Genomic DNA, 55,519 nt, shown 5'->3' on the forward strand with positions numbered 1-55,519 from the left:
CACAGGTCTAATCGAATTGACCAAAACCAAAGTCTAATCTCCGGGCAAATTATCCCCTCGAGGTCGGACCATGACGAAGTCGCTAAACGCCATTGCCCAAAAACTGATGGAGCCCGGCAAGGGCATCCTGGCCGCCGATGAATCGGAAGGCACTATCGCCAAGCGCTTTGCCAAGATCAATCTGCCCAATTCCCTCGATCTGCGCCGCGATTACCGCGAAATGCTGTTCCGCTCGACCGGCGCGATGACCAATTATATCTCCGGTGTCATTCTCACCGAGGAAACGCTGGAACAGTCCGCCGCTGATGGCACGGCGTTCCGCTCCATCCTGGCCGATGCCGACGTTATCCCCGGTATCAAGGTCGATCGCGGCGCCTTCCCCATGCCGGGCGAGAATGGCGAGAAAATCACCGAGGGCCTCGATGGCCTGCGCCAGCGACTGGCGCGTTACGCCGATCTGGGTGCCCGCTTCGCCAAGTGGCGCGCCGTGATCACCATCAATGACGTCGCCCCCACCCGCAACAATATCCGCGCCAATGCCCATGCGCTGGCCCGCTATGCCATCCTGTGCCAGGAGGCCGGCATCGTTCCCGTGGTCGAGCCCGAAGTGGTTGGCGATGGCGATCCGGGCAATCACTCGCTGGAGCGCTGCGCGGCGGTGACCGGCGACGTGCTGGAAAATACCTTCAAGGAACTGCGTCTGGCCGGTGTCGATCTGGGCGGCATGCTGCTCAAGCCGAACATGGTGCTGCCCGGCATCAACTCGCGCGACCGGCCCAGCGTCGAGGAAGTGGCTCGCCGCACCGTGGCGGTGCTGCGCGCCCATGTGCCGGCCGCCGTGCCGGGCATTGCCTTCCTGTCGGGTGGGCAGACCGATGAAGAGGCGACGGCGCATCTGTCGGCGATGAACCAGATTGGCGGCAAGCCCTGGCCGTTGACCTTCTCCTATGGCCGCGCGCTGCAGAATGTGGCGCTGCGCACCTGGGCTGGCCGTCGCGAGAATTTCCCGCAGGCCCAGGTGGCCTTCACCCATCGCGCCCACATGAATTCGCTGGCAGCGCTCGGCACCTGGAGCGGCGAGCAGGATCAGGCCGCCTAAAAACCCAAACGCCCCGACGTCTCCCAACGTCATGCGGATGCGCGCTCTCCCCGGAGGGCGCGCATTTTCTTTGCGCCTGTCGGGACCATCGCCTATTGGAGAACGTCCTCTTTGTCGCCAAAATGGGCGGTCAAGAGGCCCTTCCGTATTGAGTACTGTCATGGCGCCCCAGCTTTATCTGATCACCCCTGCCAATCCCGACCTGCCCAGCCTGATGGCCGTGCTGAGTGCTGCCGAATTTTCGGCGCTGCTGGTGGCGCGCGGGACGCAAGATGCTGCGGCCTATGCGAAATCTGCCGAAGCCATCGTCAATATCGGCCAGGGCGCGGGCTGCGCCGTGCTGCTGGAGGACGATGCGGCGCTGGCGCGACGGCTCGGCGCCGACGGGGTTCACGTCACCGGCGGCCCGGCTGCAATCAAGGCGGCCATTGCCGCCATCAAGCCAGCAATGATCGTTGGTGCTGGAAATCTGGCGTCGCGCCATGACGCCATGACGGCGGGTGAAATGGACATTGATTACGTGTTTTTCGGCCCGGGTGACGATGCCGCCGAGCTGGCGCAGTGGTGGGCGGAAACCTTTGAAATCCCTGCGGTATTGAGCCTGCCTGCGGCGGCGCCCGAGGCCGCCGACGCGCATGGCGCCGAGTTTGTGGCGCTGTCGGATAGCCTGTGGGCCGCCCCGGCACCGGCCGAAATGGCGCAAGCACTCGCTGCCAGCATGCTGGGGGAAAGCTGATGCTTCGCTTGCTGTTTGCTGCCCTTTTCGCGCTGACTCCGCTCGCCGCCGCAGCGCAGGAAGAAAATCCGCCGAATCCGGCCAATCCGGCCGACGCCATCTCCGACGAAATTTTCGGGCCACGGGTGCCGGTCGACGAAGCTTTCGGCGCGTTCCAGCGCGGCTATTTTCTGACGGCGCTGGGCTATGCCCTGCCGCGCGCCGAACAGGGCGATGCAGCGGCCCAGACCTTGATCGCCGAACTCTATTCCAAGGGGCTGGGCGTTGGGCAGAATGATCAGCGCGCGGCCGGCTGGTATCAGCTCGCCGCCAATAATGGCGATCGGCTGGCGGTCTTTGCGCTGGCGCTGGCCTATCAGGACGGCATTGGCGTGCCCAAGAACCGCGCCCGGGCTGCCGACCTGTTCAGCCAGGCGGCGGAGGCGGGTTATGTGCCGGCCAAATACAATATGGCGCTGCTGCATGTCGAAGGCGTCTATGCCTCCCCGAGCCTCGTGACGGCCGCGACGCTGATGAAGGAAGCCGCCGACGCCGAGCTGCCCGAGGCACAATATGATTATGGCTCGATGCTGACCGAAGGGGCCGGCGTCGCCCCCAACCCGACCGAGGCGGCCCGCTATATCGGGCTGGCGGCGGAGCAGAATCTGCCGGCGGCACAGATCGATTACGCTACTCTGCTCTATCTGGGGCAGGGCATCGACAAGGACGTGGCCAAAGCGGCGATGTGGTATAGCCGCGCCGCGGAAGGCGGTAATGCCGTGGCGCAGAACCGCTATGCCAAATTGCTGGCGGTGGGCGAGGGCGTGGCGCTGAATCTGGAAGACGCCGCGATGTGGCGCGCCTTGGCGCGGCGGCAGGGGCTCAGCGATCCCTCGCTCGACCGGCTGCTGGTGTCGATCCCCGAGGGGGAGCTAGCCAGCGCCGAGGAACGCGCCCGCTTTTGGCCGTCGACGCCGCCCAGCATCGAAACCGTGCTGGAAATTCCGACCACCGGCGCGTCCGACGACGATGCTACGCTGCCGACCCCGGTCGATGCCGGCGAGGAGCCTTCCAGCGCTGCGCCGCAAGACCCTTGAAACCAAGGGGTTTCTGAGGCAGAAAGTCGCCACACGATTTTGCGCGGCTAGGGTCTTCAGTTTCGAACCTTATGGTGAGCTTGTCGAGCCACGCGGTTGGGCGGCATTGCGCCCTACCGCGTCCTTCGACGGCCGCAGCCGCGACCAACGCAAGCGAGCATCTATGGCCAAGATCAACGGCAACGAAATCCGCCCCGGCAATGTCGTCAACCACCAGGATCGCCTGTGGGTGGCGGTCAAGGTCGACCACGTCAAGCCGGGCAAGGGCGGCGCCTATGCCCAGGTCGAACTCAAGGCCATTCTGGGCGGCACCAAGCTCAATGAGCGCTTCCGTTCGGCTGAGACGGTGGAAACCGTCGAACTCGAATTCCGCGATTTCACCTATCTCTATGAGCAGGGCGATAATCTCGTGTTCATGGATCAGCAAAGCTATGAACAGGTCGAACTGGCCAAGGATTTCGTCGGCGAGCGCGCCGCGTTCCTGCAGGACGGCATGAAGATCACCCTCGAAATGCACGAGGATACGCCGCTGGGCATCCGCTTCCCGGCCAACGTCATTGTCGAAGTCATGGAGGTCGATCCGGTGCAGAAGGGTCAGAGCGTGTCGAGCCAGTTCAAGCCGGCGATCCTGGCCAATGGGCTGCGGGTCATGGTGCCGCCCTTCATTGCCGTGGGCGAACGCATCGTGGTCGACACCACCGAAGCCACCTATATGCGCCGGGCGGACTAAGACATGGCACGCTCAGCAATCCTCAACGTCATGGTCAATGCCGCCATCAAGGCCGGCCGTTCGCTGACCAAGGACTTCAACGAAGTCGAAAACCTGCAGGTCTCGCGCAAGGGGCCGGCCGATTTCGTCTCCAAGGCCGATTTGCGCGCCGAACAGATCGTCTATGACGAACTGCTCAAGGCGCGCCCGACCTATGCCTTCCTGATGGAAGAGGGCGGCGAAGTGGCCGGCACCGATGGCCAGCACCGCTGGATCATCGACCCGCTCGATGGCACCACCAATTTCCTGCACTCGATCCCGCTGTTTGCGGTCGCCATTGCGCTGGAACGCGCCAATGAGATCGTCGCCGCGGTGATCTACAACCCGGTGCTCGACGAACTCTACACCGCCGAAAAGGGCGGCGGCACCTGGCTCAATGACCGCAAGCGCCTGCGCATTGCCGGCCGCAAGTCGCTGGCCGATGCGGTGGTCTGCACCGGCATCAAGACCCAGGGCACCGCCAATGATGCCCTGCAGCTGCGCCAGCTGGCCCATATCAATCCGGCCGTCGCCGGCATCCGCCGCTCCGGTTCGATCTCGATGGATCTGGCCTGGCTGGCCGGCGGCCGCTACGACGCCGTCTGGGAAGCCGGGCTGTCGCCGTGGGACGTGGCGCCCGGCCTGCTGATGGTCAAGGAAGCCGGCGGCTTCGTCACCGACTTCGCCGGCAGCTCCGGTTCGGTGTGGAATGGCCAAGTCGTGGCCGGCAATGAAACGCTGCAGGCGGCGTTGCTGAAGCAGCTCAAGGGCATTCAGTAAGGCGCTGGTTCTCAACCACCGCAATTACCCCACCCACCGTGTCACCCCGGCCTTGAGCCGGGGCCCATCCTCCGATGGGTGGGCGCGGTGGCATCTCAGGATGGGTCCCGGCTCAAGGCCGGGATGACATCGAGTTTGGGGTGAAATCGAGGTTCGGGGAATGCTGGTGATCACTCACTGCTCCGGTGGCATCGTGCCAGTGATGTCCCACCATAGATCGCGCCAATCGGGGTTCTGCGCTTCGATCAGTTGATCTTTCCACGGTCGGAGCCATTTTTTCAGGCGCTTTTCGTGCAGGATGGCGGCTTCGATGTCGCCATGGGTGGCGAACCACACCAGGTGTTTGCAGCCATGCTCCTTGGTGAAGCCGTCGACCATGCCGTCGCGATGCTCATGCACGCGCCGGATCAGATCATTGGTGACGCCGACATAGATCGTGCCATGCCGTCGGTTCGCGACGATGTAGACGAAATAGTCCCTGCCCATGGGGTAGCGAAGCATTTGTTTTGCGTTGTGTCATCCTCCACCCACCGTGTCACCCCGGCCTTGAGCCGGGGCCCATCCTCCGATGGGTGGGTGCGGTGGGATCTCAGGATGGGTCCCGGCTCAAGGCCGGGATGACATCGAGTTTGGAGTGGCTGCCGTGGCGCACCCAGCCTCCATCCGTTAACCTTTGTCATTGTCACGCCCAACCGTGCTGACTACTCTGCCCACGCAGTGATTTGCGCGTGTGGGGCAAGGTACAGACTGATGACGCAAGGCTACGATCCCTACCACCTCGCCAGTCCGACGGTTTACCTGGTCAAGATCGTCATCTTCCTGGTGCTGGTCGCGCTGGTGGCGGCGATCCTGTTCACCACTATCGTCACGTTTTTCTGGGCCAATCCGTTCATCAACTCGATGATCTTCTTCGCCCTGTTTGTCGGTATTTTCCTCAGCTTCCGCCAGGTCATCCGGCTGTTTCCCGAGGTGAAATGGGTCAATTCCCTGCAGGACGGCACCTCCACCAATGTGCGGCCGCCGATCCTGCTGGCGCCAGTGGCAGGCATTCTGCGCGAGCGGATTGGCGAAGCCGTCATTACCCCTTCTTCGATGCGGTCGATTCTGGACAGCGTCGGTAATCGGCTCGATGAAGCCAAGGATACCTCGCGGTACCTCACCGGGCTGCTGGTGTTTCTGGGCCTGATGGGCACGTTTTACGGTCTGCTGGAAACCGTCACCAGCGTGGCCGGGGTGATCAATGCGCTCGATGTCAGCAATGGCGACAGCGCGTCGCAATTTGCCAGCCTGCGTGAAGGGCTGAGCGCGCCGCTGGCCGGCATGGGCACGGCGTTTTCGTCCTCGCTGTTCGGTCTGGCCGGATCGCTGGTGCTGGGCTTTCTCGATTTGCAGACCAGCCAGGCGCAGAACGCGTTTTATACCGATCTCGAGGACTGGATGACCTCGATGACCGAGCTGGATCATCCGGTCAGCGCCATGCAGGCCAATGCGGGCGGGCCGGAAATGCAGGCGATGTTCGACAAGCTCGGCGACAGCATGCAGAACCAGAATTCGAGCCAGAACGCCATTCGCGCCATGGCCGAGCTGGCGCGTGGCATTGACGGGCTGGTCAAGCATATCCGCGTCGAACAGGACGATCTGCGCGCCCATATCACCGAGCAGGGCGAGACCAACCGCAAGCTGCGCGAGCTGATCGACGCGGTGCTGTCGCAGGCCGATACCGAGCGGCGGAACTGATCCATGGCCGGAGCCCGTAGCCGCAGGCGGCAGGAGGCCAATTACTGGCCGGGGTTCGTCGACGCGCTGTCGAGCCTGCTGCTGGTCATCATTTTCATGCTGTCGCTGTTCATGCTGACCCAGTTTTTCCTGGGCCAGGAATTGCAGGGCCGCGACACGGCTTTGTCACGGCTCAACAGCCAGATTGCCGAGCTGACCGACCTGCTGCAGCTGGAACGAGCCAATTCGGACGATCTGACCACGCAGATTGCCACGCTGACCGCCACTTTGGGCAGCGCGCAGGCGGATAATGTGAGCCTCTCCAGCCAATTGGCCGGGATTGGCGCGGGCATTGGCGACAAGGATGCGGCGATTGCCGGGTTGCAGGATGATCTACTGAGCGCGCAGGAGCTTTCCGACGAGGCCAATGCGCAGGTGGCGCTGCTCAACCAGCAGCTGGCGGCTCTGCGCACCCAGATCGGGGCGCTGGAGGCGGCGCTGGAAGCCTCGGAAAGCCGCGATACCGAATCGCGGACCCAGATTGCCGATCTGGGCAAACGGCTCAATCTGGCGCTGGCGCAGCGAGTGCAGGATCTGTCCCGTTATCGCTCCGATTTCTTCGGACGGTTGCGGCAGATACTGGAAGGCCGCGCCGATGTGCGGGTGGTCGGGGACCGCTTCGTGTTCCAGTCCGAAGTGCTGTTTGCGGCCGGGCAGGCCGATATCTCGCTCGAGGGCACGCCCGATCTCGATGCACTGGCCGACGCGATCCTGCAGCTGGAGCAGGAAATTCCGCCCGATATCAACTGGGTGCTGCGCATTGACGGGCACACCGATATTCGGCCGATTTCCAATGCGCGCTTCCCGTCGAACTGGGAATTGTCGGCGGCGCGGGCGATTTCGGTGGCGCGCTATCTGGTGAGCAAGGGCGTGTCGCCCAACCGGTTGGTGGCGGCGGGGTTCGGCGAGTTCACCCCGCTCGATCCGGCGGAGAATGAGGATGCCTATCGGCGGAACCGGCGCATCGAGTTCAAGCTGACGGAGGGGTAGGGGCTGGCTTGGCATTGCCCCGCGCTCGGTGTCACCCCGGCCTTGAGCCGGGGCCCATCTTGAGGTGGTGGGCGTGCGAAAATCTCAGGATGGGTCCCGGCTCAAGGCCGGGATGACATCGTGTTTTGGACTACTTCTTCAGCGCATCGACCCCTGGCAGGGGCTTGCCTTCCATCCATTCCAGGAACGCGCCGCCGGCGGTGGAGACGTAGGTGAAGGCGTCCTTGACGCCGGCATGGGCGAGCGCCGCGACGGTGTCGCCGCCACCGGCGACCGAGACCAGCTTGCCGTCATGGGTGCGCTTGGCGACGTGCTTGGCGATGGCGACGGTGCCGGCATCGAAGGGGTTCATTTCAAAGGCGCCCATCGGGCCGTTCCACACCACGGTGTTGGCGTCGTCGATGGCGGCGATGATGCGCTCGATGGAAGACGGGCCGATGTCGAGTATCATGCCGTCATTGTCGATGGCGTCGACACCATAGAGGCGGGTCGGGGTGTCGGCCTTGAAATGCCAGGCGACCACTGCGTCGATCGGCAGGATGATGGCGCAGCCGCTATCGACGGCCTTGTCCATGATGCGCAAGGCGGTTTCCGCCAGATCCTTTTCAGCCAGCGACTTGCCGACGCCATGGCCCTGGGCATGGAGGAACGTATTGGCCATGCCGCCGCCGATCACCAGCGCATCGACCTTGGCGACAAGGTTTTCCAGCAGGTCGATTTTGGAGGAGACCTTGGCGCCGCCGACCACGGCGATCACCGGCTTTTTCGGCTGGCCGAGGCCGGCTTGCAGCGCTTCCAGCTCGGCCTGCATGGCGAGGCCCGCGGCGGCAGGCAGCAGATGCGCCAGCGCGGCGGTGGAGGCATGGGCGCGGTGGGCGGCGGAAAAGGCGTCGTTGACATAGACGTCGCCAAGGCTGGCCATGCGCTTGGCCAGTTCGAGATCGTTGGCTTCCTCGCCGGGGTGGAAGCGGGTGTTTTCCATGATCAGCACCGAGCCGGCGGGGGCCGAGTCGATGGCGGCCTGCGCGGCGGTCATGTCGGTCCAGTCGGTGGCGACAAAGCCGACCGGATGGCCGGTTGCATTGGCCACGGCGGCGCAGACCTGCTCCAGCGAAAATTCGGGATCGACCTTGCCCTTGGGGCGGCCGAAATGGCTCAGCAGGATGGCCTTGCCGTCGTGCTTGACGATTTCGCGGATGGTGGGCACCAGCCGCTCGATGCGGGTGGCGTCGGTGACCTTGCCGTCGGCGACCGGGACGTTGAGGTCGGCCCGCAGCAATACGCGCTTGTTGTTGAGGTCGAGTTCGTCGAGGGTCTTGAAGGTCGCGGACATGGCGGGCTCCCGGGGGCTAGATCGTCGCTGGTGGCGTAGCAGAGCCGAGAGAGGCGGGGAAGGGGGGCTCAGTCAGCGCGGGTGAACAATCCGGGGTAGTTGAGGACAAGCCCATCGGCGTCGATCTCCAGCAGGGCCTCGAAATCGGCGGACTGGAAGCGGAAATGGGTGGCATCGCGCTGGGTGTAAAGCTGCTCGCTGCGGCGCAGGCTCATATCGTCGGCATTGATCCACACCATGGCGAAGCGCTGCGGCACGTCGGTGGTCCATTGGCAGCGCCAGATGGGCAGCGAATTGGTCAGCGGCGTGGGCCAGATATCGAGGTCGATGCAGCCGCGCAGCGCCGCCAGCGGCTCGGCGCGGTCGTCGGACCAATTGCCGGCACCGTCGGAAAACAGCTCCAGCACCGTGCCATCCGTGCGCTCCAGCCGCGCAGTGCGGATATGCCCGGCCTCGTCGAGCTTGAGGCGATAGGCGAGGCCATAATCGGGGGTGATGAGGGTCGAGCGGATGCGGGTATCGCGGGCGGTGGCGATGATGTGGCAATGCTCAAGGCTGGCAGGCGCAAGGCCGCGCCAGCGGACGGAACGGTCAAGGCTCATCGGCGGCACCGTGGGGTTTTGGCGCCAGATTAGAAGCGGATGCGGCGCGCTGGCAACCGCTCAGGCGGGGCGGACCGGCTGGCGCAGGATGGTCTTGAGCTTGGCTGGGGCGGTCTTGCGCGGGTCGTTGAGATAGATTTCGTGGTGGTGGCCATTGGGCACGAGCTGGCGACCGGGGATTTCCACCTGGTGCAGATGTTCGAGGGCGGGGCCTTCCTCGTCATAGCTGCCCAGATGCAGGATTTGCAGGGCGCGGCCTTCGGCATAGGGTTCGAGGCGCAGGTTGGCGGGGGCGTCGCCCAGCTTTTCGGCGGCTTTTTCGAGCGCGGCGTCATACATGGCGCGGGTGAGGAAATCGGGGGCCATGATCATCATGGTCCAGTGCCAATTGGCCTTGTTGCGGGTGATGAAGTCATTGGGATCGTCTGCCCACCACAACCCCTCCAGCGGCGGGACGAAATAGTCCTGGCCGAGGTCCTTGGAGGCGAACTTCATGGCGTAGCTGACGCTGTAGAGCCATTCGACGGCACTGCGGTAGCTGGGCGCGGTGTTGGGGTCGCCCTGGCCGTCGACCATGACGAAATTCATGGTGGGGACATCGACGAAAACGAAGTCGCGGGGGCCGGGCTGATAGAGCTGTTTCAGCTCGGCGCGGAAGTCGATCTTGTCGTCCATGGGGGGCTCCGAACTCACCCACCCTCGATGTCATCCCGGCCTTGAGCCAGGATCCAGCTTGAGATCTCAGGATGGGCCCCGGCTCAAGGCCGAGGTGACACGGTGGGTGGGTGACATAGCGCCACCCACACCGAGTTGGCTAGCCTAGAGCGTCTTGCCCATGGCGACGGCGGTGTCGGACATGCGGTTGGAGAAGCCCCATTCGTTGTCGTACCAGGTCAGGATCGAGACGAAATTGCCGCCCATCACCTTGGTCTGGTCCAGCGCCATGGTCGAGGAATGCGGATCGCCATTGAAGTCGATCGAGACCAGCGGCTGGGTGGTGTAGCCGAGGATGTTCTTCAGCTCGCCATCGGCATATTTGCGGATCGCGGCGTTGATTTCGTCGGCAGTCACATCGCGCTTGGTGATGAACTTGAAATCGACGCAGGAAACGTTGGGGGTCGGCACGCGGATCGAAATGCCGTCGAGCTTGCCCTTGAGCTCGGGCAGCACCAGGCCGATGGCCTTGGCAGCGCCGGTCGAGGTCGGGATCTGGCTCAGGGCCGCAGCGCGACCGCGATAGAGATCCTTGTGCATGGTGTCGAGGGTCGGCTGGTCGCCGGTATAGGAATGGATGGTGGTCATCATTCCGTGCTCGATGCCGAATTCCTTGTGCATCACAAAGGCTACGGGTGCGAGGCAATTGGTGGTGCAGGAAGCGTTGGAGACCACGATGTGGTCCTGGTTCAGCAACTGGTGGTTGATGCCATAGACCACGGTCAGGTCGGCGCCTTCGCCCGGAGCCGAGATCAGCACCTTCTTGGCGCCGGCGCGCAGGTGAGCGCTGGCCTTTTCCTTGGAGGCAAAGATGCCGGTGCATTCGAGCGCGATATCGACGCCCATGGCCGCATGCGGCAGCTCGGCCGGATCGCGGACGGCGGTCACCTTGATCGGGCCACGACCCACGTCAATGGTGTCGCCATCGACCGTCACCGTGCCGGGGAAGCGTCCATGGACGCTATCGAAGCGGAACAGGTGAGCATTGGTTTCGACCGGGCCGAGATCGTTGATCGCCACCACTTCGATATCGGTGCGACCCGACTCGATGATGGCGCGCAGGATGTTGCGACCGATGCGGCCAAAGCCATTGATGGCGACACGAATTGCCATAGAGGATGCTCCTAGGGAGGAAGTTGCGTCAGCGAGGTTGTCGCTCTCTTACAACTGTGCGGTGACGGCTTCAACAATGGCTTTGGACGTAATGCCAAAGTATTCGTAGAGCGCGTCGATGGGGGCCGACTCGCCGAACGAGGTCATGCCGACAAAGCGACCACGGTCGCCGAGCAGCTTGTCCCAGCTCATCGAGATACCGGCTTCGACCGCAACGCGGGCCTTGGCCTTGCCGATGACTTCGGCGCGATAGGCGTCGGTCTGCTTGGCGAACAGCTCCATCGACGGCACCGAAACGACGCGGGCGGTGATGCCCTTTTCTTCCAGGGCCTTCTTGCCTTCGAGCGCAATGGCGACTTCCGAGCCGGTGGCGAAGATCACCGCCTGCGCGTCGAGATCGCCGGCGAGGGTATAGGCGCCCTTGGCCGACTTGTTTTCCATCGAATATTCGGTGCGCACCGCCGGCAGGTTCTGGCGCGACAGGGCCAGGATCGACGGGGCGGTGGTGCTTTCGAGCGCCAGCTGCCAGCATTCAGCGGTTTCCACCGCGTCGGCCGGGCGGAAGACCAAGAGGTTCGGAATGGCGCGCAGCGCCGACAGATGCTCCACCGGCTGGTGAGTCGGGCCGTCTTCGCCCAGGCCGATCGAATCGTGGGTCATCACATAGATGACGCGCTGGCCCATCAGCGCCGAAAGGCGGATGGCGGGGCGGGCATAGTCGGTGAACACCATGAAGGTGCCGCCATAGGGAATCAGCCCGGCATGCAGCGCAATGCCGTTCATCACCGCGGCCATGCCATGCTCGCGAATGCCGTACATCATGTAGCGGCCCGAGCGATCGGTGGCGGTGAAGGGCTGGGTTTCCTTGGTGTTGGTCAGGTTCGAGCCGGTCAGGTCAGCCGAGCCGCCCTGCGTCTCGGGGACGATGGCGTTGATGACGTCGAGGGCCATCTGGCTGGACTTGCGGGTCGCGACCTTGGGCTTGTCCTCGGTCAGCTGGCGCTTGTAGCTGTCCATGGCTTCGAGGAAGCCGGCGGGCAGGTCGCCATTGATGCGGCGCTCGAATTCGAGGCGGTTGGCCGAAGCGGCCAGACGGGACTGCCACTCGCCGCGCACATTCTGGCTGCGGGTGCCGGCAGCGCGCCAGGACGAGAGGATTTCGGCGGGGATTTCAAACGCCGGATAGGTGATGCCCAGCGCGGCCTTGGCGCCAGCCAGTTCCTCGGCACCGAGCGGGGAGCCATGCACCTTCTCGGTGCCAGCCTTCTTGGGGGCGCCGAAGCCGATGGTGGTCTTGGCGGCGATCAAAGTGGGCTTGTCGGACGCCTTCGAGGCAAGCAGCGCCTTTTCGATGGCGGCCTGATCGTGGCCGTCGATCTCGATGGTGTTCCAGCCCGACGCCTTGAAGCGGGCGATCTGGTCGGTCGAGTCGGAATTGGAGACGGCGCCATCGATGGTGATGGAGTTGTTGTCCCAGATCAGCGTCAGCTTGTTGAGCTTGAGGTGACCGGCCAGGGCGATGGCTTCCTGGGAAATGCCTTCCATCAGGCAGCCGTCGCCGGCGAGGCACCAGGTATGGTGGTCGACCAGGTCAGCGCCGAATTCGGCAGCCAGCTTGGCTTCCGCCACGGCCATGCCGACAGCATTGCCGACGCCCTGGCCGAGCGGGCCGGTGGTGGTCTCGATGCCCTGGGCATAACCATATTCAGGATGGCCGGCGGTCTTGGCGTGGAGCTGACGGAAATTCTTGATCTGTTCGACGGTCATGTCCTCGTAGCCGAGGAGGTAGAGCGAGGAATAGAGCAGCATCGAGCCGTGGCCGGCCGAGAGCACGAAGCGGTCGCGATCCGCCCACTTGCTGTCAGCGGGATCGAACTTCATCACCTTGGTGAACAATACGGTGGCAATGTCGGCACAGCCCATGGGCAGGCCCGGATGGCCGGAATTGGCTTTCTCGACTGCATCCATCGACAAGGAGCGGATCGCATTGGCCAAATCGTTCTGCTGGGCGGAGTTCGTCATCGGGCTGGCGCTTTCATCAGGGCTGAAAATCTGGGGAGAAGCGGCGCTGGAACCCTTCTCCCAAAGGCGGTTCGAGGCATAACAGGTTCGACTATCCTGTCAATGTCAGCCGATTGCATTGCGCCAAGGCGGGCGGCTCCGTTATGCTGGCGACGCTGCCGGGAATTGAGGACCGTAATCGCAATGAGTGAGCCGGAACTTGAAGACGGGTTGAATGCTGCCCAGGCACGGTTCGATCGCGCCATGGCGCGGCTCGACCAGAGCGTGAAAAATCTGGGCACCCGACTGCGCCAGCAGAACCGCATCGATGTCGATACGCAGCGGCTGGTGCATGAGCGGGCGCGGCTCGCCACCGAACTCGACAAGACGGCAGCGCGGGCCAAGCGGCTCGATGACAGCGCCCATGACGTGTCGCGCCGGCTGGTGGAAGCGATGGAAACCGTCCGCGAAGTGCTGGCGAAGGCGGAGTAAGGCGATGCCCGAGGTCAATGTCGAAATCAACGGCCGCAAATACCGCATGGCCTGCGAAGAGGGTCAGCAGCAGCGGTTGATCGGGCTGGCCGACCGGTTCAATACCCAGGTCGAGCAGCTCAAGGGCGCGGTTGGGGAAATTGGCGACAACCGGCTGACGGTGATGGCCGGTATCGCCGTGGTGGATGAACTGGCCGCCGCCGAACGCAAGATCAAGGCGCTGGAAAGCGAAGTGCTGGTGCTGACCCGAGCCGGCCAGGAAGTGGCGGCCGAAATCGAGTCGCTGGAAGAAAAATTCGCGGCCAAGCTGAGCGACGCCGCCAAGGCGATTGAGGGCGTGGCCGGGGCGCTCGATGGCGCGGCGCTGCTGCCGCAGGGGTAATTTGGCAAAGATTGGCAAGGTTTGCCAATTCTGCTAGTCTTCGGGCCGAAGGAGACTGCTATGGCCACGATGAATATCTCCCTGCCTGACGCGATGAAAGCCTGGGTGGAAGAACAGGTGCAGTCCGGCCGCTACGGCAATAGCAGTGACTATGTCCGCGATCTGGTGCGCCGCGATCAGCGGGCCTATGCGCAACAGAAGCTGCAGGACATGGTCGACGAAGCGCTGGCCAGCGGCATTGTCGAGATCGGGCGCGATGAATTGCTGGCGCGGCTGATGGATCGGGCGCAGGCGGCGGTCAACGCTCGCAAGTCAGCCTAGAGCATGGCGTGGCGAGCGTCCGAGCAAGCGACGTTCGACCTCCAAAGGATTGCCGAGCAGGGCATCACCAATTTCGGCTTCCGGCACACGCAGAACTACATCTCCAGCTTTCTGGATATGTTCGACACGCTGGCGGCGCAGCCCAGAATGGCCGGTGAGCGACAGGCCGCCACCAGCCGCGTCCGATTGATGCCGTTCGGCGCCCACAACATCCTGTACGTCATTGAGGACGAGGACGTTGTTATCGTCCGCGTGCTGCACGGCCTGCAAAACTGGTTCGAGCTTTTGTAACGTACCCTTTGCACAACGCGGCAAAGCGCCTATATCTCAATGGCTGCCCGGCGCGTGATGGATACCTATATCCCCGGGGCCTTATCGATCCTAAGGGAGCTGTCCCTGACTGAGCTCCTGGGCTCAGACATACGGTGCCCACCTACGTAAAGTAGGTCCCGGGATCGTGTATCACACGGCCAGGGCGGCACCTTATTTGGCTGGAGCATCGGCGAAGTGCTCCGGCCCCTCTTGTTCTAGTGGGTTTGCGCGCGTCATGGTTGATGAGATGATCGAGGAAGCCAAGGCGGCGCTGCGGATCAGGGCCCGGGCGGCCCGGGCATCGCTGGACCACACCGAGCGCGCCGAGGCGGCCCTGGCGGCGGCCGGCCATTTCTTCGACGGCATCAAAATGCAAAAAACCGACGTGGTCGCTGCCTATTGGCGCATTCGCGACGAGCTGGATTGCCAGCCGATCCTGGTGCGGTTGATGGATAGCGACCAGACAGTGGTGCTGCCGGTGGTGATGGGCGAGGAAGAGCCGCTGGATTTGCGGGTCTGGGAGCAGGGCGCGTCGCTCTATGAATCCGGTTTCGGTACGCTGGCCCCCTCCGAGCTGGCGCCCAAGGCCGAGCCCGATATCGTCATCATGCCGCTGCTCGGCTTTGACAGCACCGGCACCCGACTGGGCTATGGCGGCGGCTATTACGACCGGACCCTGGCCAAATTCAAGAAAAAGCCCCTGCTGGTCGGCCTCGCCTTTGCGGCGCAGGAGCTTGAGCAGATTCCGCGCGAGGCGCATGACGTGCCGCTCGACGCGATTGTCACCGAGGCGGGTGTGCGCCATTTCGGCGCGACTTCATGAGATTTCTGTTTCTGGGCGATGTGATGGGCCGGTCCGGCCGCGATGCCGTGACCGAGCGCCTGCCGGGGTTGATCGAGCGCTATGGCTTTGATTTCGTCGTGGTCAATGGCGAGAATGCCAGCCACGGCAAGGGGCTGACCGAGTCGCATTTCAATGCCATCCGTCAGGCCGGCGCCGATATCGTGACGCTGGGCGACCATGCGTTCGACCAGCGCGAGACGATTTCCTATATCGAGCGCGAGACTACGCTGATCCGCCCGATCAATATGCCGCCGGGCACGCCGGGGCGTGGGGCGATGTTTGTCGAGGGCCGCAATGGCCATCGCGTGCTGGTGATCAATGCGCTGGGCCGGGTGTTCATGGGGCCGGCGGATGACCCGTTCCGCGCCGTTGAGGCTGCGGTGGCGGCGTGTCCGCTGGGCGAGCAGGCCGATGCGGTGATTGTCGATTTCCACACCGAGGCCACTTCGGAAATCCAGGCCATGGGGCAATTTCTCGATGGCAAGGTGAGCCTGGTGGTTGGCACCCACACCCATATTCCCACCGCTGATCACCGCGTGCTGCGCGGCGGCACGGCGCTGATGGCCGATGCCGGCATGTGCGGGGATTTCGATTCCATCATCGGCACCGATACCGATGAGCCGCTCAACCGCTTTCTCACCGGCATTCCCAATGGGCGGTTCACCCCGGCCGAGGGCGAGGCGACCCTGTGCGGCGTGGCGGTGGAAACCGATCCGCGCAGCGGGCTGGCGCTCAAGGTGCTGCCGGTTCGCATCGGTGGCACGCTGGCGCAAGCGGAGCCGATTTTCGATTGAGCCCGGCCTCGAACAGCTTTGGCCCCAGCGGTTGTCGTTCCGGTCGGCCTCCCCCGGCGCGCTAGCGTGGACGTCACGGGTGGCAGGCGCTCAGCTTCACAAATGTGCTGCGCTTGCCTATAACCCGGCACCATAATCCTGCAGCTTCTTTTTCGAGGGGAGTGACCGATGGCCGGCCATTCACATGCCAAAAACATCATGCACCGCAAAGGCAAGTCCGATGCCGTGCGCTCCAAGGTATTCTCCAAGCTGGCGCGCGAAATTACCGTCGCCGCCAAGATGGGCATGCCCGACCCAGCCTTCAATTCGCGCCTGCGCCTGGCGGTGACCAATGCTCGCTCCCAGTCGATGCCGCGGGACAATATCGAACGCGCCATCAAGAAGGCGATCGGCTCGGACGGCGAGAATTATGACGAGATCCGCTATGAGGGCTATGGCCCGGGCGGCGTCGCCATCATCGTCGAGACGCTGACCGACAACCGCAACCGCACCGCCTCCAATGTCCGCTCCTACTTTTCCAAGAATGGCGGCGTGATGGGCGAAACCAACTCGGTCGGCTTCATGTTCGACAAGGTGGGCGAGATCACCTATCCGCTGGCTGCTGGCGATGAAGACAAGGTGATGGAAGCGGCCATCGAGGCTGGCGCCGACGACGTCGAGAGCGACGAAGAGGGCCACTACATCACCACCACGTTTGAAGCGATGGTGGATGTTGCCGCGGCGCTGGAGAAGGTGCTGGGCGAGGCCGAATCGGTCAAGGCCGTGTGGAAGCCGCAGACCAATACGATGATCGACGCCGACAAGGGCGCGACGCTGATGAAGCTGATCGCCACCATGGAAGAAGATGACGACGTGCAGAACGTCTATACCAATTTCGAGATGAGCGACGAAGACGCGGCCAAGCTGGAAGGCTGAGGCTTCAATCCAGTGAATTTCGGGGCGGTGCTGCGGCGCCGCCCTTTTTTATGCAATGCGCTTGAGGCCGATGGAGGGGTAGTCGTCGGCATGGGCCATGGCGACGCGGTTGCGGCCGCTCTGTTTGGCGTTGTAGAGCCGCTGGTCGGCAATGCGGAACAGTTCGGAAAAGCTCGCCGAACCGTCGAAGGCGACGCCGCCGATGGAGACCGACAGATTGCGCTGGCGGTCGGCGGGGGTGAACACCGCCAGATTGACCGAACGCCGGATGCGCTCGGCGACCGCTTCGGCGGCATGCTGGTCGGTATCGGGCAGATAGACGCTGAATTCCTCGCCGCCCATGCGGCCCACCAGATCGCCGCCGCGCAAAGTGGTGCGAATCGAGCGGGCGATGATGGTCAGCGCCTCGTCGCCGGCCTCGTGGCCGAACAGATCATTGATTGCCTTGAAGTTGTCGGCGTCGATCATCAGCAGTGCGCCGCCGGCGCGGCGCGACCGCTGGGTGAGCAGGGTGCTCACCGTGCTGGCGAAGGCGCCGCGATTGAGGCAGGCGGTGAGGCTGTCGGTGCGCGCCACGAGGCCAAGCCGCCGATTGGCGATGGCCAGCATGCGCAGCCGCAGGCTCATATAGAGAAATACCGGCACCCCCAGCATGACGGGCAGGATCGCAGCGGTGACAATCGCCAAATGCAGCGCCGCCTCGCCCATGTCGCGGAACATGAAGGCGCTGAATGCCACCGCCACCAGCATGCAGGCCAGCGTACCAAACAGGGTCCAGCGGCCGACACTGGACCAGGTCTGCATCGCGGTCAGGGTCTTGGAGATCAGCATCTGGCGCGGCCTTTCGGGCTGGAGTGGTGGGATGCCGCCATGCAGGCGGCTCGGCGATCAACTGGGCGGTGTGGTGGCTCCGTGGGCTCAGGCGGCTTGGGCGATGGCGACCCGGTCGCGGCCGGCATGCTTGGCGGCATAGAGGCGCTGGTCGGCAAGGCGGTAGAGGTCGTTGAACTGGGCACCGGCGACATAGATGGCCCCGCCAATGCTGACCGACAGGGGATATTTCGTGCCATTGGGCGCGAAGGTGATGGTGGCAATGGCGCTGCGGATGCGTTCGGCCACGTCGTCGGCGGTAGCGCTATCGACTCCGACCAGCAGCACGCCGAACTCTTCGCCGCCCAGCCGACCGACCAGATCATTGCCGCTTACGGCTTGGCGGATGGCGCTGGCCATCAACTGCAGCGCCCTGTCGCCATGGTCATGGCCGAAGCGGTCGTTGACGCTCTTGAAGTCGTCGGCATCGACGATCAGCAGGGCGCCCTGGGCATGGGCGGACGCCAGACGGTCGAGATGGCGGATGACGGCGCCGGTAAAGGCGCCCCGGTTGAGGCAGGTGGTGAGCCAATCGGTGGCTGCCAGATGTTCGAGCTGGCTATTGGCGTAGCGCAGCCGCTCATGCTTGAGCATAAGCAGAAAGATCAGCGGCCCGCCCAGCGTCAGCGGCATGGCGATGGAAACCACCAGCCCCTGCACGTTAATGCCGGCGGAGAAGGTCTCCATGATGACATTGGTCAAAATCAGCGACAGCATGATCGACAAGCCGATCAATGCGCCTGCGATGCGATAAACGCGCAACCACGCTCGCTTCGGAAGTTTCCGACGAATCTCGGCCATGAATGATTTGCCCCTGCATTCCCGGGGCGAAACTAGGGTCGTGGCTTGAAGATGGTGTTTCCGAGATAGCTACAATTTTACCGTATACAGCGTTTTCCACGGGCTTTGTTGCCTCTTTGTTCACATTGGCCTTGGTAGGCTGGCCTCGCTTCATTAAGGATTGTCGCATGAGTGCTGCTACCCGAATCATCGGTATCGACCCCGGCCTGCGTCGCTGTGGCTGGGGAGTGATCGAGACGCTGGGCAACCGGCTGAGCTTTGTCGCCGCCGGCACGGTGACGCCGCCGGTCGATGGCTCGCTGGCGGAACGGCTGGCGATCCTGTTTGCCGGGCTGGGCGAAGTGCTCGAGCGCTTCACCCCGGACGAGGCAGCGGTGGAAGAAACCTTCGTCAATGCGGGGGCGCGCTCGGCGCTGATCCTGGGGCAGGCGCGCGGCGTGGCGCTGCTGTCGCCGGCGGTGCGCGGCCTGCTGGTGGCGGAATATGCCGCCAATCTGGTCAAGAAATCCGTGGTCGGCACCGGCCACGCCGATAAGGGACAGGTTCAACTGATGGTCAAGACGCTGCTGCCGACGGCCGATTTCAAGGGGCCTGACGCGGCCGACGCGCTGGCCATTGCCATCTGCCATGCCCATCATCGCGTCGCCGCCCAGCGGCTGAAGGCGCTGGCATGATCGGCAAGCTCAAAGGGCTGGTCGACAGCTTTGGTGACGACCATGTGCTGATCGACTGCGGTGGCGTCTGTTACGTGGCCTTCTGCTCCAGCCGCACGCTGCAGTTGTTGCCGCGCGTCGGCGAGGCCGGGGTGCTGTTCATCGAAACCATCGTGCGCGAGGACATGATCCGGCTCTATGGCTTTGCCAATGAGAGCGAGAAGGGCTGGTTCAACCTGCTGATGACCGTGCAGGGGGTGGGCGCGCGGGTAGCGCTGGCGCTGTTGTCGGCGCTGACGCCGGCTGAACTGTCGAGTGCCGTGGCCTTGCAGGACAAGGCGATGATGGGCCGCGCCAGCGGCGTCGGGCCCAAGCTGGCAGTGCGGCTGATCACCGAACTCAAGGGCAAGGTGCCGGCCGGGCCGGGGATCGATGCCGGTACGCTGGGGCTGCAAGCGGCGTTGGGCGATGGGCTTGCGCCAACTGCCATTGCCGACGCCGTCTCGGCACTGACCAATCTGGGCTATTCCAACGCCCAGGCCTCGGCGGCCTTGGCCCGCATCGTGGCCCGCGACGGCGACGACATTCCCACCGAAAAGCTGATCCGGCTGGGCTTGCGGGAATTGAGCAGTTAGCCTTGCTTCCTTGCTCGCTCCTTACTATATTGAAATGTAAGAATTTCGTGTGAGGTAATGCGATGGCGGTGACGACGCTTACGAGCAAGGGCCAGATGACGTTGCCCAAGGACGTGCGGGACGACCTCAAGGTTGGACCGGGTGACAAGATCGATATCATCAAGCGGGACGGGGTTTACCTGTTGCGGCCGAGGCGCAGCGCAGTTGATCTTATCGGAAAATACAAGCGTCCCGGGCAACAGCCCCTGACTGTCGAGGACATGGACGAGGCGATCGGGAAAGCCGTCACCGAACGATATGAGCGCTCGCTTGATCGGGATTGATAGCAATGTGCTCGTTCGCATGCTGGTCGACGATGACGTAATCCAGGTCGCCAAGGCTCGGGCATTTTTGCAGCAAAACCACGATGCTCATTCGATCCTCATCAATGTAGCGGTTCTCATGGAAGCGATTTGGCTGCTGCGCAGCCGGTTCAGGTTTCCCGCCGATGAACTGCTCGCGGTGGTTCGGGATTTGCTGGACGCCCGGGAGTTTGAGGTCGACCGGCGTGAGATAGTCGAGCAGGCGTGGGAGGCAGCAACGGCAAGCGGGGGCAGCTTCCCCGATTGTCTCATTGCGTGCATGAACCTGGCCAACGGGTGCTCAGCTACCGTGACTTTTGACCATGATGCCGCCGACCTTATTCCCGGAATGGAACTGCTCGCGTGACCCTGACTTCTCCTGCCGCCGGACGCGATGATCCGCTTGATGTGTCCCTGCGCCCTTCCGGCTTCTCCGAATTTGTCGGGCAGGCGGCGGCGCGGGCGAATCTCGAAGTGTTCATCCAGGCGGCCAAGCAGCGCGGCGCGGCGCTTGACCATGTGCTGTTTGTCGGCCCGCCGGGGCTGGGCAAGACCACGCTGGCGCAGATCATTTCGCGCGAGTTGGGCGTCGGCTTCCGCGCCACCTCCGGTCCGGTGATTTCCAAGGCCGGGGATCTGGCGGCGCTGCTGACCAATCTCGAAGACCGCGATGTGCTGTTTATCGACGAAATCCACCGGCTCAGCCCGGCGATCGAGGAAATCCTTTATCCGGCGATGGAGGATTTCCAGCTCGATCTGATCATCGGCGAAGGTCCGGCGGCGCGCTCGGTGCGCATCGATCTGGCCAAGTTCACCCTGGTCGGGGCGACGACGCGGGCGGGTCTGCTGACCACGCCGCTGCGCGACCGCTTCGGCATTCCGGTGCGGCTCAATTTCTATACGCCCGAGGAACTGGTTCAGATCGTGACGCGGGGGGCGCGGCTGCTGGGCATGCCGATGGCGCCGGATGGGGCGATGGAAATTGCCCGACGGTCGCGCGGTACGCCGCGTATTGCCGGGCGGCTGCTGCGCCGAGTCACCGATTTCGCGCTGGTCGATGGCTCGGGGACAATCACCCGGTCGATTGCCGACAAGGCGCTGCTGCGGCTCGATGTCGATGCGCGTGGCCTTGATCAGCTCGACCGGCGCTATCTCACCACCATTGCCGACTTCTATAATGGCGGCCCGGTGGGCATCGAAACCATTGCCGCCGCGCTGAGCGAACCACGCGACGCGGTGGAGGAAATCGTCGAGCCCTATCTGTTGCAGCAGGGCTTTATCCAGCGCACCCCGCGCGGGCGCATGCTGACCGGTGCGGCGTTCCAGCATCTCGGCAAGATCGTGCCGCAGGGCTTTATCGGCATGCAGCAGAGCCTGTTCGAGGAGCCCGAGGAATGAGCACAGACCGCATCATGCTTAGCTTCCCGGTCGGCGGCACCTGCTTCAACTATCGCGTGGCCGGGGTCGCCATGCGGGATGGCCATGTGCTGGTCTGCCGCGAGGATGACGACAGCTATTGCATGCTGCCGGGTGGCCGGGTCGAAATGGGCGAGCCCAGCGATGTGGCGCTGATGCGCGAAATAGCCGAGGAACTGGTGATGCCGGTCACTGTCGGCCCGTTGCTCTTCACCTCGGAGAGCTTTTACGGCCGCGCGGGCGACCGCTTCCATGAGCTGGGGTTCATCTACGCCATCACGCTGCCCGAGGACGTGCGACCCGGCGGGGCGCAGCCGTTTCTGGTGCGCGAGGATGAGGGCCATGTGCTGCAGTTTTCGTGGCTGAAGCTGGATGGCTCGGCGCTGGCTGAGGCCAATTTGCTGCCGCCCTGGTTGCCGGAGCGGCTGCGGGCGCTGTCGGGGGCGCCCGAGCATGTGGTGTTCCACGAGGCGGAGCCGGCGGCGTGACCCAGCATCGCTTTCCGGTCCGCATCTATTACGAAGACACCGATTTTTCCGGCAATGTCTATCACGCGGCCTATCTCAAATTCTTCGAGCGCGGCCGCACCGAGTTCTTGCGCGACATGGGCATTCATCACTCCGAACTGGCCGACGAGGGCATCGCCTTTGCCGTGCGCCAGATGGACATCGCCTTTGACGGCGCGGCCCATATCGATGATCTGCTGACCGTCACCACCGACGTCGCCGCCATTACCGGGGCGCGGCTGACCCTGACCCAGACCATTCTGCGCGACGAGACGGTGCTGACGCGGGCGAGCGTGATGGTCGTGGCCATCAAGACCAGCGGCGGCGCGGCGCGGATGCCGAAGACCATCCTCGAGCGGTTCAGGCCGGAACGTAGCTCAACCTGATCACGTCCTGACCGATCCGTTCGGTGCCCACCAGATGCAGAGGTGGCCTTGCGGCGGTGAAGAACGGATCGCCGCGCCCCAGCACGACGGGGTGGAGATAGATCCGGTATTCATCGATCAGGCCAAGCTCGGTCAGGCTTTGCGCCAGGACCGGCCCGCCAATCTCGATCTCTCCGTCGTAACGGGATTTTAGGTCACCTATGGCGCCCGCCAGATCATCCTTGATCAGCGTGGCGTTGGGGCCGACCGAGGCCAGCGACTGTGACACCACCCATTTCGGCTTGCTGCGCCAGGCCTGGGCAAAGTCGCGCTCGGCGGCGCCCCAATCGGGCTGCTCATCGTCCCAATAGCGCATGAGCTCGTAGAGGCCGCGGCCATAGAGGCTCCCGGCGATATTGCGCGTCTGCTCGATGAAGTGTCTGAACAGCACGGGGTCAGGTCCAAACTCCTGATAATCGACGTAACCATCCAGCGACTGGTTCATTCCAAAAAACAGCTTGGCCATGTGATCCGATCTCCGTAGCGAGGCCTCTAGGCTAAGGGAATTTGTCGTCACGTAGAAGTGAGGCCGCTCGCGCGGCCAGAACGGGTGGTGCGGTTCCCTGACTCTCTTTCTTAACCTCTTCTTGACCATAATTACGGCAAAGCGAGCACGTGTCTGTCAACCGGTCCGCACAGGGCTGGGTTTGTGGGCATTTCTCTTAATTTTGACAGATTTCGACCCCATCGCCTGATGCTTGAGGGTCGGGTGCATGAACCGGGCCGAGAAGGATCACGACATGGAAGCCGTAGATGCTGTGGGAGTAGTGGCTCCGCACGCAGATTTGTCCATCTGGGGCCTGTTCTGGGCCGCCGACTGGATTGTGAAGTCCGTGATGATTGGTTTGCTGGGCGCCTCGGTGTGGTGCTGGGCGATCATCGTCGACAAGACCATCACCTATCGGCGCAGCAATAGTGAGATGAACAAGTTCGAACGGACTTTCTGGTCCGGGCAGTCGCTGGAAGAGCTGTATCAGCAGCAGGCGGAAAAGCCGTCCGGGGGCCTGGGCGCGGTGTTTGTCGCCGCGATGAAGGAATGGAAACGCAGCCATGAGCAGAATGCCGCCAGCTTTGTCGGCATGCAGCAGCGCCTCGACAAGGTGCTCGACGTGGCCATTGCCCGCGAGAGCGAAACGCTGGAAAAGCGCCTTGGCTTCCTCGCCACCATCGGTTCGGCCGGTCCGTTTATCGGGCTGTTCGGCACGGTGTGGGGCATCATGAACGCCTTTACCGCCATTGCCGCCTCGTCCAATACCAGCCTTGCCGTGGTGGCCGGGCCGATTGCCGAAGCGCTGTTCGCCACTGCCATCGGGCTGGTCGCGGCCATTCCGGCGGTTATTGCCTATAACAAGCTCAGCTCCGATGCCGGCAAGCTGATCGGCCGGCTGGAAGGCTTTGCCGACGAATTCTCCACCATTCTCAGCCGCCAGCTCGAAGCGCGGAGCCACTGATGGGGATGGGTGTTTCTGCCGGTGGCGGCGGCGGACGTCGCCGTCGCGGCCGCAAGAAAGCGATCATGAGCGAAATCAACATCACGCCCATGGTGGACGTGATGCTGGTGCTGCTGATCATTTTCATGGTGGCGGCGCCGATGATGACTTCGGGCGTGCCGCTGGACCTGCCCAGCTCGGCGGCGGCGGCGATGCCCAATCAGGCCAAGCCAGTGACCGTGGGCGTGACCCCGGATGGCGCCGTATTCATCGATGAGACCGCCGTGGCCGAGAGTGATCTGGTGGCGCAGCTCAATGTGCTTGGCGTCAATCCGGCGGAAGACCGGATTTTCCTGCGCGGCGATACCAGTGCCAATTATGGCGCCGTCATGCGCGTCATGGGGCTGTTGTCGGCCGGAGGCTTTTCCAAGATTGGCCTCATCACCCAGCCGGAATCATAGTCCAGTCCGATGCGTACCGGCGTAACCGTCTCGATTCTTGCCCACATCGCGGTACTGACCATCGGCCTCATTAATCTGGGGTTCCGTGAACCGTTGACGCCGGTAGTGGAATCCATCTCCGTCGACCTGGTGTCGGTCGAGGAATATTCCAATATTCGCGCCGGCCAGCTGACCAGCGAGATCGTCGAGACCGATACGCCCTCCATTGTCGAGGATGACCAGCCGGCCGAGCTGGCCAAGCCGACCGGCAATACCGAGCAGGATCAGGTGACCCCGTCGCCGGCCGATATTCCGACCCCGGCCCCGGTGACCAATACCGCGCCCGAGCCCGAAGCCGTGCCCGAGCCGCAGCCCGAACCAACGCCAGAGCCGACCCCGGAACCGACACCCGCGCCAACGCCCGAGCCGGTGGTGGCCCCGGTGCCGGCCGCGCGCCCGGCGCCAGCGCCGACCCCCGAACCAATCCCCGAGCCCGAGCCTGAACCGGCCCCCGAGCCGACACCGGAACCGACGCCCGTGGTGACGCCAACCCCGACGCCAACGCCGGCCCCCGTGCCCGAGCCGACGCCGGAGCCGGCGACGCCCGCTGTTGCCGCCCCCGCCCCGGCGGCGCGTCCGGCCAATCTTGAACAGAAGCGCCAGCAATTTGCCGCTGCCGAAGCCGAGCGCAAGAAGCGCGAGGAAGAGGAGCGCAAGCGTCAGCAGACGGCTGCGGCGACCCCGACCCCCAAGCCGACGACGAAGCCGCAGCCCAACCCGCAGCTCGATGCGTCGCTGGCCGATGATATTTCTGCCATCATCAACAACGACAAGACTACCGGTGGCACCACCGGGCAGGGCGGTACGCCAACGCTGGGCGATACCACCGGCACCTCGGCGCGGCTCAGCCAGTCGGCGATTGACGGGCTGGTGGCCCGGATCAAGACCTGCTGGAACCTGATGCCCAGCGAAATCAATAGCGGGCTCAACGTCACTCTGCGGGTGACGATGAACCCCGACCGCACGGTGGCCAACACCCAGGTCATCGCCGCTCCGGCCTCGACTGAGGGCGGCTCGGTGGCGCGGGCGGCGCAGCGCGCGGTGGCCGCTTGCGGTCCCTACGACATGCTTTCGGCGGATGCCTATGACCAGTGGCGGCAGATCGAAGTGGAACTGCGGCCGTGACTTTGAATTGGCTTGTTTGACAAGCACCATGAATCGCGACGGCGAGAACGGAGAGTTGATATGACCCTGATGACAAGGCGCAACGCCCTCAAGCTCGGCCTGGCAGGCGGAGCCCTGCTGGCCGGCTCGTCCATGGCGATGGCGCAATTGCGCATCGTGGTGGAAGGCGCCAATTTCCAGCCGCTGCCGATCGCGATTCCCGACTTTGCCTCGTCCGATCCGGCCTTCGGCAAGGAAATCGCCGATATCGTGCGCAACAATCTGCGCCGCTCCGGCCTGTTCCTGCCGCTCGATCCGGCCTCGCTGCCGGTCAAGGTCGGCGACGTCAACAACAGCCCCGATTTCAACATCTGGCGCACCGCCAATGTCGATGCGCTGGTGATGGGTGGCGTCGAGCGCGGCGGCACCATTTCCTCGTCAGTCCGTGTCTGGGATACCCAGCAGGCCTCCCAGGTCGTCGGCAAGAGCTACAATACCGATCCCAATTCGTCGCGCCGCGTCGCCCATATCATCTCGGACGCGATCTATGAATCGCTGGCCGGCGGCAGTGGCTATTTCGATACCCGCGTCATCTACACCGCCGAAAGCGGCCCCAAGGCCAACCGGGTGCGGCGACTGGCGATCATGGATCAGGACGGCGCTAATGTGCAGTATCTGACCGATGGCAACACCATGGCGATGACACCGCGCTTCGCGCCCAATGGCGACATGGTCACCTATATGAATTTTGCCGATGGCAATCCGCAGGTCTATCTGCTGCAGCTGTCCACCGGTCGCCAGCAGCGGCTGGCCAATGTCGGCGCCATGACCTTTGCGCCGCGCTTTTCGCCCGATGGCGGCACGGTGGCGTTTTCGGTGGAGCAGAATGGCGCCACCAATATCTATTCGGTGGGCACGGGCGGCGGCACGCCGCAGCAGCTCACTTCGGGCGCGGCCATCGATACCGGCCCGTCCTATTCGCCTGATGGCAGCCGCATCGTCTTCGAGAGCGACCGGGGCGGCTCGCCGCAGATCTATATGATGGGTGCCGGCGGCGGTAATGCGCAGCGCGTCAGCTTCGGGCAGGGGCTCTATTCCACCCCGGTCTGGTCGCCCAAGGGCGATCTGATCGCCTTTACCCGCCAGGGCGGTGGCCAGTTCTCCATCGGCATCATGAACCCGGATGGCACTGGCGAGCGCATGCTGTATTCCAGCTTCCACGCCGAAGGCCCGACCTGGGCGCCGAATGGCCGCGTCATCATGTTCTTCCAGGACCCGGGCGGCAATGACGGCCCCAAGCTGATGAGCGTCGATATCTGGGGCCGTAACCTGCTCACCATCCCCACCGAAAGCTACGCCTCCGATCCAGGCTGGTCCGGCCTGCGCGGCTAAGCCTAGCGTCCTGGAGCCCGATGCGAACCGTGTTTGAAGGAACCGCCTTAGGGATCGATCTGGGCACGTCGTCGCTCAAGCTGGTGCTGATCGATGCCGAGGGGCGCCCCTTGCATGGGGTCGAACGGCCATTGCTGGTGAGCAGTCCGTTCGCCGGGGCCAGCGAGCAGGCGCCGGAAGACTGGTGGGACGCGCTCGACGCCGCCATGGCGGAATTGCGCGGGCTGACCCCGGCCGGGGTCGCCGCCATCGCCTCGATTGGCCTGTCGGGCCAGATGCATGGGCTGGTGTGTCTGGGCGCCGACGACGCCGTGCTGCGCCCGGCCATGCTGTGGAACGACAACCGGGCCCGGCTTGAAGCCGGGATTTATCGTGAGGATGTGGCGCTGGAGAGCCGGGCGGGTCTGCGGGCCGCTCCCGGCCTCACCGCCTGCAAGCTGGCCTGGTTGCGGACCAATGAGCCGGACACGGCAAGGCGAACGGTCCGCATCAGCCTCTGCAAGGATTATCTGCGCCTGCGCATGACCGGCGAGTTCGTCACCGACCCCTGCGATGCAGCCGGCACGCTGTTGTTTGATGAGGCCAGGCGGCAGTGGTCGGATGAAAGTCTGGACCTGTTCGGCCTGCAAGCGGAGCAATTGCCGCGGGTCATCGAGGGGCCCGAAATCTCGGGTCGCCTGCTGCCCGCCATTGCCGCCCGTTGGGGGATAGACCGACTGGCGGTGGTCATTGCCGGGGCTGGTGATGGTGCGGCCGGGGCCATCGGTATCGGGTTGACCGCGCCGGGCCGGGGCTTCATCTCGCTGGGCACCTCGGCGCAAATCTCGATTGCCCAGGATTTCTATGCCCCGGCGCCGGGCAGCACCGTGCAAATTCTGGCGCATGGCCTGCCGCAGCTGTGGTATCGCGCCGCCGCGCTGCAAAGCGGGGCCGGGGCGATTGCCTGGGCCGCACAACTCACCGGGCTCAGCGTATCCGAATTGCTGCGGGCCACCGAAGAGCTGGATGTGAGCCAGCGCATGCCGGTCTTCCTGCCCTATCTGGCCGGGGAACGCACCCCGCATGACAATCCCGATGCGCGCGGCGTGATCTTTGGCCTGCTGGTCGATCACTCGGCCGGTCATGTCGGACGCGCCGTGCTGCGTGGGCTGGCCTTCGCGCTGGCCGATGGCTATGCGGCGCTGGAAAATCTCGGGGCCATGCCGGCGCAATTGGCGGTGGTGGGCGGCGGCGCCCGCAGTGCGCTGCTGTGCCGGCTGGTGGCGTCGATCCTCGATACGCCGCTGCATTTGCTGTCGTCGCGTGCCGTCGGCGCCGCCCTCGGCGTGGCGCGGCTGGCTCTCGCCAGCGAGACCGGGCAGAGCCTGGCTGCCCTGACCCCGGAACTGGGCGGGACCATCGTCGAACCCGACCGCCAGCTCGGCGACCTGCTGCGGCAGGATCTGGCCTTATACCGGGAGCTCTATCAGGCACTCGTGCCGTCATTCGCCAAGCTCGAAAGGGCCTAGGATGCGGTGCAGTTCCTGACCGGCGCCATCGTGGCCGGCCGGGGGCAGCGCTCGTTTAACCTTAACGTGATCGCCCCCGGAGCTGTGGCTAAACTGCACCATCACAAAAAAGCCAGGATTCCTGCCACATTGGCGCCGCGATAGCACAAGATTAACCACGTCAGAATACCCGGCCTTAAGATTAAGCGCGGTAAATGCCTTGCTTAAGATTGTAGCCTTTCAGGAGCCCACCCGTGGTCATTACCGCACCCATCAACACTGTGTTGCGCGCCGCCGCGATGCTGCTTTTCGTCGTGGTCATCGCGGCCTGTTCGCGCACGCCCAACACCATGCCGACCGGCGTCGGCAATCTCGGGCCGGGCGGCGGTGCGCCGGGCAGCCAGCAGGAATTCCTGGTTTCGGTCGGTGACCGCGTGTTCTTCACCACCGATTCCAGCTCGCTGACCCCCGAAGCCATGGCCACGCTGGACAAGCAGGCCGCCTGGCTCAACCAGTACCAGAATTACCGCGTCATGATCGAAGGCCATGCCGACGAGCGCGGCACCCGTGAATATAATATCGCCCTCGGCGCCCGCCGCTCTTCCGTGGTGGTGAACTATCTGGTGTCACGCGGCGTTAACGGCCAGCGCATCACCAGCCAGTCCTTCGGCAAGGAACGGCCGGTGGCGATCTGTAACGACATTTCCTGCTGGAGCCAGAACCGTCGCGGCGTGACGGTGGTCCAGTAAGGTAGAAAACCCGGCTTTTCGCGAAACCGAAAGCCTATGGAATCCAGTGCAAACTGGAGGCAAGAGCGCCCGGAACCAGTAAAATGGTCCGGGCGCTTCTTTTTGACCAAAATTGCCCTTTATCGGCAGGTGCATCCGCCCCATGTTGGGGGTTCGCATCCCGCGCTTGGAGACGTTGTTTTGAAGCTTTCGGCATTTACCAGAGGGGGGAAGACGGCGCTCTGCGCACTGGCCCTGGCTCTTGGCATCACCGTTCCCGGCATGGCGGCGCAGACCAGCCTACCGCCGGCTGAACTGGGCGGGCTCACCTATACCAATGCCGCCCCGGCGCGCATTCATGTGGCCCAGTCGCAGGACGCGGCCCAGTTGATGGTGCGCATCCAGCAGCTCGAAGAACAGATCCGCCTGCTCAATGGCCAGATCGAAGGCCTGACCTTCCAGCTCACGCAGATGCAGGAAATCGTCAACCGCATGGGCGAAGACAATGAATTCCGCTTTCAGGCGCTGGAAGGCGGTGCTGGGGGAAAAACTGAGGCGGCAACCCAACCGGGCGGCGTGACGCAGCCCGAGGTGTTGCCGCAGGACCCCAATGCCGTGCCGGCCGATGAAAATGGCGTGCCGCTGACCGTCATTCCCGAGCAGGGCGTGCAGCCGCTGCCCGGCGAAATCGAATTCGACCCCACTTTCGATGACGGCGCGGCGCCGACTGACGAGCTGGGCGAATCCGCCGATCCGCTGGTCGGCACCGGCGCCCGTGGCGGCGTCGATCTGGTGACCGGGCAACCGCTCAATCTGAGCTATGATCCGGCCGCCGCCAAATCCGGCGATGCCGATGCCGACGCGCAATTCGCCGCCGGCTATGACGCGCTGGTCAAGGCCGACTATGCCTTTGCCGAGGATCAGTTCGGCCAGTTCCTCGAACTCTATCCCGATAATGCGCAGGCGCCCGACGCCGCCAATTTCCTCGGCGATGTGCTGCTGCAGCGCGCCGCCTATGACGAGGCGGCCGACGTGTTGCTCAACGCGTTCCAGAAAGTGCCGGACAGCCCGCGCGCGCCAGACCTGCTGCTCAAGCTGGGCATGGCACTGTCGGGCGCCGGCGAGCGCGAAACCGCCTGCCGCACCTTTGCCGAAGTCGACAAGCGCTACACCACGCTGACGCCAGCCTTTGTGACGCGGCTGAGCGAGGAGAAGACACGGGCCGAATGCCCGCCCGCCTAAGTCCCGATCTTCATAGCGCGGCCGGCCTGCAAGCCCTGTTCGCCGCCGTAGCCGACCAACCGGCCATTGGCCTCGCCGTCTCCGGTGGGGCCGACAGCCTGGCGCTGCTGCTGCTGGCGCATAGCTGGGCCGCCGAATTGCCCAATGCGCCCAGGCTCGTGGTCTATTCCGTCGATCACGGCCTGCGGCCCGAAGCGGCCAGCGAGGTCGCGGCGGTGGTGCAGGCGGCGCAAATGCGCGGTCTTGTGGCCCGCGCTTTGGCCTGGAGCGGCGACAAGCCGGTCAGCGGCGTGCAGGCGGCCGCCCGCATGGCCCGCTATCGGCTGATGGGTCAGGCCATGGTCGAGGATGGCGTTTCCGTGTTGCTGACGGCGCATCACCGGCAGGATCAGGCCGAGACCGTGCTGATGCGGCTGGCGCATGGCAGCGGCGTCGAAGGCCTCAAGGGCATGGCGGCCATGGCCCAGATCGAGGGCGTGCTGGTGCATCGCCCACTGCTCGATCTCGAGCCGACGGCGTTGCGCGCCGTGGTCGATGCGGCGGGGCTGGTGCCCTCCGAAGACCCCTCCAATAACGATCCGCACTACGAACGCGTGCGCTGGCGGCAGGCGCTGCCGCAATTGGCTGCGCTGGGACTCGATGCGGCGACGCTGGCGCAATTCGCCGAGCGCATGGGCGAGGCCGATGCCGCCATTGCCCAGATGGCCGATGCCTGCTTCACCGAAATCGTGCAATTCGATGGCTTTGGCGCCGCCAGCATCGAGATGTCGCCTTTTGTCGGGCTGAGCCCGGCCATTGCTACCCGCCTGCTGGGCCGGGTGCTCAATATTGTCGGCGGCCGGCAGAAGCCGCGGGCGTTGGGGCAGGTGGAGCGATTGCGCCTCGCCATTGTCGAGGAAAACCTGAGCCGCACCACCACGCTGCTTGGCTGTGTCGTGCGGCTCAAGGAGGCGGCCTTTGTGGTGGCGCGCGAGCCGGGCCGGGTGCTGCCGCCCGATGCGCCATTGCCCCCGCATGGCGAGCTGGTCTGGGAGCAGCGCTTCCGCATCGTCAATCTCTCGGCTGATGCCGGCTTCACCGCCAGCGTCGGCGAATATCTGCCGCGCCACCGGCTCGAGCGCATCCTCGGCACCAAGATCACCGCCCCCGCCGAAGCCCTGCGCACCGCCCCCATCGTCCGCGATGCGGCCGGCGGCGTGCTGGCGCTGGGCGGCTGGTCATTTGATGAGCGGATCAAGGTGCAGGTGTTGGTGGACTGAGGGGCGATTTCTCAGTCGACCTTCCCTCCCTCTTGAGGGGAGGGATCGAGGGTGGGGTCGATGGGCTAGCGCGCAAGGCGAAAGACCCCCTCCCTGACCCTCCCCTCAAGGGGGAGGGGACGAAAGACCGCCATCCCGCGCCCCCCAACCACCCCGTTTCCCCACTGCGCATTAACCCAATCGCGTTAAAATGACTGGACGGCGGGCACAAACGGCCGCAGGTCATGCCCTTGTAACGCCCCAATGCCGGACATACATTCGGCACTACTCGTCGCGCCCTGTGTGTGCGGCCTCTCCGGGACAGGATTGATGAACGGAAATTTCCGCAACTTCGCCATCTGGCTGGTCATTCTCTTTATGTTGATGGGCCTGTTCCAGGTCTTTCAGTCGTCGACCCGCTCGATTTCCGTGTCCGACAAGAGCTACAGCCAGTTCGTCACCGATGTCGAAACCGGCAGTGTGACCAGTGTCACCATTACCAATAATATCGTCAGCGGCGCGCTGCGCGACGGCACGCGGTTTGAAACCGTGCTGCCCGATGGCGCCGACGTGATTTCGCGGCTGGAAGACAAGGGCGTGTCGATCACCGCCAAGGCGCCGGAGGCCAGCCCGTTCTGGACCATCCTGCTCAGTTCCTGGTTGCCCTTCATCGTCATCATCGGCGTGTGGTTCTTCTTCATCCGGCAGATGCAGGGTGGCGGTAAGGGCGGCGCGATGGGTTTTGGCAAGTCGCGCGCCAAGCTGCTCACCGAATCGCATGGCAAGGTGACGTTCGAGGACGTGGCTGGCGTCGATGAGGCCAAGCAGGATCTCGAAGAAATCGTCGAATTCCTGCGCGATCCGGGCAAGTTCCAGCGCCTGGGTGGCCGCATTCCGCGCGGCGTGCTGCTGGTCGGCCCGCCGGGTACCGGTAAAACGCTGCTGGCCCGTTCGGTTGCCGGCGAAGCCAGCGTGCCCTTCTTCACCATTTCGGGTTCGGACTTCGTTGAAATGTTCGTCGGTGTCGGCGCCAGCCGCGTCCGCGACATGTTCGAGCAGGCCAAGAAGAACGCGCCCTGCATTATCTTCATTGACGAAATCGACGCCGTCGGTCGCCAGCGTGGCGCCGGTCTCGGCGGCGGTAACGACGAACGCGAGCAGACCCTCAACCAGCTGCTGGTCGAGATGGACGGCTTTGAAGCCAATGAAGGCATCATCCTGATCGCTGCCACCAACCGTCCCGACGTGCTGGACCCGGCGCTGCTGCGTCCCGGCCGCTTCGACCGTCAGGTCGTGGTGCCCAACCCGGATGTGGCTGGCCGCGAAAAGGTGCTCAAGGTTCACGTCCGCAAGGTGCCGCTGGCGCCCGACGTCGATCTGAAGGTTCTGGCTCGTGGTACGCCCGGCTTCTCCGGCGCTGACCTGATGAACCTCGTCAACGAGGCGGCGCTGATGGCGGCGCGGCGCAACAAGCGCTTCGTCACCCATGCCGAATTCGAAGACGCCAAGGACAAGATCATGATGGGCGCCGAGCGCCGCACCATGGCCATGTCCGAGGACGAGAAGAAGCTGACCGCCTATCACGAAGCTGGCCACGCCATCATCGCGCTCAAGGTTGCCGGCATCGACCCGATCCACAAGGCCACCATCATTCCGCGCGGCCGTGCCCTGGGCATGGTGATGACCCTGCCCGAGAGCGATACCTATTCGTTCTCCCGCGAAAAGGCTTTGGCCCGCCTGACCATGCTGTTCGGTGGCCGCGAGGCCGAGATCATCAAGTTCGGTCCGGAAAAGGTCACCAGTGGCGCCTCCGGTGACATCCAGATGGCGACCAGTCTCGCCCGCTCGATGGTGATGGAATGGGGCATGAGCGAAAAGCTCGGCCGCGTGCGCTACAAGTCCAATGACCAGGAAGTGTTCCTCGGCCATTCGGTGACGCAGAGCCAGCATATGTCGGATGACACGGCCCGCATCATCGACCAGGAAGTGCGCAAGCTGATCGAGGATGGCGAGGCTTCGGCCAAGGACATCCTGACCACCTACCACGACCAGTGGGAGGCGATTGCCCAGGCGCTGCTCGAGTTCGAGACGCTGACCGGCGACGAGTTGCGTGCCCTGATGGATGGTGTGCAGCCGACCCGCCCGGACGAAGATGGCACGGCGCCACCCAAGGCGAGCGGCGTCCCTTCGGCTGGCAAAACCAGCAAGAAGCGTCCCGATGCGCCGCCCGAAACCGGGCTTGAGCCGCAGCCCAATAGTTGATGGGCCAGTAAATTTTAAGGGGCCGCCGCGAGGCGGCCCTTTTGCTTGGGCGAAATCTCCGCTATTTCGCCCAGAAGTGGTATTATTCGACGCGTCGGACCGGGAGAACAACAGATCATGTCACGCAAGTATTTCGGTACGGATGGAATTCGCGGGCTCGCCAATGGCGACAAGCTGACACCGGAACTGGCGCTGCGCGTCGGCATGGCGGCCGGGCAGAAATTCGTGCGCGGTGAACATCGCAATCGCGTGGTGATCGGCAAGGATACGCGCCGCTCGGGCTATATGCTCGAACAGGCGCTGACCGCCGGCTTCACCGCCGTGGGCATGGATGTCTATCTGCTCGGGCCGATGCCGACTCCGGCCGTGGCCATGCTGACGCGCTCGCTGCGCGCCGATCTGGGCGTGATGATCTCGGCGTCGCACAATCCTTATGACGACAACGGCATCAAGCTGTTCCGCCCCGATGGCTACAAGCTCAGCGATGCGGTGGAAGCCGAGATCGAGCGACTGATCGATAGCGATATGTCGGCGTCGCTGGCGCATGGGCGCGGCATCGGCCGGGCGCATCGCGACGAGGAAGCCCGTACCCGCTACATCGAATATGCCAAGCGCACCTTGCCGCGAAACACCGATCTAGCCGGGCTGCGCGTGGTGCTCGATTGCGCCAATGGCGCGGCCTACAAGGTCGCGCCGATCGCGCTGTGGGAGCTGGGGGCGGAAGTCTTCACCATCGGCGACAAGCCCGATGGCTTCAATATCAACGACAAGGTCGGCTCGACCGCCCCCGAGGCCGTGGCGGCCAAGGTCAAGGAAGTGCGCGCCGATATCGGCATTGCGCTGGATGGCGACGCCGACCGCGTCATCATCGTCGATGAAAAGGGCGAAGTGGTCGATGGCGACCAGTTCATGGCGGTGATCGCCCAGAGCTGGCTGGAGCGTGAAATGCTGGTCGGCGGCGGCATCGTCGCCACCATCATGTCCAATCTGGGCCTTGAGCGTTACCTGACCTCGCTGGGTCTCACCCTCGAGCGCACCCAGGTGGGCGACCGCTATGTGCTCGAAGCCATGCGCGACAAGGGCTTCAATGTCGGCGGCGAGCAGTCGGGCCACATCATCCTGTCCGATTTCACCACCACCGGCGATGGCCTCGTGGCGGCGCTGCAATTGCTGGCGGTGCTCAAGCTGCAGGAGCGCACGGTTTCGGAAATCTGCACCCGCTTCACCAAGGTGCCGCAGCTGCTGCGCAATGTGAAATTCAAGGCCGGCAAGCCGCTTGAGCACAAGCTGGTCATCCAGGCCATTGCCGATGGCGAAGCCATGCTGGGCAAGGGCGGGCGGCTGGTGGTGCGGGCTTCGGGCACCGAGCCGGTGATCCGCGTCATGGGCGAGGCCGATGATGCGGCGCTGGTCACCAGCGTCGTCGCCGCAGTGGAAGCGGCGATTCGCGAAATCGCCTGACCGCTAATAATCGCGCCGCGCGGTTTACTTGTCCTCGACTAGCAACAGCGCGCTCATGTCTCGTTAGGGTTAAATCTTTAGGTTAAGTGAGCTTTAAGGAAATTGTCCGATATTGGGCCGCAACACATTAGCGTCGTGGCAATCAAAGGACATTTTCAAATGCGTAAGCTTATCGCTGCGATCATGGTGGCAGGAGCCGCCCTTGTCGCTGCCCCGGCGTTAGCCGCGGATTTTCCTGACTATCCGCCAATCATCGATATTCCCGATGTGGATTACGGCGTCGCCGGCTCGTTCTACCTGCGCGGCAGCGCGGCCGGCAATGGGCTGTGGGGCAAGGACGGCAAGGGCTATGACTGCTTCGGCTGCGGCGGGGCCTTCACCCTGGCGGTCGATCCGATCACGGCCTGGGGCTACGGCTATAGTGTCGGCGCCGGCTTCGGTTACGAAACCGGCACTGGCCTGCGCGTCGATGCCACGGTGGATTATGTCCACAATAGCGGCCTGACCGTCTCCAAGGCCGGCGGGGCTTTCCCCGGCGACTATAAGGGCACCCTGCGCTCGACCATTGCGCTGGCCAACGTTTACTACGACTTCGCTTTCGGCCAGTCCTATGGCTATGGCGCAGCCGGTGGCGCGTTTGGTTATGTCGGTGCCGGCGCCGGTATGGCGTTCAACAATCTGGCGGTGCAGGGCCCGGTGGGCACGACGATGCCTGATGGCAATAACAGCTCGCTGGCTGCGGCCGGCATGGTCGGCGTCGGCTATGATTTCGGTGCTGTTGTCGCCGATGTCGGCTATCGCGCTGTCTATATCAACCAGATCAACAATTCGGCGGCTGGCACCTCGGCGGCCTGGGTCGACAATGCCTGGCTGCATGAAGTGCGCGGTACCTTGCGCTACCGCTTCAACTGATCGGCGCGGCGGCCTGCCACGGGCCGCAGCCTCAATCGACCCCAATCGGCGTCCGCAAGGGCGCCGATTTTTGTTTGTGGGCCACCTTGCCAGCACCGAATTTTGCCACTAACTATTCAGTGAGCAGTTTGGAGGGGTGCTGTGGGCAGGTCCGATCGCATGCTGGGTTCGGTCGCCTTGGCGATGCTGCTGGTGGCGCCGGCTCAGGCGGGGGCGGGCGAGGATTGTGCCAAGCTGGCCGCCTCGCCCTTCGAGCGTGGTTTTGCCCATCACCCCCAGCGCATCGCCGATCCAGACCGGGCCATCGCAGTCTGCGCGGCGGCGCTTGCCGACGATCCAGCGTCCCCTGACATCGCCGCCTGGCTGGGCCATGCCTATGCCGAAGCGTTCCAGCCGGCGGCGGCGTTGCCCTATCTTGAACGTGCCACCGCTGGCGGCAGCCAACTCGGCACGGCGCTTTACGCCATTTATCTGCTCGATAGCCGCCATCTGACGCCCGATCCGGCGCGCGCCGTCAGCCTGCTCACGCCGCTGGCCGAGGCGGGGTTTGCGCCGGCGCAACGCGGGCTCGGGCGGGCCTATGATTTCGGCCTGGGCGTCAACGCCGATGCCGAACAGGCGGTGCGCTATTACCGGCTGGCCGCCGATCAGGGCTTTTCGCGCGCCCAGGCCAATCTGGCGTCGATGTATGGCGAAGGCCTCGGCGTAGCCGTTGATCTGGTGGAGGCGCGGCGACTGGCCGAGCTGGCGGCCGGGCAGGGCGACCCCTATGGCCTCTATTATCTGGGCTGGCTGCATGAGGCCGGGCTGGGCGTGCAGCAGGATTATGCCGTGGCGGCGCAATATTATCAGCATGCCGCCGATCTGGGCGACTCGCTGGCGGTCAATCAGCTCGGACATTTTTATTCTAGCGGGTTCGGCACCGCCGTCGATGCCCCGCGCGCCGTGGCTTTATTCGCGCGCGCGGCCGCAGCGGGCGAACCGCTGGCCATCGCCAATCTGGCCGTCATGTATAGCGAGGGCAATGGCGTGGCGCGCGACCTGGTCCATGCCGCCGTCCTGTTGCAGCAGGCCGCCGCGCTGGGCGAGCCCACCGCCATGACTATGCTCGGACATGCCTATGCGAGCGGCGAGGGCGTGGCCCGCGACTATGCCAAGGCGCTGCATTGGACCCGTGAGGCCGCCGATCTCGGCCAGCCGATCGCCTGGAACAATCTGGGCGATCACTATGAAAAGGGGCTGGGCGTAAAGCAGGATCTGGCCTTGGCGCGGCAGTGGTATCAGCGCGCCGCCGATGCCGGTGTTGCAGTCGCCCTCAAGGGTTTGAACGACGTGACTGAGCGCGAAAAACCGGAGCAGTGATGCTGCCCGCACAAGGATAACCGACATGCTTAGAGGACTGCTCTGCCTTGCTCTGGGTCTGGGCGTGCTGCTGCCCCTGCCGGCCCAGGCGGCCACGATGGACGAGCCGACCAAATCGCATCTGCGCTGCGGCAGCGCCTATCTGCTGGTGGCCGATGACCCTGGGATGGACAATACGCCTGAGGAAGCCGCCAGATTGCAGCAGATGGGCGAGGTCCTGATGATCCGCGCCGATGCCATGCTCACCGATCTGGGCATGGACGCAGCCGAACGCGAGCGGCTTGGGGGCCATTATGCCGCTGAAATGGACGCGGTGCTGAGCGATGAGCTCGATATCGGGTTTGATCCCTCAGTCTGCGCCGAGCTGGTGGCGGTGGCCGAAGCGGCGCTGCGTGAAGTCGAGATCGACAAGCTTATGGTGTGCGGCGCCGGTTTTCTGGCCACGGCCCAGATTACCAAGACTGACGGCGATGCCGAAACGGCGGAAAAGCTCGAGGCCGTGGGGAACCGGCTGCTGGAGCGCGGCGACGATCTGATGGTCGAGGCCGGCATGGGCGAGAGCGATCGCTACGAGCTGGGCCGGTCCTATGGCAAAACCGTCTGGACAAAAATTTATGCCGGCGAAGCGCTGTCCTATGATTGGGAGAGCTGCGCCGCGCTGGATAGCTGACGCCAGCGCATCGGGCCCGCCGCAGCCGGCCCGATGCTGCTTTGGTCAGGGCAAAAAGGATTGTCCGGCGGACAGGATGAAGGCGCCGGCAATCGCCAGCAAGATGGGAAACAGAAACGTCCCGGCCCGCGATGGCACATCGACCAGCAGCGTCGCCACGCCTGGTTCCTGCGGATTGACCCGCGCCGTCACGGTCGCGCCGGGAATGTATTGGGCGACAATTGCTTCGGCGTCGGCCTGCTCGTCGGTGCCGCTGGAGCCGAAGCGCAGCCGCTTCCCCTCATAGGCTTTGCCGTCATAGACATAGCTGTAATGGATGATCGGCGTATAGACGATATTGTCCTCGCCCGAACGCTCGCGGATCATTTCATTCCTGTCGACGATGCTCGAAACGATCAGCGCCGGCACCTCGTCCCAGGCAGCCGATGCCTGCGCCCGTCGGCGTTTCCGCAGCCCGAGGCCGCCTAAAACCACCCCCAGGCCGACGAAGCCCAGCCCGATCAGGCTGATGACCCATGAGTAATCCGTGGGCGCAATGCTCTGACTGTCGCTGGTCGACGAACTGATCGCCGCCGCCGGCGTCGCCCCTTCCAGCCGACAGCTGAACAGCGCCAGCGCATGATCCTCGGGCAGCTCATTGAGCCAGAGCACCAGGCGATCCGCATTCTTCGTCGTCAGAAACACCGTCGGGGTGACGCCGGCCTGCTCGGTCAGGGTCCATCCGGCCGCTGCATAGCTGGTCAGAATGCTGGCCCGGAATTGCTCGGGCTCTTCCTCAGCCACCAGGTTCCAGACGTGGAATTCGCGCGTCGGGCTGCAAGTGCCGCCCAGCTCAGCCGCCCCTTGCTCCAGCAGCAGTTGGCGCGGCCCGCCGGGACCGTCGGACCAGTCATAGGCCGAAACCGGCCATTGCACGCCCGCCAGCGCCGATCCGCTGCGCAACTCCTGCGCCAGCGCCATGGGAGCCGCCGATAGCGTGATGAGTGTTGCCGCCACACCCAACCGCCACGCCTTTCGCCGCCCCTGTCCCAGATGCCTGTTGCTCATTGCCGCCCCCATAAATGTTCAGTGAGCATATTTAGCTCGTCGCTGCACAGTCAAGGCGTGACAGGGGGCGATATTCGCGGCATAGCTTAGGCAAATGGGCCGTGCTGGGACGGGCAGACAAGTTGAGGCAATTCGTTTGGCAGACCCGCTGATCCCCACGCCGTCGCTGGCCAATCTGCTCGATCAGGTGGCGCGGCGGCTGCATTCGCAGGCCCATGTGCAGGCGCTGTTTCCGGCCCAGTGGGCGGCTTTGCGCTATATCGAGCGGATGCCGCCGCAATTGCGTACCTCCTCCGATCTGGCGCGCTTTCAGGGGCAGGAGCATGGCTCGGTGGCGCGCACGGTGCGCACCCTGATCGCCAAAGGCTACCTCAAGACCGCCGGCCCGGCCGGGCGCGGGCGGGCGACGGCGCTCGAATTGACCGAGGAGGGGGCGGCGCTGTTGCAGATGGACCCGCTGCTCAAGGCGCGCAGCGTGTTCGAACGCTATGATGGGCCGGAACGCGAGATCATTGCGCGGTTCTTGGAGGACATGATCCGGGTGTTGCACGATGGCGAGCCGCAATAGCGACATCGCGCTGGACCAGCACGCGATCCACACGGCGCGGATCGAGCGGCGCAGCATTGTCAGCCTGCTGCTGGTCATGTTGCCCTTGCTGGCGGCGCTGCTCTATGGCCTCAGCCAGCGCGCCGAGCAACGGCTCGAAATCGGCGGCTTGGCCGAGGCCTATGTCGATCCCAGCGGCGCCGTGACGCTGGACGATCTGCTGGCGCAGCCGGCTCTGTTTGCTGCCGCCGATGGCAGCGCCCCCAATCTGGGGGTGCGCAGCACGCCACAGACCGCATTCTGGCTGCGCCTGCCACTGGCCGAGTTGCGGGCACTGATCCCGACCGAGTTCGCTGCCCCCTATGTGCTGTCGATGGAGGAGCCACGGTTTCGCGCCGTCGATCTCTATGCTGTCGGCCCGGGAGCGCAGCGCACCGAGCAGCATTTCACGCGGGACGCCCAAACCAGCTACCGGTTTCCCGTCTTCGAATTGACGGTAGCGGCGATGCAGGCCGACGCGCTCTATGCGCGCATCGTCACCGGATCATCGATGCGGGCGACGCTCTATCTGGCCCCGGAGCCGCAATTCATCACCCTCTATGCCCGCAGCACTATCGGGCTGGCGCTGTTGCTGGGCATGATGGCCGCCACGGTGGTCTATCTGGTGCCGCTGGGTCTGGTGCAGCGGCAGGGCATCTATTTCAGTCTCGCCGCCGCCATGCTGTTTGCCGCGCTCTATGTGGCCGGCGATCAGGCCATGCTCGAAACCCATCTGCTGCCGGGCGCACTGGTGCTGGCCCGCGCCCTCTCCCTGTCAGCCTCGGTGCTGTTCTACGCGGCGTTTTTGAGTTTCTCCGTCCGCTTCCTCTATCTCGGACGGCGATCATGGCGGCTGCGGCGCGCTATCGACATTTTGGCCGGGGGCCTGCTGCTGATTGGCGTCGCGGCCTTCCTTGATGGACTGGCCGATACAGGATTGCTGCGGCGCGTGCTGCCCTATATCGGCATTGCAGCGGCAGCGGTGCTGGCACTGCTGCTGGTGTTGGGCGCGCGCCATGCACCCCGCCGCGCTATCCTGTTTGTCATCCTGTGGCTGCCGCTGGTGGCCACGGGCCTGCTGCGGCTCCAGCTCGATACCGCGCCGGGTCAGGCGGCCAGTGCCATGGCGCTCAACGGCCTCTATTTCGGCCTGGCGCTGTCGCTGCTGCTATTCTCGGTGGTGACGCCGATGGAGCTGTATCGCCGCGAAGCGCGCCTGCGCCAACGCACCCAGGCGCTGCTGCAGCGGCTCGAAAGCTTTGCCCGCATTGGCGGCGATATCTATGTCGAAATCGATGCGGCGGGAAAGCTGATCTATTTCGCCGGCGGTGGGGCCGGGGAGGCCATTGCCGGCGGGTTGCCGCCCCGCGCGCAGGATCTGCTGACCGAGGCGGCGCGGGATCGGCGGCCGCTCAACAATCACATTTTCGCCTCTGGCGCGCCGGACGATCCGCGCTGGTTCAGCCTCAGCGGCGCCGCCGCATCCGACGCGCCGCATTTCCGGGCGATCCTGCGCGACGTGACGGTGGCCATCGACCAGGAAAATCAGCGCCAGCAGGAACGGCAGCTGATTTCGCTGGGCAGTCTGGCGGCCATCGTCGCGCACGAAATCAACAATGTGATCCAGCCCATCGTCAATATGTCCAAGGGGCTGCGCGACCATGTGGCCAACGCGCCAACCGCCGGCCGCATGCTCGATCTGATCGATCTGGCGGCGCAGCAGGCCATCAGCGTGGTGGGGCAGATTCTCAAGGTCGGGGCGCGCAACACGGAGCTGACGACACCCCGGCGCGAGATCGACGTCGCCGTGCAGGACGCCATCGCCACCCTGCGCCTGATCCTGCCCGCTACTGTGCAATTGGAAACCCGTCTGGCGGCCGTGCCCAAGGTGCTGGTGCGGCCCGGCGACATCCTGCAAATTCTGATCAATGTCGTCGCCAATGCGCGCCGCGCTTCCGATGATAGTGGCATCATCAGCATCGACCTGACGCCCAGGGACGATGGCGCCATGCTCTCTGTCACCGATCAGGGCGAGGGCATGAGCCAGGCGCTGCTGGCGCGGGTCACCGAGGCTTTCGTCTCCACCAAGCCCGAGGGGCAGGCGGCCGGCATTGGCCTCGTCGTGGTCAAGCAATTGGTGGCCGAGCATGGCGGCACCCTCGCCATTTTCAGCCAGCCGGGACAGGGTTCCCGCCTCGATATGTATTTCCCCGCATCCCATGGAGACGCGACGTGACGCAACAGCCCTCGATCCTGATCGTCGACGACCATTTCGCGGTGCGCCAATCGCTCGCCATCACGGTCGCAGCGGCCGGCTGGCAGGTTGAAACCGCCGAAAGCGGCGCGGCGGCCCTGCAACAATTATCGGAGCGGGATTTCGATGTCCTGTTGACTGACCTATGGATGCCCGGCCTGGATGGTGTCGCGGTGATCAAGGCCTGCCGCAAGCTCAAGCCGAATTTGCGGGTTTTTGGCATGACCGGTGGCGGCCCCGGTCTCAGTACCGAAACCATGCTGACCCTGGCCGAAGTCTGGGGCGCCCAGCGCGTGTTCTGCAAACCCTTCGATGACGCCGAACTGATCGGAGCGCTGGCAAGCTAAATGCCAGAAAATCGCAAGAAATCTGCCAGCATGCTGTCAGCACCGCTGTGAAATAGGTTGCGTTTACCCGGCTAGATGAGGTGATTTTGCGTTGCTGATTGGTTTGGACTGCGCTAGCATCACGTCATGTCCAGACCCTATCGCGACCTCGACCGCATTCTCGAGATCGCCCGTTTGCATTACGAAGACCGACTGCCGCAGGCCGAGATCGCCACCAAAATGGAGGTCTCGCCGGCGACGATCAGCCGGTATCTGCAAAAGGCGCTGGCCCTCGGCTTCGTCGAAACCCGTGTCGTATCAAGCGCTTATCGCCAGTTCGCCAAAGAGGCTGAGCTGGTCCGCAAATTCGGCCTGAGCAATGCCTGCGTCGTCCCCACCATGGACAGCTACGCCGCCACCGAACAGCAATTGGCCCAATCCACCGCCCGCGTAATCCGCGATCTGGTCGCGCGCGGCAGCATTTTCGGCGTCTCCAACGGCCGCGCCGTCGCCGCCACCGTCGCCGAAATGCAACGCGGCCGCTCGGCCGATGTTGAAGTTATCACCCTGATCGGCGGCGTCGCGCGGGCCGAATCGGCGTCGGGAACCAGCGAGATTTGCCGGGCTTTGGCCGAGAAACTGGGCGGTCAGGCCTGGATGCTGCCGGTGCCGGCGGTGGTGCCCAATGCCGGGATTGCCCAGGCTATCGTGGCCTCTGACGCGGCGGTGGCGGTGTTCGAACGGATGCAGCGCCTGAGCGTGGCTATCATCGGTATTGGCGGCATGGCGCCCGGCTCATCAACCTTCCAGCATGGGTTGTTCGACCAGGCTCACCTGGCCGAGCTGATCGAGCGCAAGGCCGCCGGATCGATCTGCGCGCGGTTCTTCGATGCCGACGGCAAGATGCTGCATTCCGATCTCGATGATCGCACCATCTCGATCTCGCTGGCGCAGCTCAAGGCGGTGCCGACGCGGCTGGGAATCGCGTTCGGGCCGGACAAGGTCGACGCCATCCGCGCCAGCATGCGGGGTGGTTATGTCAGCCATCTGGCGACGGATTCCGACACGGCAGATTTGCTACTGCAAGAAAAACACTAATCGTTTCAATCATCTGCCCAGGCCGGCGCCGCTCCCAGGTCCGGCCGTTGGGACAGCTACATTCAGGATAGAAGGCGCGAATGGTTTCCAAACTCGATCAGTTACGGACCTATACGACGGTGGTTGCCGATACCGGCGATATTGATGCAGTGCGGGCGCTGCGGCCCACCGATTGCACCACCAATCCCACCATCGTCCTCAAGGCGCTCAACACGCCGCAACTGGCGTTTGCCGTCGAGGAGGCCGTGCAGTGGGGCCGGCAGCAGACCGGATCGTCGGACGGCGTGGTCAAGGCCGTGGCCGACCGGCTTGCGGTTTCGGTGGGCGTCGCGCTGGCGGAACTGGTCCCCGGCCGGGTCTCCACCGAGGTGGATGCCGATCTGTCCTTCGACATTGCCGGCTCGGTCCGGCGGGGTCGCGAGATCATTGCCGATTATGACAAGCGCGGCGTCGGCCGTGAGCGCATCCTGATCAAGCTGGCGGCCACCTGGGAAGGCGTGCGCGCCGCCGAAGTGCTGCAGAGCGAAGGCATCGACTGCAATCTGACGCTGATCTTCTCCAAGGTGCAGGCCGTAGCCTGTGCCGACGCCAAGGCGTTCCTGATTTCGCCCTTTGTCGGGCGCATCATGGATTGGTACGCCAAGAGCACCGGGCAGGTTTATGGGCCCGAGGATGATCCTGGGGTCAAATCCGTCCGCGAGATCTACAATTACTACCGCGCCAACGGCATTTCGACCGTGGTGATGGGTGCCTCCTTCCGCAATGTCGGTGAAATCGAAGCGCTGGCCGGTTGCGACCGCCTGACCATTTCCCCGCAATTGCTTGAGGCGCTGGCGCAGGACGAGGGCGTGCTGGTGCGCAAGCTCGATCCGCAGCAGGTGACGGCCGCGCCACCGCTGCAGGTGGACGAGCAGGCCTTCCGCTGGCTGCTGAACGAAGACGCCATGGCGACCGAGAAACTGGCCGAAGGCATCCGCGCCTTTGCCAAGGATCTCGGCCTGCTGCGCCAGATGGTGCAAGCGCGCCTGCAGTAAGCGGGCCACGGCCCTGACGATGCGAACAAAAAGCGGCGAGGTGATCGCCGCTTTTTCACATTCCGCAATAGGACCCCATTGACGCCGCTTCGGCACAGGCGTATTTCCCGCCTTAGGACATCTCGCCCTAACGCGAGACGCATAGACCTGGGAGGGTCGCTGAAGATGGCTATTACGCCCCAAACCGCACCGGCGGTAAAACCGGCCAATCCAAATTTTTCGTCGGGCCCATGCTCCAAGCGTCCTGGTTGGACTCTTGAGGTGCTTGCCGACGCGCTGACCGGCCGTTCGCACCGCGCCAAGCCGGCCAAGGCCCGCATCCAGCAAGCCATCGATCTGACCCGCGAACTGCTCGAAGTTCCGGCCGATTATCGCATCGGCATTGTCCCCGCTTCCGATACCGGCGCGGTAGAAATGTTCCTGTGGAGCGCCCTTGGCGCCCGCGGCGTTGACATGCTGGCCTGGGAATCCTTCGGGGCCGGCTGGGTCACCGACGTGCAGAAGCAGCTCAAGCTCGATGACGTCCGCGTGCTCGAGGCGCCCTATGGCGAATTGCCCGATCTGGCGCAGGTGGATTTCAACCGCGACGTGGTCTTCACCTGGAACGGCACCACTTCGGGTGTGCGCGTGCCGAATGCGGACTGGATCCCGGCCGACCGTGCGGGCCTGACCATTTGCGACGCCACCTCGGCGGCGTTTGCGCAGGACCTCGATTTCGCCAAGCTCGATGTGGTGACCTTCTCCTGGCAGAAGGCGCTGGGTGGCGAAGCCGCACACGGCATCCTGATCCTGTCGCCGCGCGCCGTTGAGCGTCTGGAAAGCTTCAAGCCCGACCGCCCGCTGCCCAAGATTTTCCGCATGACCAAGGGCGGCAAGCTGATCGAAGGAATCTTCAAGGCCGAGACCATCAATACCGTCTCGATGCTGTGCATCGAAGACGCGGTCGACGCGATGAAGTGGGGTCTGGACATCGGCGGCCTCAAGGCCATGCAGGCTCGCGCCGACGCCAATTTCACGGTGCTGGCCGACTGGGTTGCCAAAACCGACTGGGTGGATTTCCTGGCCAAGAACGTCGATCAGCGTTCCAACACTTCGGTGTGCCTGTCGATCACCGATCCCGAGATCGCCGCGCTCGATGCCGATGGTCAGGCGGCGTTTGCCAAGGCCATAGTGTCCCGCCTCGACAAGCTCGGCGTCGGCTATGATTTCGGCTCCTACAAGGACGCTCCGGCGGGCCTGCGCATCTGGGCCGGCTGCACGGTGGAAGCCTCCGATCTGGCGGCGCTGACGCCGTGGCTCGACTGGGCTTTTGCCGAGGAAAAGGCGCTGCTCAAGGCTGCGGCTTAACGACTCCACCCCCTCCCAGCCTCCCCCATCAAGGGGGAGGTGCTGATCGAGTTTGTGGCGCTATCGCGCTCAATACTCGGAGCTGTTCCGGGAGGGGAACCCCACTCAAAATTCAGGGAAATTCCCATGCCAAAAGTTCTCGTTTCCGACAAGCTCAGCCCAACCGCCGTCCAGATCTTCAAGGACAATGGCGTCGAGGTGGATTATTTGCCCGATCTGGGCAAGGACAAGGAAAAGCTGCTCGAAGTCATCGGCCAGTATGATGGCCTCGCCATCCGCTCGGCCACCAAGGTGACCGAAAAGATCATTGCTGCCGCGACCAATCTCAAGGTCATCGGCCGCGCCGGCATCGGTGTCGACAATGTCGACATTCCGGCGGCGACCAAGAAGGGCATCATTGTGATGAACACCCCCTTCGGCAATTCGATCACCACCGCCGAGCATGCCATTGCCATGATGATGGCGCTGGCCCGCCAGCTGCCCGAGGCCGACGCGTCGACCCGCGCCAGCAAGTGGGAAAAGAACCGCTTCATGGGCGTCGAGGTCACCAACAAGACGCTGGGCCTGATCGGCGCCGGCAATATCGGCTCCATCGTTGCCGACCGCGCGCTGGGTCTGCGCATGAAGGTCATTGCCTTTGATCCGTTCCTCTCCCCCGAGCGCGCCCAGACGCTGGGCGTCGAAAAGGTCGATCTGGACGAGCTGCTGGGCCGCGCCGATTTCATCACCCTGCATACGCCGCTGATCGATGCGACCCGCAACATCCTCGACGCGGCCGCTTTGGCCAAGACCAAGAAGGGCGTGCGCATCATCAACTGCGCCCGTGGCGGTCTGATCGACGAAGCGGCGCTGTTCGACGCGCTCAAATCCGGCCAGGTTGCCGGCGCGGCGCTCGACGTGTTCCTGCAGGAGCCGGCCGAGAACAATCCGCTTTTCGATCTGCCCAACGTCATCTGCACCCCCCATCTGGGTGCGGCGACCACCGAAGCGCAGGAAAATGTGGCGCTGCAGGTGGCCGAACAGATTTCGGCCTATCTGATGAGCGGTGAAATCACGAATGCGCTGAACTTCCCGTCGATCTCTGCCGAGGAAGCGCCGCTGCTGACCCCATGGGTCAAGCTGGCGGAAGCGCTGGGTCTGTTTGCCGGCCAGCTCACCGAGACGGCGATCACGGGCATCAAGATCGAGTTCGAGGGCAATGTGGCCGAGCTCAACACCAAGCCGATGATCGCGGCCGCCATCAATGGCGTGCTGAAGCCCTCGCTGGGCGATGTGAACATGGTCTCGGCGCCGCAGATCGCCAAGGATCGCGGCATCACGGTGGAAACCACCAACCGGGACCGCCAGGGCGCCTATGAAGGCTATATCCGCCTGACGGTGACCACCGAGCGGCAGGTGCGCGGCGTGGCCGGTACGCTGTTCGCCAATGGCAAGTCGCGCATCATCCAGGTCAAGGACATCAACATGGAAGCCGAGCTGACGCCGTCCATGCTGTATGTGACCAATGAGGATAAGCCGGGTCATATCGGCCGTCTGGGCACGCTGCTCGGTACGCTGGGCATCAACATCGCCAACTTCAACCTCGGCCGTGCCGATGTTGGCGCCGACGCCATCGCGCTGGTCTCCATCGACGGCACGCTGACCGAAGCACAGCTGGCAGAGATTGCTGCGCTTGAGGGCGTCAAGCAGGCTAAAGCGCTGCATTTCTAGGGCAGGCGTAATTTGATGAAAAAGGCCGGTGCGTGAGCACCGGCCTTTTTTGTTTGGTACCATCGTCCCTCTCACCTTGAGGGAGAGGGACAGTTCGTCCGCGTTCAGCGGCGAACAGGGTGAGGGGTGCCGAGTATCCCCATGCTTTTATGCTCGTGGAGGCGACCCCTCATCCGGCGCTGCGCGCCACCTTCTCCCTCAAGGGGAGAAGGGAAGAACGCTATCGCGTCGCCAGCGCCGCCGTCCGCCGACGCGCGGCCCATTCGGCCAGCACGATGCCGCCGATGATGATGCCGGCCGCCAGATAGTGATACAGCTCCAGCCGTTCGCCCAGGATCAGTACCGAGCCCAGCGCGCCGAACACCGGAATGAGATTGTGGCTGGGTGCGGCGCGGTTGGCGCCGACCAGTTCGACGCCGCGCGCATAGGATACCTGGCTGAACATCGAGGGGAAAATCATCACATAGATGATGACGCCCCAGACCAGCGGCGAGGCCTCGGTCAGGGTGGCGAACTGGCCCAGCCCGCCGCCGAATAGTTGCAGGATCACCAGCCCGGCCAGCGCCGCTCCCGAAAAGGTGACGGTCATGAAACTCATGATGTGCATTTGCGGGCGGTATTTCAGCGCCAGCGTATAGGCGGTGTAGGTCAGGCAGGCGAGAATCACATAGCCGTCGCCGACATTGATATCGAGCGTCAGGATGCGGGTCGGGTCGCCATGGGTGGCCACCAGAATCACCCCGAAAATGGCGGTCAGCACGCCGACGATCTGCAGCCAGGTGGCGCGGACGCGGAAGATGATGAAGTTGGCCGCCATGATCAGCATCGGCAATGCGGCCTGCTCGATGGAGGAATTGACCGCCGTGGTGGTGGTCAGGCCGACATAGAGAAAGACGTTGAATAGCGCATAGCCGACCACGCCATACATCATCAGCAGCGGCCAATAGCGGCGGATCACCGGCCAGTCGGCAGCGAGGAAACGCCAGGCAAAGGGGAAGATGAACAGCGTCGCCCCGAGGCACCGCGAGGCCAGCAGCAGCAGCGGGTCGATTTCCCCCACCACCAGCTTGGCCGCGACCACATTGCCACCCCAAAACAGGGGTGCCAGAACCAGCAACAGATAGGGTTGCTCGAGCAGTCCAGCGGAAATGCCGCGGTTTTCGTGTTTTAGCGGCTTTGTCATCGGGGCACGGGTGATGTAAGGACAGTCGGACTTAGCAGTTATTCGGCCCCGATGGAATGTGTGCCAAGGGTTGCCGGAGGAACGGACGTCCAATATCTGGAGAAGGGAGCGATCGGAGCGATCGGGCCCTTTATGTCGCGCCTATCCTGGAGAAGGTATTTCTATGGCTAATGTGGTTGTCGTCGGCTCGCAGTGGGGTGACGAGGGCAAGGGCAAGATCGTCGATTGGCTTTCCGAGCGCGCCGATGTGGTAGTGCGCTATCATGGTGGCCACAATGCCGGCCACACGCTGGTCATCGACGGAGTCAGCTACAAGCTGGCGCTGCTGCCCTCGGGTCTGGTGCAGGGCAAGCTGTCGGTCATCGGTAATGGCGTGGTCGTCGATCCGCATCATTTCGTCGCCGAAATGGCCAAGCTGCGCGCGCAGGGCGTCAAGATCACCCCGGAAATTCTGCGCATCGCCGACAACGCGCCGCTGATTCTGTCGCTGCATCGCGAGCTGGATGCGATCCGCGAGGATTCCACGTCGGGTCTCAAGATCGGCACCACCAAGCGCGGTATTGGCCCGGCCTATGAAGACAAGGTTGGCCGTCGCGCCATCCGCCTGATCGATTTGTCCGAGCCCGAGACGCTGATGGTCAAGGTTGAGCGCCTGCTCGGCCACCACAATGCGCTGCGGCGCGGCATGGGCCTGCCCGAGATTGCGGCGCAGACGATTTACGACGAGCTGATCTCGGTTTCCGCCGAAATCCTGCCCTTCATGGACCGGGTGTGGCAGGTACTGGACGACAAGCGCAAGGCTGGCGCCCGCATCCTGTTCGAAGGCGCGCAGGGCGCCTTGCTCGACAATGACCACGGCACCTATCCCTTCGTCACCTCATCCAACACCGTTGCCGGCCAGGCTGCGGCCGGTTCGGGCCTTGGCCCCACCGCCATCGGCTATGTGCTGGGCATCACTAAGGCCTATACGACCCGCGTCGGCGAAGGCCCGTTCCCTTGCGAACTGGATGACGAGATCGGCGAGCATCTGGCCATTGTCGGCAAGGAAGTCGGCGTCAATACCGGCCGGCCGCGCCGTTGCGGCTGGTTCGATGCGGTGCTGGTACGCCAGACCGTCAAGACCTCGGGCATTACGGGCATTGCGCTGACCAAGCTCGACGTGCTGGATGGCCTCAAGGAGATCAAGGTCTGTGTCGGCTACGAGCTGGACGGATCACGGATTGATTATTTGCCTGCCTCAATGGGGGCACAAGCCCGCGTTAAGCCGATTTATGAGACGCTTGAAGGCTGGTCCGAGACTACTGCCGGCGCTCGCACATGGGCCGAATTGCCGGCGCAGGCGATCAAATATGTCCGCTTTATCGAGGAGCAGATTGGGGCGCCCGTCGCCATGCTGTCGACGAGCCCGGAGCGGCTGGATACGATCCTTGTCGTTGACCCATTCCAAGACTGATATTTTTTGTTACAAGACGTCGCTGCAATTGTGAGTACCAACTGACCAATGGCGGACTACAAGGAGCTGTTGCGCCGCGCCATCTCGGCGCTGCCGGAGAATAATGGGGCCGCCCGGCGGGCGGTTTATGAGAAGGCGCGTTCGGCCCTCGTTGGCCAATTGCGCGCCATCACACCCCCGTTGCCGGCGCGTGACATCACCCAGCACCGCCTGCAGCTCGAAGATTGTATCCGTCAGGTCGAACAGGAAGCCAGCGAAGCGGTCATCACGCTGGGGCGCGAACATGCGTTGGCGCCCCATCCGATCACGCCGCCCGTTGCCCGGCCGGCGGCGGTCGAACCCGCTGCTCCACCACCCATTGCACCCAGCCGGCCTGCACCAGTGGCAGCCGAACCGGCACCGGTCGTCGAGCCCAGCCGGCCTGCGCCGGCGGCCGAGACGCCCAAGCCGGTTGAACCCGAGCCCGCGCCTGTTGCTGCCCCTCCGCCTGCCGCGATGTCGATCGAGGACATCATCTCGCAGGCTTCGAGTGCCCAGGTGACGCTGGTTGAGGACGAAGCCAAGCCGGCCGAGCCCGCCAAGCTTGAGCCGCGTGCCGTGCCCAGCATCGTGGGGCCGTCGGTGCCGGTCACTCCACTGCCACCGGCCTCCAATGTGCGGCCGCTGGAAACCCCGCTCAAGGCGCCGAGTTTCGAGCCGCGCCGCGATGCGCAGCGTCTGGCCGCCAATTCCACCGCCGAGCCGGCCCGCACCACAACCCGCATCGAGCCGTCGATGGGCGGGCAGGGCGTCGCCCGCCAGCAGGTCACCATGCCGGTCGGCGTCGTCGAAACCGAGCCGGTCGAAACGGCGCTCTCCAGTGTTCGTGAAGTCGAGGTCGAGCCCGATCCGAGCGAAGCCCAGGGCGTCATCGAGCGCGCCATTGAAACGCTGGACCGTGAGGCGCGCGGCGAAACCACGCCGCCCCCGCCCGAGCCAGCGCCGAATAGTTTTTCCATGCCGCCTGCCGAGGACAGCGACGATGCCGGTTTTGCCCGGACACCGGTGTCGCGCGGTGGCGGCGGCCTCACCATTTTCCTCGTGGTCTTTGCCATCCTGCTGGCCGGTGTCGGCGGCGGCGGCTTCTGGGCCTGGCGCGAGGGCTATGTCGATCTCGACCAGATGTTTGGCCAGGCATCGGCCCCGGTGACCGAAACCACCGATGCGGCGCCCACGACGCCGACTCTTGATCCGGTGCAGCCGGCCGATAATAGCGATGTCGCGGCGGGCCCCGGCAATACCACGCCGACGCCGACCAGCGGCGAGGCCAATTCCGGGCTTGGCGGGCTCGAACTGGAAGATCGGCTTGAGCCGACGCCCGTACCGGTGCAGCCGACGGGCAATGAAACCGTCCTGCCCGATGTAAGCGGCGGCGAAATCAAGAGCGAAGAGCGCTTGCCCGATGCGGAAGCCACGGCGCTGGCAGCGGCCAATGATCCGGCCGCCTCAGTCGATCCGGCGGTGCTGGCAGGCAGCCAGTCGCTGCTGCTCGAAGCCAGCCAGGACGGCAGCACGGGCGCCGTGCCATTCTCGGGCACGGTGGAGTGGAGCGAAGGTGTCGATGAACTCGGCCTGCCGACGCTCAAGGGCACGGCCAGCATTCCGGCGCGCAATCTGGGCGTCGACATCACCATCCGCAAGAACTCCGATCCGAGCCTGCCGGCCAGCCATCTGATGGAAGTCGATTTCAAGGTGAGCGACACCTTTATCGGCGGCACCATCGCCAATCTGCCGGGCGTGCTGCTGAAGGACCAGGAACTGGTGCCGGGCACGGCGCTGGTCGGCGCCTCGGCGCGTGTTGTCGGCAACTCGTTCCTGTTCGCGCTGAGCGCGACCCCGGCCGACGCCACCACCAACACCGATCTGCTGGAAAATCGCCAGTGGATGGATCTGGCCGTGGTTTATGGCACCGGCCGCAACGCCATCCTCACCCTCGAAAAGGATGAGACGGCCCAGGCTCTGTTCGGCAAAGTCTTCGCCGCCTGGGCGTCGTAAGCAGTCAGGCTGCCGCCAACCGCCCATCCGCCAGCATGTAGCGGCGCTGGGCCAGGGCGGCGATGTCGTCGGCATGGTGGCTCACCAGAATGGTGTGCCAGCGGTGGCGAATGGTCAGCAGCCGCACCAGGTCGCGCACCGCCAGCCGGGTTTCGTCATCCAGCGCCGAGAATGGCTCATCCAGCAGCAGCACCGGGCGTGCCCGCAACAGGGTGCGGGCCAGCGCCACGCGCTGCTTCTGCCCGCCCGAAAGCGTGCTGGCGACCTGCGCACCGATACCCTCCAGCCCGACTTCGGCCAGCGCTGCGGCGACGAGCCGGTTGGCCTCGGGTTTGGGTGTGCCCGCAGGCAGGCCCAGCGCCGTGTTATGGGCGGCGCTCAAATGCTCGAACAGGCTATCCGCCTGCAGCAACAGCGACACGGGCCTGGCCTCGGGCGGCAGCTTCAGCAGATCGGCGTGGTCGAGGATCAGGCGGCCGGCGGCTGGGGTCAGAAAACCGGCCAGCAGGTCGAGCAGGGTCGATTTGCCCGAGCCGCTGGCGCCGGAAATGGCGGTGACGTCGCCGGGATGGGCCACGAAGGAGAACAAATAGGGCGCGGTCTGGCCGGGATAGGCAAAACTGAGGTTCTCAGCGCGCAGCATCGGCGATCCTTTCGAAAAGTTTGGGCAGGCCGACAAAGGCGATAATGGTACCAATCAGCAGGATGGCGGCGATGGCGGCGGCATCATTGCTGCGATAGGAGCCCAGCGCGCGGAACATCAGCAGCGGCAGGGTCTGGAAATCCTGCGTGCCGAACAAAGCGATGACGCCCAGATCGCCCAGCGAAAAGCAGAAGGCCAGCGCCAGCATTACGCCGATATCGCGCCCCAGCAGGGGATATTCGACGGCGATAAATTGCCGCCAACCGGAGAGGCCGAGCGAGCGGATCAACTTGCCCCGGCTGCGGGCAATGGCCTCCAGCGGTGGCCCCAGCGTGGCCATGGCGAAGGGAAGTGCCAGCAGGCTATTGGCCAGGATGACGACGAAGGGCGCAGCCGTGGCGGGGGCAATGCCAAGCTGGCGTACCAGCAAGAAGAACCCCAGCGATAGCACCACAGCCGGCACCGCCAGATAGGCAAAGGCCGGCATGCCGAGCACAGTGCGCAAGAAGCCGCTCCCGGTGGCGCCGCGTCCCAGCGCCAGCGTCAAGGCCAGCATCAGGGTCAGCAGCGCCGAGCTGGCGCCGATGACGAGGCTGCTGGCCGCGGCCCACCAGAATACCGGCCGGCCCAGCAGGGCGCCGAAGCCACTGCCCAGCCCATCGACCAGCACCGAGACCAGTGGCAGCACGAAGCCGATGGTGCAGAGCGCCAGCACCAGCCATTGCAGCAGTCGCGCCGGCCCGGCATCGCGCCAGCGCGGCGCGGCGGAGGCGCCGAAACTGGCTGGGATTGGCGCCAATGCCGAGGCGGCCAGAATGACCAGCGAGCATACCGCAATCTGGGTGGCGGCAAGGCGCACCGCGCCGGTCAGGTCGAAATCCTGTCGTACGGCGGCATAGATGGCGACTTCCAGCGTCTGGTTGGCCGGGCCGCCGCCGAGCAGCAGCACGATGGGGAAGCTGGTGAAGGCCAGAAGGAAAATGATCGCTGCGAGGCCCGGCATGGTGCCGCGCAGGGCCGGCCAGTCCAGAATGGCAAAGCGCTGCCAGGGCGACAGGCCCAGCGATTGCCCGGTCTTGAGCCGGCTGGCAGGAATGGCGTCGAGCCGGGCCAGCATGATGCGGGCGGCAAAGGCGCCATCGAGCACCACATGGGCAAACAGGATGCCCGACAGGCCAAAGGCCGGATTGCCGATGGAAAAGCCGAACAGCGCCTCGCTGGCCTGATTGATCCAGCCATTGCGGCCCCAGATCGACAGCAGCCCGAAGGCGACCACCATGCCGGGGGTGACGATGGCCGAGGCGAACAGCCCCACCACCAGATCGCGGCCGGGGAAGCGCAGCCGGTTCAGCGCCCAGGCCAGCATGGTGCCGACGGCGAGCGACAGGATGGTGGTCAGCCCGGCCTGAATGGAGGTCATGCGCAGCAGATGGGGAATATCGATACGCGAGGCGCTGCCACCGCTATCGGTGGCCGCGGCCAGAATGGCCCAGAGCACCAGCCCGATGAGGGCGGCGATGGCCCCTGCCAAGGCAATGGAGGCCGCGATGCGGTAGGGGCGGTGGGGCAGGGTCAGCATGATTGCCGCCCCAACCACCGAGCTTCACCTCCCCCGTGACGGGGGAGGTGCCATTTCGTGATAGCGGCCATCTCGACGCCTACTGCACCGCTGCCAGCATCTCGTCGATCCAGGCCTGGCCGTTCGCCGCGATTTCTGCGTCGGTGAAGGTCAGGGTCTTGTCCGGCTGCGGCAGCGCGGCAAAGGTCGGATCGAGATCGCCGGCCAGATCGGCCACCGGGAACATCCAGTTGGTATGCGGGATGATCTGCTGGGCGTCGGGCGACACCAGATAGGCGAGGAACTGCTTGGCCAGCTCCTGCTGGTCGGACGATTTCAGCACGCCGGCCACTTCGATCTGCGGGTAGTGTCCCTCGGTGAACAGCGCTGCCTTGATGGTCTCGTCGCCGTCTTCGATGATGTGATAGGCGGGCGAGGTGGTGTAGCTCAGCGCCATATCGGCTTCGCCGCTGAGGAAGAGATTATAGCTCTCGCTCCAGTCGCGGGTGATGGTCAGGATATGCGGCTTGAGGCCACTCCAGATTTCCGCGGCGCGGTCGCCATAGGCAGCCTTGACCCACAGCACCAGGCCAAAGCCCGGAGTGGACGAGCGCGGGTCCTGGATGACGATCTTGACCGACTCCGGCAGGGCGATCAGTTCCTCGAACGAGGTCGGTGGCACCGTCATGGTGTCGGTGTCGTACATGAAGGCGAAATGGGAATAATCGAAGGGCACGAATTGCGCGTCGGTCCATTCGCCCGGCAAGGCCAGATCGGTGAGGC

General features: G+C 64.2%; 57 protein-coding genes and 1 other RNA gene (1 of these 58 only partly in view). 44 read left to right on the forward strand and 14 right to left on the reverse strand.

Annotated elements, in window-relative coordinates; translation table 11 throughout:
• The first annotated feature begins 70 nt into the window (after positions 1-70).
• The 5 genes from ACX3OW_RS10025 to ACX3OW_RS10045 all read left to right on the forward strand — a co-directional run bounded on the left by ACX3OW_RS10025 (position 71) and on the right by ACX3OW_RS10045 (position 4,439).
• Entirely contained in the window at positions 71-1,099 is a 1,029-nt protein-coding gene (locus ACX3OW_RS10025; RefSeq protein WP_459095631.1) for a class I fructose-bisphosphate aldolase, read from the forward strand.
• A 160-nt stretch (positions 1,100-1,259) separates the two neighbouring features.
• Complete coding sequence (locus ACX3OW_RS10030) at positions 1,260-1,835, forward strand: thiamine phosphate synthase (protein WP_459095632.1); 576 nt, start codon at positions 1,260-1,262, stop codon at positions 1,833-1,835.
• On the forward strand, positions 1,835-2,911 hold the full coding sequence (locus ACX3OW_RS10035) for a tetratricopeptide repeat protein (RefSeq protein WP_459095633.1): 1,077 nt from the start codon (positions 1,835-1,837) through the stop codon (positions 2,909-2,911). The genes ACX3OW_RS10030 and ACX3OW_RS10035 overlap by 1 nt, the downstream gene beginning before the upstream one ends.
• 163 nt (positions 2,912-3,074) lie before the next feature.
• On the forward strand, positions 3,075-3,641 hold the full coding sequence (gene efp, locus ACX3OW_RS10040) for an elongation factor P (protein ID WP_459095634.1): 567 nt from the start codon (positions 3,075-3,077) through the stop codon (positions 3,639-3,641).
• A 3-nt stretch (positions 3,642-3,644) separates the two neighbouring features.
• Positions 3,645-4,439, forward strand: coding sequence for an inositol monophosphatase family protein (locus ACX3OW_RS10045; protein ID WP_459095635.1), 795 nt, complete (start codon positions 3,645-3,647; stop codon positions 4,437-4,439).
• 174 nt (positions 4,440-4,613) lie between these two features.
• On the opposite strand, the gene ACX3OW_RS10050 is transcribed toward ACX3OW_RS10045, so the two are convergent.
• Complete coding sequence (locus ACX3OW_RS10050) at positions 4,614-4,940, reverse strand: GIY-YIG nuclease family protein (protein WP_459095636.1); 327 nt, start codon at positions 4,938-4,940, stop codon at positions 4,614-4,616.
• A gap of 249 nt (positions 4,941-5,189) precedes the next feature.
• Between ACX3OW_RS10050 and ACX3OW_RS10055 the strand changes: the two genes are divergently transcribed.
• On the forward strand, positions 5,190-6,176 hold the full coding sequence (locus ACX3OW_RS10055) for a flagellar motor protein MotA (protein ID WP_459095637.1): 987 nt from the start codon (positions 5,190-5,192) through the stop codon (positions 6,174-6,176).
• 3 nt (positions 6,177-6,179) lie between these two features.
• Positions 6,180-7,205 carry a peptidoglycan -binding protein gene (locus ACX3OW_RS10060; RefSeq protein ID WP_459095638.1) on the forward strand — a complete coding sequence of 342 codons (1,026 nt, stop codon included), beginning with the start codon at positions 6,180-6,182 and terminating at the stop codon, positions 7,203-7,205.
• Positions 7,206-7,335: 130 nt separating this feature from the next.
• Here the strand turns inward: ACX3OW_RS10060 and ACX3OW_RS10065 are convergent, their stop codons facing one another.
• The 5 genes from ACX3OW_RS10065 to tkt form a co-directional block, all read right to left on the reverse strand.
• Entirely contained in the window at positions 7,336-8,538 is a 1,203-nt protein-coding gene (locus ACX3OW_RS10065) for a phosphoglycerate kinase (RefSeq protein ID WP_459095639.1), read from the reverse strand.
• Positions 8,539-8,606: 68 nt separating this feature from the next.
• Entirely contained in the window at positions 8,607-9,140 is a 534-nt protein-coding gene (locus tag ACX3OW_RS10070; RefSeq protein ID WP_459095640.1) for a putative glycolipid-binding domain-containing protein, read from the reverse strand.
• A 60-nt stretch (positions 9,141-9,200) separates the two neighbouring features.
• A complete protein-coding gene (locus ACX3OW_RS10075; RefSeq protein WP_459095641.1) occupies positions 9,201-9,815 on the reverse strand; it encodes a GyrI-like domain-containing protein in 615 nt (204 codons plus the stop codon).
• A gap of 144 nt (positions 9,816-9,959) precedes the next feature.
• Complete coding sequence (gap, locus tag ACX3OW_RS10080) at positions 9,960-10,967, reverse strand: type I glyceraldehyde-3-phosphate dehydrogenase (protein ID WP_459095642.1); 1,008 nt, start codon at positions 10,965-10,967, stop codon at positions 9,960-9,962.
• Positions 10,968-11,015: 48 nt separating this feature from the next.
• The gene (gene tkt, locus ACX3OW_RS10085; RefSeq protein WP_459095643.1) at positions 11,016-12,989 is read right to left on the reverse strand and encodes a transketolase; all 1,974 of its coding nucleotides are present in this window, start codon (positions 12,987-12,989) and stop codon (positions 11,016-11,018) included.
• Between the two features lie 183 nt (positions 12,990-13,172).
• Between tkt and ACX3OW_RS10090 the strand changes: the two genes are divergently transcribed.
• The 8 genes from ACX3OW_RS10090 to ACX3OW_RS10125 all read left to right on the forward strand — a co-directional run bounded on the left by ACX3OW_RS10090 (position 13,173) and on the right by ACX3OW_RS10125 (position 17,028).
• Positions 13,173-13,460, forward strand: coding sequence for a DUF4164 family protein (locus ACX3OW_RS10090; protein ID WP_459095644.1), 288 nt, complete (start codon positions 13,173-13,175; stop codon positions 13,458-13,460).
• Positions 13,461-13,464: 4 nt separating this feature from the next.
• On the forward strand, positions 13,465-13,842 hold the full coding sequence (locus tag ACX3OW_RS10095) for a cell division protein ZapA (RefSeq protein WP_459095645.1): 378 nt from the start codon (positions 13,465-13,467) through the stop codon (positions 13,840-13,842).
• Positions 13,843-13,902: 60 nt separating this feature from the next.
• Complete coding sequence (locus ACX3OW_RS10100) at positions 13,903-14,163, forward strand: type II toxin-antitoxin system ParD family antitoxin (protein ID WP_459095646.1); 261 nt, start codon at positions 13,903-13,905, stop codon at positions 14,161-14,163.
• A 3-nt stretch (positions 14,164-14,166) separates the two neighbouring features.
• Positions 14,167-14,454: a type II toxin-antitoxin system RelE/ParE family toxin gene (locus tag ACX3OW_RS10105; RefSeq protein WP_459095647.1), complete on the forward strand. Its 288-nt coding sequence runs from the start codon at positions 14,167-14,169 to the stop codon at positions 14,452-14,454.
• 37 nt (positions 14,455-14,491) lie between these two features.
• Positions 14,492-14,649: non-coding RNA, 6S RNA (gene ssrS, locus ACX3OW_RS10110), on the forward strand.
• A gap of 61 nt (positions 14,650-14,710) precedes the next feature.
• On the forward strand, positions 14,711-15,298 hold the full coding sequence (locus ACX3OW_RS10115) for a 5-formyltetrahydrofolate cyclo-ligase (protein ID WP_459095648.1): 588 nt from the start codon (positions 14,711-14,713) through the stop codon (positions 15,296-15,298).
• Positions 15,295-16,113: a TIGR00282 family metallophosphoesterase gene (locus tag ACX3OW_RS10120; RefSeq protein WP_459095649.1), complete on the forward strand. Its 819-nt coding sequence runs from the start codon at positions 15,295-15,297 to the stop codon at positions 16,111-16,113. The genes ACX3OW_RS10115 and ACX3OW_RS10120 overlap by 4 nt, the downstream gene beginning before the upstream one ends.
• Before the next feature lie 168 nt (positions 16,114-16,281).
• Positions 16,282-17,028 (forward strand): YebC/PmpR family DNA-binding transcriptional regulator, encoded by a 747-nt coding sequence (locus tag ACX3OW_RS10125; RefSeq protein WP_459095650.1) that lies wholly within the window; start codon positions 16,282-16,284, stop codon positions 17,026-17,028.
• A gap of 48 nt (positions 17,029-17,076) precedes the next feature.
• Here the strand turns inward: ACX3OW_RS10125 and ACX3OW_RS10130 are convergent, their stop codons facing one another.
• On the reverse strand, positions 17,077-17,859 hold the full coding sequence (locus ACX3OW_RS10130) for a GGDEF domain-containing protein (RefSeq protein WP_459095651.1): 783 nt from the start codon (positions 17,857-17,859) through the stop codon (positions 17,077-17,079).
• Positions 17,860-17,946: 87 nt separating this feature from the next.
• Entirely contained in the window at positions 17,947-18,699 is a 753-nt protein-coding gene (locus ACX3OW_RS10135; protein WP_459095652.1) for a GGDEF domain-containing protein, read from the reverse strand.
• A 167-nt stretch (positions 18,700-18,866) separates the two neighbouring features.
• Here ACX3OW_RS10135 and ruvC point away from each other — a divergent pair, with 167 nt between their 5' ends.
• From ruvC to ybgC, 7 genes are all read left to right on the forward strand, one after another.
• A complete protein-coding gene (gene ruvC / locus ACX3OW_RS10140) occupies positions 18,867-19,373 on the forward strand; it encodes a crossover junction endodeoxyribonuclease RuvC (RefSeq protein WP_459095653.1) in 507 nt (168 codons plus the stop codon).
• Positions 19,370-19,987 carry a Holliday junction branch migration protein RuvA gene (gene ruvA, locus ACX3OW_RS10145; protein WP_459095654.1) on the forward strand — a complete coding sequence of 206 codons (618 nt, stop codon included), beginning with the start codon at positions 19,370-19,372 and terminating at the stop codon, positions 19,985-19,987. Before ruvC ends, ruvA begins: the two co-directional genes overlap by 4 nt.
• 62 nt (positions 19,988-20,049) lie before the next feature.
• Positions 20,050-20,310, forward strand: a complete 261-nt coding sequence (locus ACX3OW_RS10150; RefSeq protein ID WP_459095655.1) for an AbrB/MazE/SpoVT family DNA-binding domain-containing protein — start codon at positions 20,050-20,052, stop codon at positions 20,308-20,310.
• Positions 20,297-20,695 (forward strand): PIN domain-containing protein, encoded by a 399-nt coding sequence (locus ACX3OW_RS10155; RefSeq protein WP_459095656.1) that lies wholly within the window; start codon positions 20,297-20,299, stop codon positions 20,693-20,695. The genes ACX3OW_RS10150 and ACX3OW_RS10155 overlap by 14 nt, the downstream gene beginning before the upstream one ends.
• A 2-nt stretch (positions 20,696-20,697) precedes the next feature.
• Positions 20,698-21,726: a Holliday junction branch migration DNA helicase RuvB gene (gene ruvB / locus ACX3OW_RS10160; protein WP_459096089.1), complete on the forward strand. Its 1,029-nt coding sequence runs from the start codon at positions 20,698-20,700 to the stop codon at positions 21,724-21,726.
• The gene (locus ACX3OW_RS10165) at positions 21,723-22,232 is read left to right on the forward strand and encodes an NUDIX hydrolase (protein WP_459095657.1); all 510 of its coding nucleotides are present in this window, start codon (positions 21,723-21,725) and stop codon (positions 22,230-22,232) included. The genes ruvB and ACX3OW_RS10165 overlap by 4 nt, the downstream gene beginning before the upstream one ends.
• Complete coding sequence (gene ybgC / locus ACX3OW_RS10170) at positions 22,229-22,636, forward strand: tol-pal system-associated acyl-CoA thioesterase (protein WP_459095658.1); 408 nt, start codon at positions 22,229-22,231, stop codon at positions 22,634-22,636. The genes ACX3OW_RS10165 and ybgC overlap by 4 nt, the downstream gene beginning before the upstream one ends.
• Here ybgC and ACX3OW_RS10175 read toward each other — a convergent pair.
• A complete protein-coding gene (locus tag ACX3OW_RS10175) occupies positions 22,611-23,141 on the reverse strand; it encodes a dihydrofolate reductase family protein (RefSeq protein ID WP_459095659.1) in 531 nt (176 codons plus the stop codon). The genes ybgC and ACX3OW_RS10175 overlap by 26 nt on opposite strands.
• 274 nt (positions 23,142-23,415) lie before the next feature.
• Here ACX3OW_RS10175 and tolQ point away from each other — a divergent pair, with 274 nt between their 5' ends.
• The 13 genes from tolQ to ACX3OW_RS10240 all read left to right on the forward strand — a co-directional run bounded on the left by tolQ (position 23,416) and on the right by ACX3OW_RS10240 (position 38,463).
• Complete coding sequence (gene tolQ, locus ACX3OW_RS10180; protein WP_459095660.1) at positions 23,416-24,126, forward strand: protein TolQ; 711 nt, start codon at positions 23,416-23,418, stop codon at positions 24,124-24,126.
• On the forward strand, positions 24,126-24,566 hold the full coding sequence (locus ACX3OW_RS10185) for an ExbD/TolR family protein (RefSeq protein ID WP_459095661.1): 441 nt from the start codon (positions 24,126-24,128) through the stop codon (positions 24,564-24,566). Before tolQ ends, ACX3OW_RS10185 begins: the two co-directional genes overlap by 1 nt.
• 9 nt (positions 24,567-24,575) lie before the next feature.
• Complete coding sequence (locus ACX3OW_RS10190; protein WP_459095662.1) at positions 24,576-25,730, forward strand: hypothetical protein; 1,155 nt, start codon at positions 24,576-24,578, stop codon at positions 25,728-25,730.
• 60 nt (positions 25,731-25,790) lie between these two features.
• The gene (gene tolB / locus ACX3OW_RS10195) at positions 25,791-27,101 is read left to right on the forward strand and encodes a Tol-Pal system beta propeller repeat protein TolB (protein WP_459095663.1); all 1,311 of its coding nucleotides are present in this window, start codon (positions 25,791-25,793) and stop codon (positions 27,099-27,101) included.
• A gap of 29 nt (positions 27,102-27,130) precedes the next feature.
• Complete coding sequence (gene xylB / locus ACX3OW_RS10200) at positions 27,131-28,609, forward strand: xylulokinase (RefSeq protein WP_459095664.1); 1,479 nt, start codon at positions 27,131-27,133, stop codon at positions 28,607-28,609.
• Between the two features lie 239 nt (positions 28,610-28,848).
• The gene (gene pal / locus ACX3OW_RS10205; RefSeq protein ID WP_459096090.1) at positions 28,849-29,337 is read left to right on the forward strand and encodes a peptidoglycan-associated lipoprotein Pal; all 489 of its coding nucleotides are present in this window, start codon (positions 28,849-28,851) and stop codon (positions 29,335-29,337) included.
• Positions 29,338-29,517: 180 nt separating this feature from the next.
• Positions 29,518-30,558 (forward strand): hypothetical protein, encoded by a 1,041-nt coding sequence (locus ACX3OW_RS10210; protein WP_459095665.1) that lies wholly within the window; start codon positions 29,518-29,520, stop codon positions 30,556-30,558.
• Positions 30,543-31,817, forward strand: a complete 1,275-nt coding sequence (gene tilS, locus ACX3OW_RS10215) for a tRNA lysidine(34) synthetase TilS (RefSeq protein WP_459095666.1) — start codon at positions 30,543-30,545, stop codon at positions 31,815-31,817. Before ACX3OW_RS10210 ends, tilS begins: the two co-directional genes overlap by 16 nt.
• A 309-nt stretch (positions 31,818-32,126) precedes the next feature.
• A complete protein-coding gene (ftsH, locus tag ACX3OW_RS10220) occupies positions 32,127-34,058 on the forward strand; it encodes an ATP-dependent zinc metalloprotease FtsH (protein WP_459095667.1) in 1,932 nt (643 codons plus the stop codon).
• Between the two features lie 117 nt (positions 34,059-34,175).
• Positions 34,176-35,519, forward strand: a complete 1,344-nt coding sequence (gene glmM, locus ACX3OW_RS10225) for a phosphoglucosamine mutase (RefSeq protein WP_459095668.1) — start codon at positions 34,176-34,178, stop codon at positions 35,517-35,519.
• A gap of 159 nt (positions 35,520-35,678) precedes the next feature.
• Entirely contained in the window at positions 35,679-36,431 is a 753-nt protein-coding gene (locus ACX3OW_RS10230) for a hypothetical protein (protein ID WP_459095669.1), read from the forward strand.
• Positions 36,432-36,572: 141 nt separating this feature from the next.
• Positions 36,573-37,793, forward strand: a complete 1,221-nt coding sequence (locus ACX3OW_RS10235; protein ID WP_459095670.1) for a tetratricopeptide repeat protein — start codon at positions 36,573-36,575, stop codon at positions 37,791-37,793.
• A 25-nt stretch (positions 37,794-37,818) separates the two neighbouring features.
• Entirely contained in the window at positions 37,819-38,463 is a 645-nt protein-coding gene (locus ACX3OW_RS10240; protein WP_459095671.1) for a hypothetical protein, read from the forward strand.
• A gap of 45 nt (positions 38,464-38,508) precedes the next feature.
• Here ACX3OW_RS10240 and ACX3OW_RS10245 read toward each other — a convergent pair whose 3' ends face one another.
• Positions 38,509-39,510, reverse strand: coding sequence for a DUF3592 domain-containing protein (locus ACX3OW_RS10245; protein WP_459095672.1), 1,002 nt, complete (start codon positions 39,508-39,510; stop codon positions 38,509-38,511).
• Positions 39,511-39,646: 136 nt separating this feature from the next.
• On the opposite strand from ACX3OW_RS10245, the gene ACX3OW_RS10250 reads away from it, so the two are divergent.
• The 7 genes from ACX3OW_RS10250 (at position 39,647) to serA (ending at position 47,865) form a co-directional block, all read left to right on the forward strand.
• The gene (locus ACX3OW_RS10250) at positions 39,647-40,078 is read left to right on the forward strand and encodes a MarR family winged helix-turn-helix transcriptional regulator (RefSeq protein ID WP_459095673.1); all 432 of its coding nucleotides are present in this window, start codon (positions 39,647-39,649) and stop codon (positions 40,076-40,078) included.
• Positions 40,062-42,332 carry an ATP-binding protein gene (locus tag ACX3OW_RS10255; RefSeq protein WP_459095674.1) on the forward strand — a complete coding sequence of 757 codons (2,271 nt, stop codon included), beginning with the start codon at positions 40,062-40,064 and terminating at the stop codon, positions 42,330-42,332. The genes ACX3OW_RS10250 and ACX3OW_RS10255 overlap by 17 nt, the downstream gene beginning before the upstream one ends.
• On the forward strand, positions 42,329-42,697 hold the full coding sequence (locus ACX3OW_RS10260; RefSeq protein WP_459095675.1) for a response regulator: 369 nt from the start codon (positions 42,329-42,331) through the stop codon (positions 42,695-42,697). Before ACX3OW_RS10255 ends, ACX3OW_RS10260 begins: the two co-directional genes overlap by 4 nt.
• Positions 42,698-42,823: 126 nt before the next feature.
• Positions 42,824-43,774, forward strand: a complete 951-nt coding sequence (locus tag ACX3OW_RS10265; RefSeq protein WP_459095676.1) for a sugar-binding transcriptional regulator — start codon at positions 42,824-42,826, stop codon at positions 43,772-43,774.
• Between the two features lie 80 nt (positions 43,775-43,854).
• Complete coding sequence (gene tal, locus ACX3OW_RS10270; protein ID WP_459095677.1) at positions 43,855-44,808, forward strand: transaldolase; 954 nt, start codon at positions 43,855-43,857, stop codon at positions 44,806-44,808.
• A 165-nt stretch (positions 44,809-44,973) separates the two neighbouring features.
• Positions 44,974-46,155 carry a phosphoserine transaminase gene (locus ACX3OW_RS10275; RefSeq protein ID WP_459095678.1) on the forward strand — a complete coding sequence of 394 codons (1,182 nt, stop codon included), beginning with the start codon at positions 44,974-44,976 and terminating at the stop codon, positions 46,153-46,155.
• 126 nt (positions 46,156-46,281) lie between these two features.
• The gene (gene serA, locus ACX3OW_RS10280; RefSeq protein WP_459095679.1) at positions 46,282-47,865 is read left to right on the forward strand and encodes a phosphoglycerate dehydrogenase; all 1,584 of its coding nucleotides are present in this window, start codon (positions 46,282-46,284) and stop codon (positions 47,863-47,865) included.
• A gap of 220 nt (positions 47,866-48,085) precedes the next feature.
• Here serA and ACX3OW_RS10285 read toward each other — a convergent pair whose 3' ends face one another.
• The gene (locus ACX3OW_RS10285) at positions 48,086-49,048 is read right to left on the reverse strand and encodes a DMT family transporter (RefSeq protein ID WP_459095680.1); all 963 of its coding nucleotides are present in this window, start codon (positions 49,046-49,048) and stop codon (positions 48,086-48,088) included.
• A 163-nt stretch (positions 49,049-49,211) separates the two neighbouring features.
• On the opposite strand from ACX3OW_RS10285, the gene ACX3OW_RS10290 reads away from it, so the two are divergent.
• Together ACX3OW_RS10290 and ACX3OW_RS10295 are read left to right on the forward strand one after the other, a co-directional pair.
• Entirely contained in the window at positions 49,212-50,501 is a 1,290-nt protein-coding gene (locus tag ACX3OW_RS10290) for an adenylosuccinate synthase (protein ID WP_459095681.1), read from the forward strand.
• 48 nt (positions 50,502-50,549) lie between these two features.
• Positions 50,550-52,535: a hypothetical protein gene (locus tag ACX3OW_RS10295; RefSeq protein WP_459095682.1), complete on the forward strand. Its 1,986-nt coding sequence runs from the start codon at positions 50,550-50,552 to the stop codon at positions 52,533-52,535.
• Between the two features lie 4 nt (positions 52,536-52,539).
• Here the strand turns inward: ACX3OW_RS10295 and ACX3OW_RS10300 are convergent, their stop codons facing one another.
• From ACX3OW_RS10300 to thiB, 3 genes are all read right to left on the reverse strand, one after another.
• The gene (locus tag ACX3OW_RS10300) at positions 52,540-53,178 is read right to left on the reverse strand and encodes an ATP-binding cassette domain-containing protein (RefSeq protein ID WP_459095683.1); all 639 of its coding nucleotides are present in this window, start codon (positions 53,176-53,178) and stop codon (positions 52,540-52,542) included.
• Positions 53,165-54,757 (reverse strand): ABC transporter permease family protein, encoded by a 1,593-nt coding sequence (locus ACX3OW_RS10305; protein ID WP_459095684.1) that lies wholly within the window; start codon positions 54,755-54,757, stop codon positions 53,165-53,167. Before ACX3OW_RS10305 ends, ACX3OW_RS10300 begins: the two co-directional genes overlap by 14 nt.
• Before the next feature lie 79 nt (positions 54,758-54,836).
• Positions 54,837-55,519: the 3' portion of a thiamine ABC transporter substrate binding subunit gene (gene thiB / locus ACX3OW_RS10310; protein WP_459095685.1), read on the reverse strand. It continues 325 nt past the right edge of the window; the window shows 683 of its 1,008 coding nt (coding positions 326-1,008); its start codon lies off the right edge, out of view; it ends in the stop codon at positions 54,837-54,839.

It is taken from the genome of Devosia sp. A449 (assembly GCF_054489375.1).

Excerpts from the sequence above, each read along its gene's own strand:
- ACX3OW_RS10025 (WP_459095631.1), top strand. The coding sequence starts at position 71 with ATGACGAAGTCGCTAAACGCCATTGCCCAAAAACTGATGGAGCCCGGC.
- ACX3OW_RS10030 (WP_459095632.1), top strand. The coding sequence starts at position 1,260 with ATGGCGCCCCAGCTTTATCTGATCACCCCTGCCAATCCCGACCTGCCC.
- ACX3OW_RS10035 (WP_459095633.1), top strand. The coding sequence starts at position 1,835 with ATGCTTCGCTTGCTGTTTGCTGCCCTTTTCGCGCTGACTCCGCTCGCC.
- efp (WP_459095634.1), top strand. The coding sequence starts at position 3,075 with ATGGCCAAGATCAACGGCAACGAAATCCGCCCCGGCAATGTCGTCAAC.
- ACX3OW_RS10045 (WP_459095635.1), top strand. The coding sequence starts at position 3,645 with ATGGCACGCTCAGCAATCCTCAACGTCATGGTCAATGCCGCCATCAAG.
- ACX3OW_RS10050 (WP_459095636.1), bottom strand. The coding sequence starts at position 4,940 with ATGCTTCGCTACCCCATGGGCAGGGACTATTTCGTCTACATCGTCGCG.
- ACX3OW_RS10055 (WP_459095637.1), top strand. The coding sequence starts at position 5,190 with ATGACGCAAGGCTACGATCCCTACCACCTCGCCAGTCCGACGGTTTAC.
- ACX3OW_RS10060 (WP_459095638.1), top strand. The coding sequence starts at position 6,180 with ATGGCCGGAGCCCGTAGCCGCAGGCGGCAGGAGGCCAATTACTGGCCG.
- ACX3OW_RS10065 (WP_459095639.1), bottom strand. The coding sequence starts at position 8,538 with ATGTCCGCGACCTTCAAGACCCTCGACGAACTCGACCTCAACAACAAG.
- ACX3OW_RS10070 (WP_459095640.1), bottom strand. The coding sequence starts at position 9,140 with ATGAGCCTTGACCGTTCCGTCCGCTGGCGCGGCCTTGCGCCTGCCAGC.
- ACX3OW_RS10075 (WP_459095641.1), bottom strand. The coding sequence starts at position 9,815 with ATGGACGACAAGATCGACTTCCGCGCCGAGCTGAAACAGCTCTATCAG.
- gap (WP_459095642.1), bottom strand. The coding sequence starts at position 10,967 with ATGGCAATTCGTGTCGCCATCAATGGCTTTGGCCGCATCGGTCGCAAC.
- tkt (WP_459095643.1), bottom strand. The coding sequence starts at position 12,989 with ATGACGAACTCCGCCCAGCAGAACGATTTGGCCAATGCGATCCGCTCC.
- ACX3OW_RS10090 (WP_459095644.1), top strand. The coding sequence starts at position 13,173 with ATGAGTGAGCCGGAACTTGAAGACGGGTTGAATGCTGCCCAGGCACGG.
- ACX3OW_RS10095 (WP_459095645.1), top strand. The coding sequence starts at position 13,465 with ATGCCCGAGGTCAATGTCGAAATCAACGGCCGCAAATACCGCATGGCC.
- ACX3OW_RS10100 (WP_459095646.1), top strand. The coding sequence starts at position 13,903 with ATGGCCACGATGAATATCTCCCTGCCTGACGCGATGAAAGCCTGGGTG.
- ACX3OW_RS10105 (WP_459095647.1), top strand. The coding sequence starts at position 14,167 with ATGGCGTGGCGAGCGTCCGAGCAAGCGACGTTCGACCTCCAAAGGATT.
- ACX3OW_RS10115 (WP_459095648.1), top strand. The coding sequence starts at position 14,711 with ATGGTTGATGAGATGATCGAGGAAGCCAAGGCGGCGCTGCGGATCAGG.
- ACX3OW_RS10120 (WP_459095649.1), top strand. The coding sequence starts at position 15,295 with ATGAGATTTCTGTTTCTGGGCGATGTGATGGGCCGGTCCGGCCGCGAT.
- ACX3OW_RS10125 (WP_459095650.1), top strand. The coding sequence starts at position 16,282 with ATGGCCGGCCATTCACATGCCAAAAACATCATGCACCGCAAAGGCAAG.
- ACX3OW_RS10130 (WP_459095651.1), bottom strand. The coding sequence starts at position 17,859 with ATGCTGATCTCCAAGACCCTGACCGCGATGCAGACCTGGTCCAGTGTC.
- ACX3OW_RS10135 (WP_459095652.1), bottom strand. The coding sequence starts at position 18,699 with ATGGCCGAGATTCGTCGGAAACTTCCGAAGCGAGCGTGGTTGCGCGTT.
- ruvC (WP_459095653.1), top strand. The coding sequence starts at position 18,867 with ATGAGTGCTGCTACCCGAATCATCGGTATCGACCCCGGCCTGCGTCGC.
- ruvA (WP_459095654.1), top strand. The coding sequence starts at position 19,370 with ATGATCGGCAAGCTCAAAGGGCTGGTCGACAGCTTTGGTGACGACCAT.
- ACX3OW_RS10150 (WP_459095655.1), top strand. The coding sequence starts at position 20,050 with ATGGCGGTGACGACGCTTACGAGCAAGGGCCAGATGACGTTGCCCAAG.
- ACX3OW_RS10165 (WP_459095657.1), top strand. The coding sequence starts at position 21,723 with ATGAGCACAGACCGCATCATGCTTAGCTTCCCGGTCGGCGGCACCTGC.
- ACX3OW_RS10175 (WP_459095659.1), bottom strand. The coding sequence starts at position 23,141 with ATGGCCAAGCTGTTTTTTGGAATGAACCAGTCGCTGGATGGTTACGTC.
- tolQ (WP_459095660.1), top strand. The coding sequence starts at position 23,416 with ATGGAAGCCGTAGATGCTGTGGGAGTAGTGGCTCCGCACGCAGATTTG.
- ACX3OW_RS10185 (WP_459095661.1), top strand. The coding sequence starts at position 24,126 with ATGGGGATGGGTGTTTCTGCCGGTGGCGGCGGCGGACGTCGCCGTCGC.
- ACX3OW_RS10190 (WP_459095662.1), top strand. The coding sequence starts at position 24,576 with ATGCGTACCGGCGTAACCGTCTCGATTCTTGCCCACATCGCGGTACTG.
- tolB (WP_459095663.1), top strand. The coding sequence starts at position 25,791 with ATGACCCTGATGACAAGGCGCAACGCCCTCAAGCTCGGCCTGGCAGGC.
- tilS (WP_459095666.1), top strand. The coding sequence starts at position 30,543 with ATGCCCGCCCGCCTAAGTCCCGATCTTCATAGCGCGGCCGGCCTGCAA.
- ftsH (WP_459095667.1), top strand. The coding sequence starts at position 32,127 with ATGAACGGAAATTTCCGCAACTTCGCCATCTGGCTGGTCATTCTCTTT.
- glmM (WP_459095668.1), top strand. The coding sequence starts at position 34,176 with ATGTCACGCAAGTATTTCGGTACGGATGGAATTCGCGGGCTCGCCAAT.
- ACX3OW_RS10230 (WP_459095669.1), top strand. The coding sequence starts at position 35,679 with ATGCGTAAGCTTATCGCTGCGATCATGGTGGCAGGAGCCGCCCTTGTC.
- ACX3OW_RS10240 (WP_459095671.1), top strand. The coding sequence starts at position 37,819 with ATGCTTAGAGGACTGCTCTGCCTTGCTCTGGGTCTGGGCGTGCTGCTG.
- ACX3OW_RS10245 (WP_459095672.1), bottom strand. The coding sequence starts at position 39,510 with ATGAGCAACAGGCATCTGGGACAGGGGCGGCGAAAGGCGTGGCGGTTG.
- ACX3OW_RS10255 (WP_459095674.1), top strand. The coding sequence starts at position 40,062 with ATGGCGAGCCGCAATAGCGACATCGCGCTGGACCAGCACGCGATCCAC.
- ACX3OW_RS10265 (WP_459095676.1), top strand. The coding sequence starts at position 42,824 with ATGTCCAGACCCTATCGCGACCTCGACCGCATTCTCGAGATCGCCCGT.
- tal (WP_459095677.1), top strand. The coding sequence starts at position 43,855 with ATGGTTTCCAAACTCGATCAGTTACGGACCTATACGACGGTGGTTGCC.
- ACX3OW_RS10275 (WP_459095678.1), top strand. The coding sequence starts at position 44,974 with ATGGCTATTACGCCCCAAACCGCACCGGCGGTAAAACCGGCCAATCCA.
- serA (WP_459095679.1), top strand. The coding sequence starts at position 46,282 with ATGCCAAAAGTTCTCGTTTCCGACAAGCTCAGCCCAACCGCCGTCCAG.
- ACX3OW_RS10285 (WP_459095680.1), bottom strand. The coding sequence starts at position 49,048 with ATGACAAAGCCGCTAAAACACGAAAACCGCGGCATTTCCGCTGGACTG.
- ACX3OW_RS10290 (WP_459095681.1), top strand. The coding sequence starts at position 49,212 with ATGGCTAATGTGGTTGTCGTCGGCTCGCAGTGGGGTGACGAGGGCAAG.
- ACX3OW_RS10295 (WP_459095682.1), top strand. The coding sequence starts at position 50,550 with ATGGCGGACTACAAGGAGCTGTTGCGCCGCGCCATCTCGGCGCTGCCG.
- ACX3OW_RS10300 (WP_459095683.1), bottom strand. The coding sequence starts at position 53,178 with ATGCTGCGCGCTGAGAACCTCAGTTTTGCCTATCCCGGCCAGACCGCG.
- ACX3OW_RS10305 (WP_459095684.1), bottom strand. The coding sequence starts at position 54,757 with ATGCTGACCCTGCCCCACCGCCCCTACCGCATCGCGGCCTCCATTGCC.